Genomic DNA, 45,282 nt, shown 5'->3' with positions numbered 1-45,282 from the left:
ATCACACCGTCGCGGTGTTCCAGGTCGACCGGCTCGCGGATTTCCATAAGGACACCTTCCCGACCCTGGAAGTGTACGGCAACACCAACCGGGCCGAGATCCGGTTGATTACCTGTGGCGGCTACAACCCCGCGACCAACCTCTACGACGACAACACCGTCGTCTACGCCCACCTCACCAGCCACCACCCCGCCTAACCCCACCGGTCTCAACGCTAGGATTCAATCAATCTTTGGAGATGGAACGCCATGCCTATCAGGACAATGCCTATCAGGATAAAAGGAACGTACCTTGCTGTTGCAGCGGCGGTGCTGCTGGTAAGCGGCTGTGGGGCATCGGGCACGGGCAGCAGCCCCACCACGGCTGCAGCAGCCCCGATGGCCTCAGCATCTGCGCCGATGGCCTCCGCATCAGCGCCGATGTCCTCGGCTGCAGCGGACCAGTCCCCGGCACCGGCATCGGCTTCAGCCACCGAATCTGACATGTCTGCGGCTGGGACCATCCACATTAAGGACTTTGCTTATCAGGGCCCGGACAGTGTCGCTCCCGGCGCGATGGTGACGGTGATGAACATGGACAGCCAGGCGCATACCGTGACGGCGGATGAAGGCAGTGCCTTCGATGTCACAGTCAAGGCGGGCGAGAGCATGACCTTTAAGGCCCCCGATAAGGCCGGAACGTATGCTTACCACTGCACCTTTCACAGCAACATGCACGGCATGCTGGTCGTCAAGTGACATCCCGGCGCCGGGCGAGTCAAAAGCGGTTCTCCGTTCTGGACATCGTGCTGCGGGTACTGATCGCCGCCGCCCTTGTCATTGATGCCGTCGTCCATTTCAGGCTCGCTCCCGGTTACCAACTGTCCGCGCCGGACGGAATCGGGGGCGGGAATCTATTTCGGATCGAGGCAGTTGCGGCCCTCGTTGCCGCCATTTATCTCCTCATCCGGTCGAGCCGTCCCGCCTATGGCTTTGCCCTGCTGGTGGCCGGAGCGGGATTCATTGCGGTGATCCTCTACCGGTACGTCAATGTTCCGGCGCTGGGCCCGATCCCGGCCATGTATGAGCCCGTTTGGTTCTTCGAGAAGTCCCTTAGCGCCGTCGTCGAAGCGGCTGGCGCAATCCTCGCGGCAATCGGTTTGGCGCGCTTCCGGCGGCTTCGTGGGCGGCCCGAAAGCGCATAAGCTACAACGTTACCCCCGCCTGGGCGGGCCGCAAAGGCCTGCCGGGCGGGTTTTCTTTAACTTGACTATTAGGCTCCCTAACTATTAGGCTGTCTAACTATGAAGGATGACGCGCTGCTGGAGTTGGCCGGACGCTACCGGGAGAGCCTGCGGCACGCGGTGTACTTGATCCGCTCTCTGGATGCCGAGGGTGAACTCAGCACTGCACAGGTCAGCACGCTCAATATGGTGGCCGAGGGACCCGCCCGGGTCAGCGACATCGCGCGCAACAGCGGCATCCGGGTTCCCAGCGCCACCGAGCAGATCATCCGGCTGGAAGCGGCCCGACTGGTGACCCGCGGACCGGACGCCCACGACGCGCGGGTGGTTCTGGTGAGCCTGACGCCGAAGGGCCGCGAGGTCCTCGCCGGGGCAAATAACCGCCGAAACAAGATGCTGGCGGCCCAACTGGCGACGCTCTCCGCTGCGGACCGGGAGGCAATCACGGCGGCGATTCCGGCTCTGAACCGGCTCAGCATCGCCCTGGGCCGGCCACCATACCGCTAAATCGGCGGCTCCCGGATCCCGCTGGTTTGGGACGGGCCCCGGCAGAGCAGCTGCGCACCAGAACATTTTGAGTCAAGGACATTCTGAAGGAGGGCCCGTGGCGGCCAACATGGCGGATACCACTGTCGAAAAAATTACCACTAACGAAAAAAGTACCACTGCCGAGGAAATCGAAGACACCCTGCAGAAGGAGAAGGTGTCGATGCTGCGGCAACCCAAGGCGGTCTGGGCGACCGCGCTTGCGGCCGTCTTTGCCTTCATGGGCATTGGCCTGGTGGACCCCATCCTGCCGGCCATCGCCGTAAACCTGCAGGCCAGCCCCAGCCAGGTATCGCTGCTGTTTACCAGTTATTTTCTGGTTACCGCCGTCGCCATGCTTGTCACCGGATTCGTATCATCACGGATCGGCGGCAAGAAGACACTCATGATCGGCCTCGTCCTGATCGTCGTGTTCGCTTCGCTGTCCGGGATGTCAGGAAACGTCGCCACGCTGGTCGGTTTCCGCGCCGGCTGGGGATTGGGCAATGCTTTGTTCGTGGCCACCGCGCTTGCCGTCATGGTCGGCGTCGCCAGCGGAGGTACCGCGACCGCCGTCATCCTTTATGAAGCAGCATTGGGTCTGGGTCTTTCGCTCGGCCCGCTGCTCGGCGCACTGCTGGGTGGCTGGCAGTGGCGCGCACCATTCTTCGGCACCGCAACCCTTATGGCCGCGGCTTTGATCGCGCTGATGATCCTGCTGCCCAAAACGCCCGCCCCGGCCCGCAGGACCCGGCTGCGGGACCCGCTGCTGGCGCTGGGACACCCCGGACTGCGAACCACAGCTGCCCGTGCGCTGTTCTATAACTACGGCTTCTTCACCGTGCTGGCCTTTACCCCGTTCATCCTCGGTATAAACGCCTATGGCATCGGTGCCGTCTTCTTCGGCTGGGGCGCGGCGGTCGCCGTGTTCTCGGTCTTCGTTGCTCCGGTGCTGCAGCGCCGGTTCGGTCCCGTTCCTACCTTGCTCGGCTCGCTCGGAGCTCTGCTCCTGGTACTGGTGGGCCTGGGACTGGCAGCCGGGCATTCGGTTCCCGCCATCGTGGTCCTGGTCATCATTGGCGGTGCGCTGTTGGGCATTAACAACACGCTGTTCACCGAACTCGCCATGGGCGTTTCGGATTCTCCACGGCCGGTGGCCAGCGCCGGATACAACTTCATCCGCTGGATGGGCGGCGCCCTGGCGCCGTTCGCTGCGACCCAGATCGCCGAACACCTGGGTGTCCAGATGCCGTTTTACGTTGCCGCGTTCGCCCTCTTGGTGGGTATGGGCATTGTCCTGGCCGGACGGAAGTACATGGTGGCCCACGCGCCGAAGGGCGTCTAAGTGCCGCTGCTTTGCCTATTCCCGCTCACGCGTTCAGCGAAATTCCCCCAGCAGGTGATGCGGTCCCGACGCCGGGCGCGTACCGTTGAAATATGGCTACAGTTGAAATGACCGCACAAAATTTCGGACCGACAATCGAAGGCAACGACGTTGTCTTGGTGGATTTCTGGGCGTCGTGGTGCCAGCCGTGCACCCGCTTTGCCCCCACTTTCGAGGCAGCCTCGCAGAAGTTCGACGACGTCGTGTTCGCCAAGGTGGACACCGAGGCCGAGCAGCAGCTCGCCGCCGAGGCCAGCATCACTTCCATTCCGACGCTGATGGCATTCCGGGAGAAGGTGCTGGTGTTTTCCCAGCCCGGTGCGCTGAATGCGGCACAGCTGGACGAAGTGATTACGGCCGTCAAGGGCCTCGACATGGCCGAGGTGCATGCGCACGTGGCCAAGGAACAAGCCGCCGGGGCGGAGCCTGCGGCCGACGGTCCCGCCGCAGGCTAAAGCCGGTTCAGGGCCGTGTGAGCCGGATGGGCTCGGCAAGCAGGGCGCTGAGCGATTCGTGCAGATCCGCCACAGCCGGGCCCTTGCTGTGCGTGGCAAGGGCTTCCTCGGAGGCCCATTGTTCGGTGAGCAGGATGTCAGAGCCGTTGTCGGCGGTGATCTCATAGCGCAGGCAGCCCGGTTCGGTGACCACCTCTTCGATGGCAATGTCCAGTGCACTCCGAACCCGGCCGTGCTCGCCGTCGAGGGGGATGAAGGTGGCCGTCAGATCAACAATTTCACTCATGGCACCAGCCTAAAGGATGCGCCCTAAGGATGCCGTCAGAGGATCCGCCCTCAAGGATCCCCCGAACGGGGTTTCAGTGCCGCCGATGGTCTTGGATGGTCATCCGCGGGCCGAAGGAGGGCTTGCGGAATCCGCTCAGCACCAGCATCCGGACCACCCGCTGCCGGTGCCCCCGCCAGGGTTCCAGCAATTCCAGCATGCCGGCATCATCCACCGGCCGCCCGATCAGCGCCCAGCCGACATAGGCGGCCAGGTGGTAGTCGCCCACGGAAACGGAGTCCGGATCGCCATGAGTGCGCTGGGTGGTCTCGGCCGCCGTCCAGCGCCCCACGCCCGGGATGGTCTGCAGCATGGCGGCCGCACGAACGGCATCCTGGCCGGAGAGCCGTTCCAATGCCGCCGCGGAGCGCAGTGCCCGCATCACCGTGGCAGAACGCTGCGGGCCAACTCCCGCCTGGTGCCACTCCCAGGAGGGGACGCGGCACCACTGCTGTGCGCTGGGCGCAACCAGCAGTCCCGACGGTGCAGGCCCGCCGGGGTACGCCCCCGGCGCTGCGCTGCCGTACTTTCTGAGCAGATAGCGGTAGCCGCGCCGGGCTTCGATCGTGGTCACCTTTTGCTCCAGCACGGCCGGAATCAGGGCATCAACCATCCGCCCGGTACTGGGCAGGCGAAGGAATCGGTGTCGTCGCCGTGCCTCGATGACGATGCGGGGGAGCGTCGCAGCAAAGTCTGGCTCGTCGAACTCGGACCAGTCATCGTCGTGCCCGAGCAGCCCGGGCGCTGCGGCAAGCGCTGCGGCAGCCCCGGGACCCCAGGCCTGGGCCTGTATAGCCGCCTGCGCCGCAATCACCCGCAGCCGCAGCGTCGCCGGACCATCGGGGGTATTAAAGGCCAGCCAGGCACCGTCCGGCGCGAGCATCACGGTCGGGTCCGCCGTGCCGCGGGGAAGAATGCCCAGCGTTTGGGCCAGCGCGGCATGCCCCTCCGGGTCCGGCAGCAGGGCCTGCGCGCCGGGTTCACGATAGGCAGCTTCACTCACCAGTTAATGCTCCCACGCTTGGACGCCCGGGCCGGACGGACACTGCTAGGATGGCAGTCTGGCCGACAGCCACAGGGCCAGCACCGCCAGCGGAAGAACGACGACGACGGCGGCGAACCCCGCTGCGGCGAAGCCCCGCCAGGAAACGTTGACTGCCAACGCCTTCAACCGTTCGTGCCAGAGCAGGGTGGCCAGGGATGCCCACGGAGAAACCAGCGGACCAAGGTTCACCCCGATCAGCAGCGCAGCCAACCGCACCGGGGACTGGGCAACCGGCTCCAGGGCCAGATAAGCCGGAAGGTTATTCACCCCGTTGGCGGCAAGTGCGCCGAGCCCGGTGAGCTGCAGCAAACTCAGGTAGCTGTCCCCCTGTCCGGAGATCCGCCCCAGCAGCGCGGCCAGGCCATGTGAATGCAGCGTCTGAACCACCAGGAAGAGCCCGATCGTGAGCAGCAGGGGCCGCCACGGCAGCATGTTCGCGCGCAACGCCGAACGCCGCCTGAATGCGAACACCAGCAGCAGGAACACGGCCGCAATGCCGGCGGAGAAGGCCACCGGAATGCCTGTAACCAGGGCCGGAAGCAACAGCAGCACCGTGACGGCGGCGATGACCAGCAACGGCCGGTCAGCAACCGGGCCACGCGCGGCTGGCGTGAACGTGCCGCGCAGGTCGTGCCGGAAGCCCAGCCACAGGATGGCGGCGGGAACCAGCACGCCAACAATCGACGGAGCCCACAGGAGTTCCGCGAAACCCACAGGTGTGGTGTTCAGCTGGTGCTGCGCCAGCAGGTTGGTCAGGTTGGAGACAGGCAAGAGCAAGGAGGCCGTGTTGGCCAGCCAGATGGTGGTCAGCGCGAAGGGCAGCGGCGGGAGTTTCGCGGAGATGGCCAACAGCACCACCACCGGTGTCACCAGCACGGCCGTCGAATCCAGGGACAGGAAGATCGTGCTCACAGTGGCGAGGAAGACCACGAACAGCCACAGCAGCCAGACCTTGCCTTGGCCGTTGCTGCCCACGCCGAGCCGGGCAATGCGGTCCGTCAGCTGCCGGAAGACCCCTGCCTCATCGGCCAACTCGGTGACGATGGTCATGGCGACGACGAAGAGCAGGATCGGCACGGTACGCTCCGCCAGCACCAGGAAGTCCGGCCACGGCAGAAATCCGGTGGCAAGGAAAAACGCTCCTGCGAGGAACAATATGCCCGGCAGGGCGAACGATCGCAGGATTTTCATCGGCCGCCGGACCCGCCCCGTGCCGTCTGAACCACTGCGATTATCACTGGGATATCTTCGCACGTCGCCCTCGGAAGCCAGGGCCCTTTTGCCGCGGCTGCGAAAGGGCGGCTAGTTTTAGAGGTATGAAGTATGCCAACTCCGTCCTGGACCTGATCGGTAATACCCCGTTGGTCAAGCTGAACAAAGTTACCGCCGGGCTCCAAGCGACGGTGCTGGTGAAACTGGAATACATGAATCCGGGCGGCTCCGCCAAAGACCGGATCGCCGTGAAAATGCTGGACGAGGCCGCCAAGGCTGGCCGGATCGGTCCCGGCGGAACGGTTGTTGAACCCACCTCCGGCAACACAGGCGTCGGATTGGCTCTGGTGGCGCAGCAGCGCGGCTACAACTGTATTTTCGTTGTCCCGGACAAGGTGGGCGAGGACAAGCGCTCCGTGCTGGCAGCCTATGGCGCGGAGGTGGTGGTGACGCCGTCGGCCGTCGCTGCGGAGAGCCCGCAGTCCTATTACGGTGTCTCGGACCGCCTGGTGCAGGAGATCCCCGGTGCGTATAAGCCCGATCAATTCTCCAACCCCAACGGCCCGTCGAGCCACTATGAAACCACCGGCCCGGAAATCTGGCGTGACACCGACGGCACCGTGACACATTTCGTCGCCGGGGTGGGCACCGGGGGCACCATCACCGGAGCGGGCCGTTATCTGCGGGAAATTTCAGCGGACCGTCCTGCCTCCAGTGGCGGCGAAGTGCGGGTTATCGGTGCCGATCCGGAAGGCTCGGTCTATTCCGGCGGAACAGGGCGGCCGTACCTGGTGGAGGGCGTCGGGGAGGATATTTGGCCTGGGTCCTACGATCCTGCCGTGCCACACGAGATCATCGCCGTCAATGACGCGGACAGCTTTTCGATGACCCGCCGGTTGGCCCGCGAGGAGGGCCTGCTGGTGGGCGGCTCATCCGGCATGGCCGTGGTGGCCGCGCTTGAGGCCGCCAAGGACCTACCTGCTGGAGACGTCGTCGTCGTGCTGCTGCCGGACAGCGGCCGGGGCTATTTGGGCAAGATTTTCAACGATAAGTGGATGCAGTCCTACGGATTTCTCAAGGTCACCGACGAGCCGGCCATCGGTGAGGTGCTGCGGACCAAGAATGGTCAGTTACCCGAATTGGTGCACATCCATCCAAACGAAACCGTGCGCGACGTGATCAACCTGATGGCCGAGTACGGCGTTTCGCAGATTCCGGTCTTCACCCAGGAGCCGCCGGTGGTGATGGGTGAAGTCATCGGCGCCGTCGACGAGCGGAGCCTGACCGGCAAGCTTTTCCGCGGTGAGGCAAAGCTGACGGACAAAATCACCGACCATATGCAATCGCCGCTGCCGATCATCGGTTCGCTGGAGCCGATCTCCACCGCACGGACCAAATTGCAGGACGTGGACGCGCTGATGGTGACCTTTGTGGGTGCGCCGGTGGGCGTGCTGACCCGGCACGATCTGCTGACGTACCTCAACGACTGAGACTGACAGGAGCATTACGATGAGCCAGGGATTCAACACGCGCGCCGTGCACGCCGGGCAGGAACCGGATGCGACAACGGGAGCCGTGGTGCCGCCGCTTTACCAGACCTCCACCTTTGCCCAGGACGGCATCGGCAAGCTGCGCAACGGCTACGAGTACGGCCGCGGCACCAACCCGACGCGGGACTCACTGCAGGAGCAGCTGGCGGCGCTGGAGGGCGGAACGCACGCGTTCAGCTTCGCCTCGGGACTGGCAGCCGAGGATGCGCTGATCCGCGCCCTGCTGGCCCCCGGTGACCACATTGTGATGGGCAACGACGTCTATGGCGGAACCTACCGGCTGATCAACCGTGTGCTTGCGGCCTGGGGCATCAGCAACGCTGCGGTGGACATGGCCGACGACGACGCTCTCGCGGCGGCCGTCGCGGCCGGGCCGACGAAAATGGTCTGGGTGGAGACGCCATCCAATCCGATGATGAAGATCACGGACATCGCCGCGGCAGCCGCTGTTGCCCATGCTGCCGGCGCCCTGCTGGTGGTGGACAATACCTTCGCCTCGCCCTACCTTCAGAACCCGCTCGCCCTCGGTGCCGACGTCGTCGTGCATTCCACCACCAAGTACATAGGCGGCCATTCGGACGCCAGCGGCGGCGCCATTGTGCTCAGTGATGACGCGATGGCGGAGAAAATCGGGTTCATCCAATTCGCTGTCGGTGCCGTGTCCGCGCCAATGGAAGCCTGGCTGACCACACGTGGACTGAAAACTTTGGGCGTGCGGATGGACCGGCACTCGGACAATGCACAGATAATTGCCGAATGGCTGCAGAGCCGTCCGGAGGTGGAGCGGGTGCTCTACCCTGGCCTGCCGGACCACCCCCGCCATGAGCTCGCCGCGCGGCAGATGACGAAGTTCGGCGGCATGATTTCGGTCCAGTTCAAGGACCGGCCCACCATCAGTGGCGAGGCGGCGGCGCGCAAGGTGGCCGAATCCACCCGGGTGTTCACCTTGGCCGAGTCCCTGGGCGGCATTGAATCACTGATGAATTATCCATCCGAGATGACTCATGCCTCCGTGAAGGGAACCGAACTTGAGGTGCCGGAAAACCTGATCCGGCTCTCCGTGGGCATCGAGGATGTCGAGGATCTCATTGCGGACCTTGAGCAGGCGTTGAACAAGCTGTAAACCGCGGAAACCCGGGGTTGAATCCCTACACCATCCGCTGTCAACCGATGATTACCGGCAAATAACAATATTGTCATTATCATATCGATTTGGCATCGGTGCGCAAGTCACCTACCGTTGTAGTAATCCCTTTGGGGAAAGCTGCGCCATTCGGTGCGGCAGTAATGCTCGGTGCTGTCTTACACCGTACGCCGTCAGAACGGCAGACACCGGAAGCGAACCTCCACATCAGCAGGTTAGACGGCGACGCAAAGAAGTCCGGGGACGGATGGAGCGCAGGTGGCCCTTCGGAGCATCAACCTATGAACACCACGAAATTTAGCCGTAATGTCCGCCGCGGTTTTGCAGTTGCCGCGATCGCCGGTGCCGGCATCGCCGTATCGGGAACAGCCGCCAATGCGGCGCCCGTAAGCACCTGGGACGCGCTGGCACAGTGTGAAAGCAGCGGCAACTGGAGCATCAACACCGGTAACGGTTTCTCGGGCGGACTGCAGTTCACGCCGAGCACCTGGGCCGCCTTTGGTGGAACCGGTTCGCCGGTCAACGCCTCCAAGGCTCAGCAAATCGCAGTGGCCGAGCGCGTTCAGGCCACCCAGGGCTGGGGCGCCTGGCCGGCATGCTCCGCGAAGCTTGGCCTCACCGGCGGTGGCGGAGCCCCGGCTCCCGCTCCGGCAGCTGCCCCGGCACAGGTCCAGGTCCAGTCCGAGTCGGTGACCCCGGTGCAGACCGTTGCGCCGGCTCCGGTTGTACAGGCTGCCCCGGTTGTACAGGCGACCCCGGTTGTACAGGCTGCTCCGGTGGCGCAGGCCCCCGTGGCCCAGGCTCCCGTTGCGCAGCAGCCTGCGCTCAGCGGCAAGACGTACACCATCGCCTCCGGTGACACCATGAGCAGCATCGCTTCCAAGCTGGGGATCCAGGGCGGATGGCAGGCCCTCTACCAGGCCAACACGGACACCGTGATTCACGCGGACCTGATCTTCACCGGCGCCGTTCTGCAGCTGCCTGCGTAAGTGCCCGATAGCGCCACCGTGGTCGCCGTGTAAACGGCAGCCAACCAAGCAGTGTCCCAACTCGAACAGAGTTGGGGCACTGCTTGGTTTAAGTCCGCTTAAGTCCTCTTCGCTGTCCGGCCCGGCTGCACCAGCTTCCGGTACCGACTACGCCGGATAGCGGCTTCCATGATGACCAGGTACTGGCTTTCGCTCCGCAAGCCTTGTAGTGTCCCCTTATGCCTGTGCCCTTTGAGTGGTCCGCGGAGTGCTGCACGCCGCTTGGGTGGACTGCGGATCCCTGCACGCCGCCTGAGTTCAAGTCGTGAGCACCGGGCGGACCAGGATTTCCCCGTTTCGACAACCGCGACGGCTTCACCCCGCATGGATTGTTGCTGGCGTAGCATTCCTGGCCCTTGTTGGTGCCGCCGGGTTTAGGGCGGCTCCTGGCGTGCTGATGGTGCCGCTGCAGCGTGAATTCGGCTGGTCCACCACGATCCTTTCTTTGGCGGTCAGCATTAATCTGGTGCTTTTTGGCCTGACGGCACCGTTCGCCGCAGCCCTGATGGAGCGCTTCGGAATCCGCGTGGTCACGTCGGTGGCGCTGGTGCTCATTGGTGCGGGCAGCGCGCTGACCGTCCTGGTGCAGCAGTCCTGGCAGCTCCTGCTCACGTGGGGCCTGCTGATCGGCCTCGGCACTGGCTCCATGGCCCTTGTTTTTGCGGCCACGGTTGCAGACAAATGGTTTGCCAGCCGCAGGGGACTGGTGGTGGGCGTGCTGACGGCCGGGAGTGCCGCGGGACAATTGGTCTTCCTGCCTCTGATTGCGGCGCTGGCCGTCAGCCCGGGTTGGCGGCAGGCCTCACTGCTGATCGCCGGGGGCGCACTTGCGGTGGTGCCGCTGGTGCTGCGCTGGCTGAAGAATTCCCCCGCCGAAGCCGGCGTGCTGCCGTACGGCGCCGAGTCCAAGCCACCGGAGGCGAATTCGGGCACGGCCACTCCTGCCCCCGTGAACACCGTTCGCACCGCCCACACCAATGCCGCTGTACACGCCCTGCGGGTGCTCAGGCGGGCCAGCAAGGTTCGCACGTTCTGGGCGCTGGTGGCGGGCTTCGCCATCTGCGGTGCCACCACGAACGGCCTGATCGGCACGCACTTCATTCCCTCCGCCCACGATCACGGGATGCCAGAGACCACCGCGGCGGGGCTGCTCGCCGTCGTCGGCATTTTCGACATCGCCGGCACAATTGCCTCCGGCTGGCTGACGGATAGGTTCAATCCCAAGATCCTGCTGGTCGTATATTACCAGTTCCGTGGCATTGGTCTGCTGGTGCTGCCGGCCTTGTTGGCGTCGACGGTACGGCCGAGCATTGTGGTTTTCGTCGTCATCTACGGGCTGGACTGGGTGGCCACCGTGCCGCCGACCGCCGCCATTTGCCGAAAGGTGTTCGGATCGGACGGCAGCGTCGTCTTCGGCTGGGTCTTCGCCGCTCACCAGTTGGGCGCGGCAGCAGCCGCTCTCGCCGCCGGCCTTATTCGGGACAGCACCGGCCAATACACTTACGCCTGGCTTGGCGCGGCCGCCCTGTGCACCGTCGCCGCCGTCGTCAGCGCCAGCATCCGTAAGGATGCCAAACCGGTCCCGGATGCTGACAGACCAGCAATCCCGGAACCGGCCGCAACTTGACGGACCCCGGGATGGAGCGGAATCCCTCGGCCCTCCGCGGCGGTCTTCGCCGCTAACGTGGCTCGACGACGCCCTGCCGGGACTCGGCGTCGTAGCGGTAGACCTGCCGGCCGCCGATCCAAACCTGCAGCGCCCGCTGCATGACATCCAAGGGGTCACCGCTCCAGAGCACCAGATCCGCGTCCTTGCCCTCGGTGATGGAACCGATCCGGTGCGCCAACCCCAACACCTTGGCGGGATGGATGGTGATGGACCTCAGGGCGACGTCCCGGTCCAAACCCTCCTTGATGGCCAGCGTGCACTGGTGGACCAGGAAGTTGATCGGAATCACCGGATGGTCGGTGATAATGGAGATTTCGACGCCGGCCGCGGCCAGCTTGCCTGGATTGGCCAGCGACCGACCCCGCAGCTCAACCTTGGATTTGGTGGTGAACAGGGGCCCAATCAGCACCGGGATGCCGCGCTCCGCCAGGACATCGGCCAGGACATGCGCCTCGGTGCCGTGATCGATCACCAGTTCATAGCCGAATTCGTCGGCCAAGCGCATCGCGGTGGCAACATCGTCGGCCCGATGGCAATGCTGGCGCCAGGGGATCTCCCGGCGGAGCACCATGGCCAGTGCCTCCATGCGCGGATCCTTCGCGTTCTCGTCGGCCTTGGCCATGTAGTTCTGGGCGTCGATGAAGGCCTTCCGGATGACCATCGCGGTGCCCAGCCGGGTGGACGGTGTCTGTTTTTTCTCCCCGTAAACCCGCTTCGGGTTTTCCCCCAACGCTGACTTCAGCCCGCTGGGAGAGCGAAGCACCATCTCTTCGATGTAGCGGCCATGCGTATGCATCGCCACTGCCTGGCCACCCACCGGGTTTCCGGAACCGGGATTGACGTTGACAGACGTGATGCCGCCAGCCAAGGCGTCATCGAAGCCCGGATCGAAGGGGTCCACCGCGTCAATGGCCCGAACGGCGGCCATGATCGGATCGGTCATCTCGTTCACATCGGCGGTGGAGCCCACTTCACCCTCGGGGTGCATGCCCAGGTGAACGTGGGCATCGATGAACCCTGGCAGCAGCCACTGGCCCTGCGCATCCAATATTTCGGCGTCGGCGGGTATGTCCACGCTGCCACCCAGTGAGGCAATTTTTCCGTCCACCACCAGGACGGTGCCGTCGAAGGGTTCTCCCTCGATCGGCAGCACATGGGCGTTGGTAATGGCCAAGGTTTTGGCCGGGGAGCTGTTCCGGACGTTGGAAGCTGCGTTGCTCATTCAAATGCCCTTCGACGGAGTTCTGGATAACTGCTTCGGGCCTGCCGGGAATGCGGAAGCCCGATCTGCTTAGGCTTCCAACATACTCGCAGCCATGCGGGGAGTCACCGATGGACGCCCGCCTGATGGGGCGCACCGCTGGGATGCACTGCGGGGGAGGCACCGCAGGGGCGCAGCGGCTGGATGCTGCGGGAACTATGCTGGCCGGATGGACCGCAGAACAGCGCTGATCACCGGAGTGGGCCGCACGGTTGGAATCGGAGCCGGCATTGCCCGTCAGCTGGCCACCGATGGTTGGGATCTCGTGCTGACATATTGGCAAGGTTACGACGCGCGCATGCCGTGGGGCGTCCGTGACCAGGACGTTGACATTCTGGTTACAGAGCTGCGGGCGGCCGGTTCAAAGGTCTGTGCCGTCCCGGCGGATTTTGAGGACCCGGCAGCTGTGGACATTCTGATGGCGCAGGCGGCGGCCGATGCTGGGCCGCTGGAAGGCTTGGTACTCTCACATTGCGAATCCACTGACTCCTCCATCCTGGACACCACACTGGAGAGCTTTGACCGGCATTTTGCGGTCAACGCCCGCGCCAGTTGGCAGCTGATGGCGGCTTTTGCCCGCCAGATCCCGGCCGACGGCGGCGCCATCGTCGCGCTGACCAGTGACCACACGGTCCACAATCTTGCGTACGGTGCGTCCAAGGGGGCCTTGGACCGGATGGTTATCGCAGCAGCCCGCGAATTGGGCCACCTCGGCATCAGTTCCAACGTTCTGAACCCGGGGCCGGTGGATACTGGCTGGATGGACGAAGCTCTCAAGGAGAAGTTGATTGCGAGCCAGCCGAGCGGACGACTGGGGACTCCGGCCGACGTTGCCGGCACGGTGGGATTCCTGCTTTCACCGCCCGGACGCTGGGTCAGCGGCCAGCTGATTAAATCTGATGGCGGCTTCTCGGTCTGACTCGGGCACTGATCGAAGCGGCCGCGCCCGCCGGGGGACCGGCAGGTCATTGGTCATCGGAACGCGGCGATCCCGGTGAGATGCTGGCCCAGAATCAGGGTATGCACCTCGTCGGTCCCTTCATAGGTCCGCACCGATTCCAAATTGTTCGCATGCCGCAACGGTGAATAGTCCAGCGTGATCCCATTCCCGCCGAGAATGGTCCGCGCCTCGCGGGCAATGGCAATCGCTTCCCGAACGTTGTTGAGTTTGCCCATCGAAATCTGTTCGGGCCGCAGCGTGCCCGCGTCTTTGCGCCGTCCCAGCTGCAGGGCCAGCAGCGTGCCCTTCTGGATTTCCAGCACCATGTTGACCAGCTTTTCCTGGGTCAACTGGTAACCCGCCAGCGGCTTGCCGAACTGCAGACGCTCCAAAGAGTAGGCCAGCGCCGCCTCGTAGCTGTCCCTGGCGGCGCCCATGGCACCCCACGCGATGCCGTACCGGGCCTCATTCAGGCAACTGAACGGGCCGCGCAGTCCGCGTGCGGCGGGCAGCAGCGACTCCGGGCCAAGGCGGACATTGTCCAGCGTGATGTCGCACTGAATGGACGCCCGCATCGACAGCTTGGGTTCAATGGGAGTGGCCGTGAAACCCTCAGTCCCGGCCGGTACCAAAAAACCGCGGACGCCGTCGTTCGTTGCCGCCCACACGACGGCGACGTCGGCAATCGAGGCCAGGCCGATCCACCTCTTGGCGCCATTGAGCACCCAGCCGCTGCCGTTGTGTCCGTCGGCCTGGGCAAAGGTGGTCATGGCCGACGGATCGGAACCGGCAGTAGGCTCGGTGAGCGCGAAGCAGCCGATCAGCTCCCCAGTGGCCATACCCGGCAGCCAGCTCCGCTTCTGTTCCTCCGATCCGAAGCTGTGGATGGCGGTCATGGCGAGCGAGCCCTGGACACTGACGAACGTCCGCAGGCCGGAGTCGCCCGCCTCCAGCTCCAGGCATGCAAGGCCATATTCGACGGCGGACCGGCTCGCGCAGCCGTAGCCGTCCAGGTGCATGCCCAGCAGGCCCAGGGAACCCAGTGCGGGGGCCAGTTCCCGCGGGAACACCGCGTCCTCGTACCAGTGCGCGATTGAGGGCCTGATCTTGTCCTTCACGAATTCCCGGACGGAATTGCGCACCGCGAGTTCTCCCGACGACAGCAGCGCATCAAGGTCCAGCAAATCCGAAGTGTTCGTGCCTGCGGCGACGCTCATGGAACAGCCTTTCAATGGCGGACGTTTGGCTCCCAGTATTCCATCTGCCCGCATCTGTCTGTGAGCACCGAAGGCCGGGCCGGCAGCGCTGGCGTACAGCCTGCGTCCTGTAGCTTGGGACGATGAGGACGAACGGATGAGCGCGGAACTGCTGGCGGTTTGCCGGGTCCATGCGCTCCTGCCGGATGCGAGCACGGTGGGAGTAACGGCCATTGACAAGCGGGCCGTGACGGGCCCGGTACCGGTTCACGTTCTGGGTCTTGGCGCGGACATCCAAGCGGACAGGCGCAACCACGGTGGCGAAGATCAGGCGCTTTACGCTTATTCGCAGGAAGATGCGGACTACTGGTCGGCAGAGCTGGGCCAGGACATACCGCCCGGACGCTTTGGCGAGAATCTTCGCACTGCTGGCGTGCAGACCACCGGGGCTGTCATCGGGGAACGCTGGCAAATTGGCTCGACGGTCGTCGTTGAAGTCACTTCACCCCGGGTGCCATGCGCTACCTTTCAGCGCCGGATGCAGCAGCCGCGGTGGGTCAAACGCTTTACCGACGCCGCTCGGGTGGGGACCTACCTCCGCGTGCTGGTCAAGGGAAGCATCGAGGCCGGCAACGACATCACGGTGCTGCACCGGCCAAGTCACGGCATCACGGTGGGCGGATACTTCAGCAGGCAGGCACCGGAGGACGTGCGGTCGCTTACGCGGTTGCATGAGGCGGGCGAACTGCGGCTGGCGGAAGCTTACTGGGCCAACTTTGACAGGATCCTGCGCCGCGAAGCCTGAGGCATCGCCGCGGGGCCCGGGCCGGTTCGTGTTCGCGGCCGCGGGGGCAGGGCCGCGCCGGTGATCCCGGAGACGCAGCACGGAACTGTGCTGCAATTCACGGGACCCATCGACAGATCTGGCGCGGGGCGGATAATGTAGGCCGTACAATTGAAGTATCCCCCACTCCGGAATCTCCTTTATCTTCCTGCCCAATCTTTGAGGCAGGAGTCGCAGTGTATGGGTCCCGCAAGTTTTCCGCGGGCATGTTCATAGGGGATGGCCGGCAAAGAAAACGCCATACGACGGCAGCTGATGCTGTGGTCCGCGTCCGCGAAAGCTGCGCGCAGATATGGCGAGAGGTCCTGCCCGGGATGGTTATGGCGGCTGGATTTCTTTGTAATGCGGCCACCGCGCCGCCTGGCCCTATGACTGAGGAACCTTTCCCATGCCTGAAAATTCGACTGAAAACACTCCCTTCAACGACGTTCCTGCCGAAACTTCCGATTCGGCTCCTGCGGGGAACACCGATTCCGCTCCGGTGCGGAACGCCGAGATTGAAGAGCAGGACGTCCGCTTTGCCGATATGGGTATTGACGCCCGCGTCCTGGCGGCGCTGAGCGACGTCGGCTACGAAAAGCCGTCGGCCATCCAAGCGGCCACCATTCCGATCCTGCTGGAAGGGCGCGACGTCGTCGGCCTGGCCCAGACCGGCACGGGCAAGACTGCTGCGTTCGCCGTTCCGGCACTGTCACGGATGGCCGACCTGATGAGCATCAATGGCCCGTCCAAGTCGACGCAGGTCCTGGTGCTGGCGCCGACGCGTGAACTGGCGCTGCAGGTTGCCGAGGCGTTCTCGTCCTACGCTGCGCACCTGGATGAATTCACTGTCCTGCCCGTATACGGCGGCTCGGCCTACGGCCCCCAGCTGGCCGGCTTGCGCCGTGGCGCCCAGGTGGTGGTCGGTACTCCCGGCCGCGTCATTGACCACCTCTCCAAGGGCTCCCTGGACCTATCCAACCTGCAGTACCTCGTCCTCGATGAGGCCGACGAAATGCTGCGGATGGGCTTCGCCGAGGACGTCGAACAGATCCTGTCGCAGACGCCGGAGGACAAGCAAGTAGCGCTTTTCTCCGCCACGATGCCGTCAGCGATCCGCCGGATTGCCAAGAAATACTTGAACAACCCGGCGGAAATCTCCGTCAAATCCAAGACCACCACCGGGGAGAACACCCGCCAGCGCTACCTGCAGGTCATGGGGCCGCACAAGCTGGACGCGCTGACCCGGGTCCTTGAGGTCGAGGAGTTCGACGGCGTCATCGCCTTTGTGCGCACGAAAATGGCCACCGAGGAACTTGCCGACAAGCTCAAGTCCCGCGGTTTCCAAGCGGCTGCGATCAACGGTGACATCCCGCAGCAGCAGCGCGAGCGCACCATTGAGGGCCTCCGCGACGGAAAGTTCGACATCCTCGTCGCGACCGACGTCGCTGCCCGCGGGCTTGACGTTGAGCGGATCAGCCACGTGATCAATTACGACATTCCGCACGACACCGAGTCCTACGTGCACCGGATTGGCCGCACCGGCCGTGCCGGCCGCAGCGGCGACGCAATCCTGTTCATGACCCCGCGCGAGAAGTACCTGCTGCGGTCGATTGAAAAGGCAACGCGCCAGCCCGTGGAGCAGATGCACCTGCCCAGCGCCGAAACCATCAATGGTCTGCGGATGGGCAAATTCGCCGAGAAGATCACGGAGACCCTGGCCTCCCAGGATGTTTCCAAATTCCGGGACCTGATCGCCAATTACGAAGAAGAGCACGACGTGCCCGCCGCGGAGATTGCCGCCGCGCTGGCCGTCATGGCGCAGGGCGGGCAGCCGCTGCTGGTTAAGGATCTGCCGGCCGCTCCGGAATACCAGAAGAAGGACCGTTCCAAGGATGGCTTCGGCTCCCGCGGGCCGACACGTGCCCTGACCGAGGGCAACGCGACGTACCGCATCGCCGTGGGCCGCCGGCAGCGCGTCATGCCGGGCTCCATCGTCGGCGCCATCGCCAACGAGGGCGGTCTCTCCTCCGCGCAGATCGGCGGCATCGACATCCGCGCCGACCACACCCTGGTGGAACTGCCCGCGGATCTGAGCAGCGACCAACTGCGCGCCCTGAGCCGGACGCGGATCGGCGGCGAGCTGATCCACCTCGAGCTGGACAACGGCCGCAGCCCGCGGGCCGAAAGCGGCGGCGGCTACAAGGGCCGCAGCCAGGGTGGATACCAGGGCAACAACGACCGCACCGACCGTGGCCAGGGCGGCTTCAAAAAGAAGTACGACGGCGACCGCAGCACCGGCCAGGGTGGATACCAGGGCCGCAGCAACGATGGCGAGCGCAGCTTTGACCGTGCGCCTGAGCAGGGCCACACCGGTCACGGCGGCGGAGACCGCAAGCCCCGGCATGGCAAAGAGGCCGGAGCCCGTGACTTCAATCGCAAGGGCAAGTGGTAAATCTGGCGTAAACGTGTGACCGCGGCACCGGATTTTGAAGGATTTCCGGTGCCGTGGATCACAGCCCGGGAGGCGATTTCGCACCAGCCAAAACCGCTGGTAAAGTTTTCTCTCGTTGCCCCCCTAGCTCAGTGGTAGAGCGCGTTCTTGGTAAGAACGAGGTCACCGGATCGATTCCGGTGGGGGGCTCTGAATGAGGGCCTGTGTCAAGGCGGTTTTGACCGGCTGGACGCAGGTTTTCTCATTTATGGCGGTGTAGCTCAGTTGGTTAGAGCGCACGACTCATAATCGTGAGGTCGGGAGATCGAGCCTCCCCACCGCTACAGTTTCCGCAGGTCAGGGGCATCGCGCCGCTGGCCTGCTTCTGTTTTAAGCACCCGATCCAACTGAAACCCAACGATTTCGTTCCCGTTCTTCGCGCTTGCTGTCGTGGCTACTTTAATTTATGCCTCTTGATTCAAGTGAGCCTGACGAATGCAGCGTGGCACGCGGTCGCCAGAGCGAATCGTGCGCTTGGCTCTCTGGACATGGCTAGTCGCCAGGTACCGAACCCTGGTCTCATTCGAATGCCAATGATCCGACGCGAGGCACAAAGTACGTCCGCGTTGGAAGGGACGTACGCCCCGCTCGATCGGGTTCTGGCTGTAGACGATTCTTCTGACGTGCCCAAGAGCGCAGAGCTCAACGAAATCATGAATTACGTCAGGGTTGCTGATAAAGCATTTGAGTGGCTGCAGGACGGCCGACGCATCACCCCAGGCCTCATGACGGGCCTACACCGGATCCTAGTCAAGGGAACGGCTGCCGATACGGGAGATGCCGGTTCGGTTCGTTCGCTTCAGGTGGTAATCGGCAGCCGGGGTGCTGACATCACTTCTGCGCGATTCATACCGCAACCCCCTGGGCACGAGCTTGAAGCCGCCCTTCGCGACCTGCTGGATTGGATCAATGAACCGCCGCCGGACGGGCGGGATCCTGTCATATCTGCTGCCATGGCTCATTACCAATTTGAGACCATCCATCCGTTCGACGACGGTAATGGGCGGCTCGGTAGGCTCCTCATTGTGCTCGGACTCATGAAAGACGGAGTCATATCCGAGCCGCTGCTAAGCGTTTCTCCTTGGTTCGAAGCGAGGAGAGACATATATCAGGATCAGCTCGCACTGCTCAGCGAGACCGGCAACTGGTCTGCTTGGATAGAGTTCTTTGCGGAGGGTATCGCAGCATCAGCGCAGGAGACCGCTTCTCTGGTGGATGACCTACTTGATGTGAACCAGCGTCACATGGAAGCTCTCCGGATAGCGCAGTCTACGGGCGTCATCTTGGACATCGCCGGCTCCCTGCTCGCGAACCCGATTGTCACCAAGGCGCGGCTGGCCAGGAAATTCAACAAGAGCTACCAGACAGTCAGTAATGCCGTCGCAAAGCTGTTGCAGTTGGGCATCCTCGAAGAGTATCCATACAAGGCTACTCAGAACACATACATCGCGTCAGACATATTCGGTATTTTGACTCGCAAGTAAATCGCGTTCTATCCGCAGGCCACCTGGCTTGAACGCCAGTGTGAACCTTCAAGTCGAGTGGAACGAACAAGTCCCAGACTTCGGACGGCTTGCGCCCGTGGGTACGGGAAATCCGCTGAGGCGCTATCAGGTGATGACACGGTCCAGTACGTCGTCGACCTCCGAATGAACAACCTTGCGGCCCATGTAGACGTCCTGTGTCATTGATATTTGTGCGTGCCCTAGTTGATCGGCGAATGCCGGCAGCGGCAGCACGCGCTTGCCGGCAGCGGTCTTGGTGAAGCTCTCCCGGATCATGCCCCCGCTGGCCTGCTTTTGTTTGGATCGCGGGTTTCCTTGTTGCGCAGTTGAAGATAGTGTCACGACCAACAGGAATTTGAGTGAGGGAAGCGCCGCATGACCGATGCCACCGCCGGAACGAACGAAAGCCCGGGCGAATCGGGCGCCGACGCCGTTGAGGATCTTGCCAACACCAAGACCCTCGATGTTCTTGCCCGCTTCGGCTTCGCGGTGACAGGGCTGGTGCATATCCTGATCGGTGTCATCGCCCTGGGCCTGGTCTTCGGCCGCCGTGGTTCGGCCGACATCTCGGGCGCCTTCGAGCTGCTGGCCGGGGCAACGGCGGGCCCCTGGCTGCTGTGGGCGGCGTGCGCCGGCTGTACGGGGCTGGCAGTATGGCAGCTGAGCGAGGCCACTGTCCGCGCACGGCATCTGGACCACGGTGCCCGCGCCGCGAAGGGGTTCTCCTCCGGCTCGCTCGCGGTGGGTTACGGCTCGATGGCGTTAACGCTGGGCAAGTTTGCACTGGGTGTACGCCCGGACTCGGGAAGGTACAGCAGCGATGTAACAGCCACTATTCTGCGCTGGCCGTGGGGTGTTCCGATACTGGTGGGCATCGGGCTGGTGGTGATCGGAATTGGTCTCTACTTCCTCCTCAAGGCCTTGACCCGGAAGTTCAAGCAGGAATTGGACTTCCAAAACTCCAAGCGCGGCAAGCTGCTGATAGGGCTTGGAGTTGCCGGACATCTGGCCAAGGGACTTGCGCTAATTCTCGTCGGCCTGCTGATAGTGGTGGCCTCGGTGACACATCAACCGAAGGAATCGACGGGCCTGGACGGGAGTTTGAAGGCCCTGACCGATCATCCATACGGAGTGTACGTACTGGTGGCCATCGCCGTGGGGCTGTTGTGCTACGGCGTCTTTGCCATCATCCGGGCCAAATATGGCCGCATGTAGCAGAGATCCCCTCAATAATTCGATCCGTCGCCAGGTCATCGTGGTGGGATACCGTGAGGGGGACGGAAACCGGCACGGACGGCGCTGATACCGCCCGGCCAAGCGAAGGGGAGGAAACTCAGATGTCAAGCATCGCAATATTCGGCGGTCACGGAAAGGTTGCCCTGCAGTTGGCGCGGGTTCTGACCGCGGCGGGTCATGAGGTGACCTCCTTTGTCCGCAACTCGGACCAGCACGACGACGTCGCCGGCACCGGGGCGACGCCGGCACTGCTGGACATCGAGAGGGCAGATACGGCGCAGCTGGCGGAGGCCATCAAGGGCATGGACGCCGTCGTGTTCTCTGCCGGTGCCGGCGGTGGAAGCCCCGAGCGAACGTACGCAGTGGACCGCGATGCGGCCATCCGCTCCATGGACGCGGCCGGCGTGGCGGGAGTGCCACGCTACCTGATGGTGTCCTATCTGGGTGCCCGCGCCGATCATGGCATACCGCCGGACAACGGGTTTTACCCCTATGCCGAAGCAAAAGCGGCGGCCGATACGTATCTGCGGAGCACCGGCCTTTCCTGGACGATTCTGGCTCCGGGAACGCTGACGCTGGAGCCCGGATCCGGAAGGATCCAGCTGAACCCTGATACTTCGGGTGCGGGGACTGAAACGTCACGGGAAAATGTGGCAGCAGTTGCCGCAGCCGTACTGGGCCGCCCCGGTGCCGCCGAACGCACGATTTCCTTCATCGATGGGGACGTTCCCATCGATGCGGCCCTGACCGAAGCCGAAGGCCCCAGTGACACCGCCGAAGCTCGCAGCGGCACCGCAACCGTGGATGGCCACAGCGGCACCGCGGGTCCGGGCTGAGCGATGAATCAATTGGCGCTCATCGTTGGACTGTTCTTTGCCACGGTGGTGGCCGTGGGGGTGGGGGACCGGCTGCGGCTGCCCTACCCCGTCCTGATGCTGCTGCTGGCGGCCGCGCTGACTTTCATTCCTGGATTTCCCTATCTGGAGATCCCGCCGGATTCGATCCTGCCCATTTTCCTGCCGCCGCTCCTTTTCGCCACGGCACAGCGCAGCTCGTGGTCCGTGTTCCGGATCCGTTGGCGGACCATCGTGCTTCTCGCCGTGGCGCTGGTGCTCATCTCGACGGCGTTCGTGGCCGGCGCGGCTTGGCTGATGATTCCGAGCATCGGCCTGCCGGCCGCGATTGCCCTTGGAGCCATGGTGGCTCCGCCGGACCCCATCGCCGTCGAGTCCGTCTCGGCACGGGTCCATATGCCCCGGCGGCTGACCACCGTGCTGCAAAGCGAGGGTCTGTTCAACGACGCCGCGGCGATCGTGATCTTCCAGGCTGCGGTGGGTGCGGCCGTCGCCGGCACTGGGATCCATCCCGGCGTGGCGGTGTCCTTCATCCTCGGCGCGGCCATCGCCGTGGTCCTCGGCATTTTGATGGGCTGGATCACGATGTTGGTCAGCCGCCTGATCACCTCCATGGTAGCCCGCAGCGCCGTCACCCTGGTGGTGCCTTTTGTTGCCTACATCCTGGCCGAGGAGGTGCACGCGTCCGGCGTCATCGCCGTCGTCGTCACAGCGCTGGAAATCCAGCGCCATACCCGTCCGCAGGACGCTGCGGAGCGGATTACCCGCACCGCCTTCTGGGATGTGGTGGAGCTGTTGGTGACGGGCCTGGCCTTTGGCCTGGTGGGACTGGAAATTCGTCATGTGGTCCAAAATGAGGGCATGGCCATCGTTCCGATGATCGGCACCGCGGTGATTGTCTGCGTGCTAGTTTTCGCCGTCCGGTTCGGTTGGCTGGCACTGCTCGCGGTCACAGCCCGCAGGCACGACGGCGGGCTGATGCCGGCCTCCGCGAAGGAGGTCCTGATCCTGACCTGGTGCGGGATGCGCGGTCTGGCGACACTGGCACTGGCGTTGGCACTGCCGCTGACGCTGACCGACGGCACGGCTTTCCCGGCCCGGGACCAGCTGATCGTGATTGCCTGCGTGGTGCTGCTGGCCACTCTGGTGCTGCCAGGGCTGACTCTTCCGGCGCTGATGCGGGTGCTCAACGCCGCCGAGGACGGGTCCGAGGAACGCGACGCCGCCCGGCTGCTGGCCCGGCGCGCCCAGGCGGCCGCACTGGCTGCGCTGAAGGACAACGACTTCATCAGGGAACTCCCGCAGGAGAAGGTGGTGCTGGTGCGCGAAAAGATGCGCCGCCTGCATGCCGAGCTGCTCGATGGCACCATCCGCAACGAAACTGGCGAGGAGCGGCGCACCCGCGGCCGCGAGCTCGCCATCACGGTCCAGACCATCGCGCTGGATGCGGCCCGGCAGGAAGTGGTCTCCGCGCGCAATGAACCCGGTATCGATCCGGAGGTGGCGGACCGGGTGCTGCGTCAGCTGGACCTGCGGACCATGATCATGCCGGAGTAGCGGCGAGCTCCAGGTCCAGGGCGTTCCGCTCCACGTAGTCCAGGGCATGCCGGACGGCGCCGACGGAGACAATTTCATCGCCCAGGGTGGAAACGGCAACCCGCGGCGGGGTGGCAGTAAACAGCGGGAGCTGGGCAGCAATCCCGGGCAGCAGCACGCCAGCGGACGCGGACACCGCCCCGCCAATGACCACCAATTCGGGGTTGAACAACGTTCCCAGGGAGGCGATGATGCGTGCGATCCGCTTAGTAAGGCGTTCCAGAATATCCCCAGCCGCCTTGTCTCCCAGGGCAGCGGCTGCAAAGACCATTTCGGCGTTGACGGCGCCGGGAGAGCCGCCGGACTGCTCCTTCAGCAGGGTCGGCCCGGTGCCGGCCAGCGCCTCCACCGCCCACTGCCGCGCCAGTTGGGCGATGCCTGCCGGGCTGCCGACGCCTGCCAGCAGGTCCAGGTAGGCCATCTCGCCGGCACTGCCGCGGCTGCCATGCAGCAGCCGGCCCGATTCCATCAGTCCGGCGCCAAATCGTTCACTGGCAAGCAGGACGGCCAGGTCGTCCACCCCAACAGCGGCGCCATGCCAGCGTTCACCCAGGGCGGCGAGGTTGGCGTCATTCTCCAGCAGCACCGTCCAGCCGTGCCGCTCCAGCAGGGCGGCGCGCAGCCCGACGTCGAACATTCCCCAAAAGGGCTGGGCCGCAACGACGTTGCCTTCCCGGTCAATCGGCGCGGCAAGTCCCGCACCGGCCGCCAGCACTTTGGACGGCACCGTTCCGGCGTGCGCCAGGGCTGCCATAGCCGCCTGGTTGACCACTTCCACCCGCTCCTGTGCGGAAATGCTGCGGCCGCGGAAGGGAAGGCTGGCGCGGGCGACGGTCCCGCCGCGCAGATCGGCCAGAACCACGGTGGTCTTGGCCGCGCCGATGTCGATCCCCAGCACATAGCCGGCTTGGACGTTGAGTTCGAAGCGCCGCGCCGGGCGGCCCGTCCGGTATCCGCCAAAGGTGCGCTGGTTGTCCAACTCCTGCACCCAGCCGCGTTTCATCAGATCCTCGCAGATCGCCATCACGGTAGCGCGGCTCAGCCCGGTGGCCTGCATCAGATCGGTACCGGTGACTGCACCGGGGGAGCGCATCACTTCGAGCATGATTCCGGCGTTGAGCCGGCGCAGGGTTCGTGCCGTGGCGGCGGATGTTTCAGTCACAGCGGTCCGCACCCCTCCGTCCGTCTCGACACAAATTAGTATTAGGGAGTAAATTTAGATTGTATCTAAATCCAGCGTCCGGCACGGACAACAAGCCGGCCCTGGCGCCGTCGTCGAACTCCCCGTACCGCGCAGCAGCTTCCGCTCAGTCCCCAACCCCAACAAAGGAATCTCCCGTGTCTTCCACCGCAACCGCGGCTAACATGTCTCCGGCCGACCGCATGGCTGATCCGAACTGGTGGCGCCAGGCGGCCGTCTACCAGATCTATCCGCGCAGTTTCTCCGATTCCAACGCTGACGGACTGGGCGACATCCGGGGCATCACGGCCAAGGTGCCGTACCTGGCCTCGCTGGGCATCGACGCGGTCTGGCTCAGCCCGTTCTATCCGTCGGCCTTGGCCGACGGCGGCTACGACGTCGATGATTACCGCAACGTGGACCCCAAGCTCGGCAGCCTGGCGGACTTCGACGCGATGGTCGCCGAACTCCACGGAGCGGGCATCAAGCTGATCGCGGACATCGTGCCCAATCATTCCTCAAACCGGCATGAATGGTTCCGGGAAGCTCTGGCCGCGCCGGAGGGCTCCTCCGCACGGGACCGATACATCTTCCGCGATGGCCAAGGTCCGGACGGCTCGCTTCCCCCCTCGGATTGGGAGTCCGTCTTCGGTGGCAGCGCCTGGCAGCGCAGTGTGGACCAGGACGGAACGCCGGGCCAGTGGTACCTGCACCTGTTCGCCCCCGAGCAGCCGGATCTGAACTGGGATAACCAGGAGGTCCGCGACGACTTCCTCAAAACCCTGCGCTTCTGGTCCGACCGGGGTGTGGATGGCTTCCGCGTCGATGTGGCGCACGCCCTGACCAAGGACATGACGCATCCGCTGCCCTCAAAGGATGAGCTGGGCTCCGAAGGCGAACTGCAGGACGGCTCGCATCCGTTCTGGGACCGGGACGAGGTGCACGAAATCTACGCCCAGTGGCGTGCCCTGTTCAACGAATACACGCCGCCGCGCACCGCCGTCGCGGAGGCATGGGTGCATTCCTCCCGGCGCGCCCGGTACGCCAGCCCGGAGGGATTGGGCCAGGCGTTCAACTTTGACCTGCTGCTGGCTGATTTTGACGCGGAGCAGTTCCGCGCGGTCATCACCCGGAACCTGGCCGAGGCCGCCGATTCCGGCGCATCCTCCACCTGGGTCTTTTCCAACCACGACGTCGTCCGTCATGCCACGCGGTACGGCCTGCCCAAGGGCGGTGGCCGGGAAGGCCGGGGGCAGGACGGTAAAGCCTGGCTGCTGAACGGGGGATCCGCCGCGGAACTGGATCTGGTCACCGGCACCCGCCGGGCGCGGGCCGCCTCGCTGCTGATGCTGGCACTGCCGGGTTCCGCGTACCTGTACCAGGGCGAAGAACTGGGATTGCCGGAAGTTGCGGACATTCCGGATGCGGCCCGCCAAGACCCGACTTTTTTCCGTAATCAGGGAGTGGACAAGGGACGCGACGGATGCCGGGTGCCGCTGCCATGGACCGCCGAGGGCGAGTCCTTCGGCTTCGGCGACGCTGGCGCGCATCTGCCGCAGCCGCGGGAGTTTGGCGCCTACTCGGTCGAGTCTCAGGAAGGTGACCCCTCCTCCACCCTCGAGCTGTACCGGGCGGCCCTGAAACTGCGCCGCCAATTGCAGACGTCCGAGGAACTGACGTGGATTTCCTCCGCGGACAGCGTGCTGCACTTCACCCGCCCGGCTGGGTGGCAGTCGGTGACCAACTTCGGCACCGAGCCGATTCCGCTGCCAGCGGGCACGATGTTGATCAGCAGCGGCCCGCTGGATGCCGGCCTGCTTCCGGCCGACACCACCGTCTGGCTGAGCTGACCCTGGTTGACGCTGAGCTGACGCCGGCTGATACCGGGCTCCGCCAGGCAGGTCTTCGCTGCGGGTCCCGTGCGCTTCACCGCGCCTGGGCCCGCAGCGCTCTGCGGAGCATTTATGTTCTTATTGGTCGTGCCGCGCCGACCCCTCCGGACCGTGCCGGGACCACTGCGGATATACGGTAGATATATGACTTCTTCAGCCGCCGACGTTTCCGCCCCCCGCCAGCCAGTCCGTCCCCGGGACATTCCGGCGGACATCGCCCGGTCCTGGCTGCTCGTTCCGGCCACTAAGCCCGAGAGCTTCAATGAGGCGGCCGCCTCCCGGGCGGACGCCATGGTGCTGGACATCGAGGACGCGGTGGACCCAGTAAACAAGGCGACGGCCCGTGCCGGAGTGATTGAGTGGCTGAACAACGGCGGACAGGCTTGGGTGCGCATCAATGACGTGCACTCCGATTTCTGGGCCGACGACGTTGCCGGGCTCCGGAACAATCCGGGGCTGCTCGGCGTGATGCTGGCCAAGACCGAAAACGCGGAACAGGTCAAGGAAACGTTCCACCGCCTCGACGGAAAAAGCCGGGTGCTGGCGCTGGTTGAATCCGCCGTCGGCATCGAGGAAGCGAACAACATCGCCCGCGCGGAGGGCGCCTTCCGGCTGGCTTTCGGTTCCGGTGACTTCCGCCGCGACACCGGCATGAGCGCGGACCGTGAAGCGATGGCCTACCCACGGGCCAAGCTTGTCGTGGCGAGCCGGGTCGGCAACCTGCCCGGCCCGATTGACGGCCCCACCGTTGGCACCAACCATCCGATCCTGCGCGAGCAGTCCGCCATCACGGTGTCGATGGGTATGACCGGGAAGCTGTGCCTGGCCATTGACCAGACCACGATCATCAACGAGGTCATCAGCCCCACGCCCTCGGATGTCGCCTGGGCCACGGATTTCATGGCGGACTTCGACGCCCGCGGCGGCGTGATCCGGGACGGCTCGGACCTGCCCCGGCTGGGACGTGCGCAAAAGATCATGAAGTTGGCCGTCGCCTTCGGTGTGCAGCCGGCGCTCTGAGCACACCGTGCTGATCCGCGGCATCAGCTACGGTGCGGCGGGCCCATCGCTGGATTTCACCGGTGTGGAGGGGAACGCCGCGCTCCAGTTGCGGGCGGGGGACTGGCTGCGGTTCAGCGTCGAAGGGGGACCCCGGCGGTGCCTGGGCATCTTTACAGTGTTGGGCCCGACGACGGCGGAACACCATCCGTGCGCGGGCGCGGCTCCTGCGGCCCGCGGCTACCAATGCGGCAGCTGCTTTGCCCGCGACGACTTTCGCCTGGTCCACAACGTCCATCGGGATACCGGTCCGGGTGCCGCCCTGCCGCCGGGACTTGCCTCATACCTGAGTCAGGAGCACTGGCTCTATATAGCCACCTTTGCCGACGGTTCCAGCAAGGTTGGGACCGCTTCATCACGGAGCAAATTCAGCCGGCTGGCTGAGCAGGGCGCCGTGGTGGCGTGCTACGTTGCCGCGGCACAAGATGGGCGCATCGTGCGGATCTTGGAGGACGCGGTCAGCGGCGGACTCAGCCTTACCCAGCGGATCAGGGCTGCGGTGAAATCGGCGGCACTGCTGGCTCCCCGGCCGGATCACGAACTGTCCTCCATCAACGACCGGCAGGCCGGGGCGGTTCGGGAATTCTTGAAATCTGTCAACCTGGCGGGATTTCGGATTGTGGACGAGGAATGGAAACGTCCAAGCTTTGGCGCCGCACTCTGCCGTCCCGGAACCCGGTACGCTTATCCGCAGGCCCTGGAATCAGGGGCCCACGGCCTGCAGTTGGTCTCGCTGCTGGGCAGCTGCGCACTCGTCCGGTTGGACGCATCCGACGCCGACTTTTTGCTGGACCTTGGACGGCTCAAAGGCCGGACCATCAGGCCGGGTAATTTTTGCTCAGCGGCTCCCGCCCTGCAGGAGCGGCTGTTCTAGCACATTCTCCCCGCTAAGCTGGGAACGTGATGAATGACTCGTGGGAATCCTCCGGCCGCCTGTATAGGGTGCTGGTCTTCGCGGCGATGGGCTTTATCGCCGTCGGCCTTATCCTGACCATCGCGGGGACCAGTACGGAGAACCGTCCACTGACCTTTACCGGTCTGCCGTTCATCGGCGTTGGACTGTTGCTGCACATCGCGGGGCTGGTAGCCCGTGGCCGGGCGGCGCGCAGACGCCTTGGCAGCAAGTAGTGGTAGTGCACCATGGGCGGTGCCTGTAGGAACCTGCCGGCACGACTAAGTCGGCGGAGGATAGGATTTGGACCATGACTATTAATCCGGATCTGGCCGGCCGCGTCTATCCGGCCGAGGCCGTCTACGAGGTGAGCCGGGAAAAAATCCGTGAGTTCGCACGCGCTGTGCAAGCGACCCATCCGGCGCATTTTGATTTGCAGGCCGCACAGGCCCTCGGCCATCCGGATCTGCTGGCGCCGCCGACGTTCGCCATCATTGTGGCCCAGCGCGCCGACGCACGACTGATCGAAGATCCCAGCTCCGGCATAGATTTTTCCCGGGTTGTTCACGCCGAGCAGCGGTTCACCCATCATCGGCCGATCGTTGCCGGGGACGAATTGACGGCGGAACTGCATGTCGACACGGTCCGGGCGATGGGCGGCGGCGCGATGATCACCACCCGGGCCGAAATCGTCGCCGCGGACGGCGAACCGGTCGCCACCACCACTTCGGCCATCCTGGTCCGGGGAGAGGAGCAGTAGTGGGCATCAGCGCGCAGGAACTGAGCATTGGGCAGTCCATCGGCTCCCGCAGCATCCCTGTCTGCCGGCAGGACCTCATCCGCTATGCGGGTGCCTCCGGCGACCTCAACCCGATTCACTGGAATGAGCGGTTCGCCCGTGAAGTTGATCTGCCCGGCGTGATCGCACACGGCATGCTCACCATGGGCGCCGTCGTGTCGCTGGTCACCGACTGGGCGGGCGACCCGGCCGCCGTCGTCGGCTATCAGACCCGATTCACGAAACCGGTGCCGGTGCGGGATACCGACGGAGCCCCCGGCGCCGTGATCGACGTGGCCGGCGTCATCGGCGCCATCGACACCGAAAAGTCCACCGCGCGCGTCGATCTCACGGTCACGACCGAAGGCCAGAAGGTGCTCGTCAAGGCGCAGGTCATCGTCCGGCTGGCCTGAGCCGAACCTCCCGGCACGCAGCCCGGACGGTAGGGTTGTTCCGTGACTGCGCAGACCCTCCTGAGCTCCCTGACCACCCTCGGCGTCGGCGGTCCCGCCGGAAAATTCATCGAGGCCGGTTCGGAGCCGGAAATCATTGACGCCGTGCGCAACGCCGACGCGGCAGGCGAAGAACTGCTGGTCCTCGGCGGCGGATCCAATCTGGTGGTCGCCGACTCGGGCTACCCCGGATCGGTTCTGCGGATTACCAGTACCGGTTTCACCGTCGCCTCCGAGGACAGCTGCGGTGGGGTGTCAGTCGTCGTGGCGGCCGGCCACAACTGGGACGATCTGGTCCACACCTCGGTGCTGCACGCCTGGAGCGGATTGGAAGCGCTCGCCGGCATACCTGGGCTCACTGGCGCCACTCCGGTGCAGAACGTGGGAGCCTACGGCGCGGACGTCAGCCAGACCATCGCGTCTGTGCGCGTTTGGGACCGGCAGCGCGGAGCCGTGCGGACTTTCACCAGCTCCGAGCTGCGCTTCGGCTACCGCGATTCGATTCTCAAGCGGACGACGACGGCCGGCTCGCCACGGCATGTGGTGTTGACCGTTGAGTTTCAGCTGGCGTTGGGCCGGATGAGCGTTCCGATCAAGTACGCCGAGCTGGCACGGAAGCTGAGCGTGGAGGTCGGCCAGCGGGCTTACTCCACGGACGTGCGGCGGGCGGTGCTGGAGCTGCGCGCCTCCAAGGGGATGGTGCTGGACGCCGCGGACCGGGACACCTGTTCCACCGGATCCTTCTTCACCAATCCCATAGTCCCGGCAGCAGTGGCTGACTCGCTGCCGGACGACGCGCCGCGCTACCCGACCGGTGCGGACGGCTTGGTCAAGCTCAGCGCCGCATGGCTGATTGACCGGGCCGGATTCGCCAAAGGCTTTGGCTTGGAGTCCGATGGCGTGGCCGGTGGGCGGGCGGCGCTGTCCACCAAGCACACCCTGGCTATCACCAACCGGGGTGCGGCGTCGACGGCTGACGTGCTCGCCATCGGCCGGGCTGTTCGCGACGGAGTGCGCAGGACGTTTGGCATCGAGCTCGAACCCGAACCTTTGCTGATCGGCTGCGCTCTCTAGGCTCGCCCGGGATGGCAAACGGGACCAACGTCCAGCATCCCGACAGCGGCTGAGGCCGGTAGCCGAGACTGCCGCGCTCCCGCCCCCCCCGCCGCGCCCCGTACCCCGGTAGGGGGCCAAGACAGCTCCCGCGGGTGATGTGCCGGCAGGGGTGCAATCCGTAGTGTGGAGAGCAGATTGGGAAATCCGCCCGCGAAAGGTTCATTCATGTCTTCAGCTACGCTCGAAAAGTCGGCGCGCCCGGCACGGCCCGCCCGCGACCGCCACGTCACGGACTTTATAGCCTTGGCCGAACAGGTCCGCGCCGCCGGACTGATGAAACGGGACATTGGCTGGTATACCCGCCGGATGATCCGGCTGGGACTGGGATTCGCCCTTACGGCTTCCATGTTCGTCCTGCTGGGCAACAGTTGGTGGCAGATGCTGACCGCCGCACTGTTTTCCTTCATGTGCGGCCAGGCCGGGTTCCTCGCCCATGACGCCGCGCACCGCCAGATCTTCGCCTCGGCCAAGAAGAATGAGTGGACCGGGCGGATCGTGGGAAACCTCTTCGTCGGCCTGAGTTACGGCTGGTGGATGAACAAGCACGGCAAGCACCACGCCAACCCGAACAAGATCGGCAAGGATGACGACATCGCCGCCGGCGCCGTCATCTTCAATCCGGAGGACGCCGGAAAACGCACCGGCTTCGGTAAATGGTTCGCCGCGCACCAGGGTTCCTTCTTCTTCCCGCTGCTCACCCTTGTGGCCATCGATCTGCACATGTCGGCCATTAAGCGGGTCTTCAACAGGGACGAAATTGTGCCCGCCCGCAAGGCCGAGATTGCGCTGCTCGCTGTTCGGCTGATCGGCGTACCCGTCGCTGCCTTCCTGGTGATGGGGCCTTGGATCTCGCTGGCGTTCATTGGCGTCCACCTGGCCACCTTCGGCGTCTACTTTGGCGGCGCCTTTGCGCCGAACCACAAGGGCATGCCACTGGTTCCCAAGGACGTCAAGATTGACTTTATGCGCCGCCAAACCCTGATGAGCCGGAACATCAGTGGCGGCTGGTGGATCGACCGGGGCATGGGTGGACTGAACTACCAGATCGAACACCACCTCTTCCCGACCATGTCGTCCAAGAACCTCAAGCTGGTCCAGCCTATGGTGCGCCAGTACTGCGCGGAGCGGGATATCACCTACACCGAGACCACGCTGGGACATTCCTACGTCATCGTGATGAAGTACCTGAACCGTGTCGGACTTGGCCAGCGGGACCCCTTCGAGTGCCCGCTGACCGCCCACCTGCGGTCCGCCCGCTGATCCTTCGTGGGCGTGTCACGCCCGGCTGATTCTGCAGCCTGAGGTTAGCTCGGCCTATCCGAACCCGTGCGCGGACCGAAAGGGCCGGATAACACCGCACCAAACGGCACCCATTCCGGAATGAGGCGCTCGATGCCCCGCTTTCATTGAAGCGTTGACATTGGGCGCCTTGTTTTTGCTTAAATGGGTCCATGATCCAACAGGTAAGCCGGTCCACGCTGGCGCGGCTGCGCTTGGCGAACCAGCGGCTGGTCGGCAGCTCCTTCCGCAGTGCCGTAGATGCGGCACGCTGGATGACAGCCATGCAGGGCCAGGATCTGCCGGGTGCATTGTGGTCCATTGGCCTGCGCACCCCCGGCATCGGAATGGCTGATGTCCGGGCCGCGCTGGACACGGGGCAGATTGTTCGTTCCTGGCCTTTGCGGGGCACCTTGCACCTGACTGCGGCGGAGGACCTGGGCTGGATCATGAGCGTCGGTTCCGCCCGGATGATTTCCGCAGCGGCGGGACGGCATCGGCAGTTGGACATCTGCCCATCGGACGTGGAGAAGGTCCGCGCCGTTGCCGTCAATATGCTGGAAGGAGGACGCTCGGCCACGCGGACCGACCTTTTGACGGCCTTCCAATTGGCCGGTCAGGCGACTGCCGCGCAACGCGGGATCCACCTGCTGTGGCTGCTCAATCTCACCGGGACGCTGGTCCAGGGACCACTTGCTGGCACACAGCAACTCTTCGTCCTGATCGAGGAGTGGATTCCTCGACCCCGGCGCCTGGAGCGAACGGAAGCACTGCGGGAACTGGCTTTGGGATATTTCCGCAGTCACGGACCGGCTGCCCTGGCGGATTTCGCCTGGTGGGCCAAGCTAACGATCAAGGACGCCCGGCTGGGTCTTGAAGAGAACAAAGAATACCTGCGGGAGCTCCAGTACGGTACCTCGAACTACTGGCTCTCGAAGGAATCCGCCGATTCGTTGACGGGCAAGGATTTGGCCGGGACCCGGTCGCTGCTGCTGCTTCCCGGCTTCGACGAATACCTGCTCGGATACGCAGATCGAAGTGTGGCACTGGATCCCGGACATGCGGACCTGGTCGTGCCCGGCGGCAACGGCGTCTTCAAGCCCACCATCGTCTCGGGCGGGCGAGTGATAGGAACCTGGCGCAAGGACGCCAAGACAGCGGAGCCGGCAGCGAATGCGTCCGGCGCAGCGCTCGCAGGGTTTCGATCGGCAACCCTGGATTCAGATCCGGTCGGTCCGGCCCGGGCGGGGAGGCAGCCGGCCAAGGACCCTGTGACCCGCGCTGTCGGCGCTGAACCGATCCCGTTCAAGCAATTGACCCCGGCTCAGGAGAGTGCATTCGGCAAATCAGCTTCCCGTTATGCGAATTTCCTGGTCTCGCACGGAGCCGGTTGAGCACCGCGGCGTGCACACCGTGCACACCGTGGCCGCATGGGATGGCTTGGAGGGTAAGGTACCCGCCGGACTGCAGCCATGGATCCACATTCTCTTTCCGCTGTGCTGGTACGACTTTGGCCGGCTGTGTCTGTTGCGGCCATCGTTGCGCGCTCGAAGCAGCAGCACGCACTGCGCAAGGGATGCAATGCGGATCCGTTGGGAAGATCTGCGAGGCCTCAGAGTTCTCCGACGGCGATCTTGAGCATCCGGCGCAGCGGCTCGGCGGCGCCCCAGAGGAGCTGGTCGCCGACGGTGAAGGCGCTGATGTATTCCGGTCCCATTTCCAGTTTCCGTATCCGGCCCACGGGTATCTCCAGGCTTCCGGTCGCCGCCACCGGGGTGAGGTCGCTCATGGACGCATCCCTGGTATTGGGAATGACCTTGGCCCACTCATTGTCGGAGGCAATCAGGGACTCAATCTCGGAGACCGGCAGGTCCTCGCGAAGTCTCAGGGTGAGTGCCTGTGAGTGTGAGCGCATCGCCCCGATCCGGACGCACAGGCCATCCATGAGAATCCGGTTTCGGGCGGACGTCCCCAGAATTTTGTTGGTTTCCGCTCCGTTCTTCCACTCCTCCTTGGACTGGCCGTTGCCCAGGTCCGCGTCGATCCAGGGAATCAGGGAACCGGCCAGCGGGGCACCAAACTGCGAGGAATCCAGACCCGGGTCGCGCTGCTGCGCCAGTACAGCCCGGTCAATATCCAGGATGGCAGACGCCGGATCCTGCAGGCTGGCTGACGCGGCACCGTGCAAAGCGCCGAACTGGTTGAGCAATTCACGCATATGCCGTGCGCCGCCGCCGGACGCGGCCTGATAAGTCATCGAGGTGCCCCACTCGATTAGAGAGTTGCGGAATAGTCCCCCCAGCCCCATCAGCATGCAGGAAACGGTGCAATTGCCGCCGATGAAGTCCTTGACCCCGCTGGCCAACCCTGCGTCAATGACGTTCCGGTTGACCGGATCCAGCACGATGATGGATGAATCCTTCATCCGCAGCGTGGAGGCGGCATCGATCCACAAACCATCCCAGCCGGCCGCGCGCAGTTTCGGATGAACGGCGCTGGTGTAGTCCCCGCCCTGGGTGGTAACGATGATCGGCAGCTTGGCTAGGGTGTCAATGTCGAAGGCATCCGCCAACGCGCCGGCGTCCCCCGAAGCGGCGAATTCGGGAGCCTTTCCACCAGCATTGGAGGTGGAAAAGAAGACCGGGTTGATCGTCGCGAAGTCGCCTTCGTCCTGCATGCGCTGCATCAGGACGGAGCCCACCATGCCGCGCCAACCGACCAAGCCTACTGATTGAGTCATGGCTTAATTCTAGGTGAGTGCCCAGCTGGAATTGAATCCGGTTACGCCAGCCCGGCCCGCAGCCGTAGTTGCTGCTAGCCAGCGTCGAGCCCGGTGCCGTTCTTGCCCCACAGCGTGAAGCGGCAGCGGGTGCCGTTGCGGTCCGTCAGCCAGCCCTCGGGCGGAGTGCTGTTGTGCTGGGCCCATTCTGGCCCTAGCGTCGGCGCGTAGGTGTCACCGTCCGCGTCGGAATCGATGAAGGTGATGGCTGCGGCATTCGCGTGCTGCAGGGCTTCGGCATAGACCCGGCCGCCGCCGATGATCCAGACTTCATTGCTGCCGTCGCTGGATTGGGCCTCCACCAGGGCGTCTTCCAGCGAATGGACGACGACGGCGCCAAGCGCGGCGGGTGTGCCGGCCCAGCCCTGGCGGGTGGTGATGACGATGTTGGTGCGGTCCGGGAGGGGACGGTACTTGTCCGGGAAAGACTCCCAGGTCCGCCGGCCCATGATCACCGGATGCCCGGTGGTGATGCGTTTGAAGTGCGCCATGTCAGCCGGAGCGCGCCATGGCATGGTGCCATTCCGGCCGATGACACCATGCTCGGTCTGAGCCCAAATCATGCCGATGACCGGCGCGTGGAAGCTGTAGATCGGGGTCTTGTGCTGATCATCCGTCCCGGGGTGCTGTGCTGGCGCCTGCTCCGGCCACTGGTTCGGGTCGGGCATCTGGTTTTGAGCTTCAGAGTTCATACGGCAATCGGCGCCTTGATCGCGGGATGATGCTGATAGTTGAGAACTTCGAAGTCGTCCAGCTCGTAGTCAAAGATCGACGCCGGCGTCCGTTTCAGAAGCAGCTGCGGGTAGGGGTAGGGGTCGCGGCCGAGTTGCTCGTGGACCTGGTCCAGATGGTCATCGTAGATATGTACGTCCCCGCCGGTCCAAATGAACTCGCCCGGCTCCAGGCCAACCTGCGCGGCCACCATCAGCGTGAGCAGTGCGTAGGAAGCGATATTGAAGGGAACGCCAAGGAAGGTGTCGGCGCTGCGCTGGTACAGCTGGCAACTGAGCCGGCCCGGCGCTCCATCGGAGCCGGGGGAGACCTAGAACTGGAAAAACGCATGACAGGGAGGCAGCGCCATCTTGGACAGCTCGGCAACGTTCCAGGCCGAGACGATGTGCCGGCGCGAATCCGGGTTGCTCTGCAGTGAATCGAGGAGCTGGGCAATCTGATCGATATGGCCGCCGTCCGGCGTGGGCCAGGAGCGCCACTGGACGCCGTAGACCGGTCCCAGCTCGCCGTCGTCGTCCGCCCATTCATTCCAGATCCGCACGCCGCGCTCCTGCAGCCACTTCACATTGGAATCGCCGCGCAGGAACCACAGCAGCTCCAGCGCGACGGACTTGAAGTGCACGCGTTTGGTGGTGATCAGCGGGAAACTGCGGCTCAGATCGAAGCGCAGTTGGCGGCCGAAAACACTGTGCGTGCCGGTGCCGGTGCGGTCCGATTTGGGGGTGCCGTTGGCCAGCACGTCGCGCAGCAGGTCCTCGTACGGGGTGGGAATCGTCACCGGATAAGTCTAACCGCGCGCGCCGACACTGCGGGCTGGACGGCGGATTCGACGGTCCGGATCAGTCGTCATAGGGCCGATACTGCTCCACCGAGACAATCGTGGCGTTATCCAGGGCGTTGACTTGGCAAATGATTATTTCGCCCGGCGAGAGGTAGGGGTCCGCCGTTGGCAGCGCGGCCCGCAGTTCCTCGCTCATGTGTCGGCCCAGCCGTGCCAGGACGGTCGGGAGGGCGGGCCGGTGGGTGCACAGCGCCACCGGTGAGTGCTTATCAAAGAGGGAGTCGACGACGGCGGCCGTCTTCTTCGGCTGCCGCTTGTGGTTGGCCTCGGTGAGGGCGTCAACGACTTTGACCTTGGCTCCGGTGGACTTGATGTAGGGAGACATGGTGGCGACACAGCGCAGCCACGGGCTGGTCACCACCCGGCGGGGGCGCCAGGCGAGCAGCAGTTCCTTGACTGCCAGCGCCTGTCTCAGCCCGGTCGCGGCAAGCGGTCGATCACCCTCGGCGCGGGTCCAGGATGAGCGCGGCTTTGCCTTGGCATGGCGGACCACCAACAGCGGCCAGGTCTGGAGCGCAGCATTTTGCCGGGCCTCCTCCAGCGCCCGGAGCGGTTCCCGATCGGTGGGATTACTGAGCAGCTCAGCAGCCTCCTCCGGGCTGCACCAGAGCAGGCTGTCGACCTCTTTGCCATCGGCCTGCGGCTTGGCCTTGACCACCTGGGCAGCCCAATACCGCACCTCCTTCAGGCCGGAATTGACGGGATAATGGATGGTCGGCAGCGGAATCCCGAGCCTGATCTCCATGCCCACCTCCTCACGCACTTCCCGGACGGCGGTTTCCGGCAGGGTCTCCCCAGGATCGATCTTGCCCTTGGGCCAGGACCAATCGCCATAGCGTGGACGATGGATCAGCAGGACCTGGAACTTTTCCTTTTTGATCCGCCAACACACTGCGCCGGCGGCATACACAGTGATGACCGGCCGGCCGTCGTCGTGCGGCAACTGGGCCGTTTTTCCCGAAGCTCGCCTGGGCATCAGCGGCGGGCGGCGGTGCGCTGCCGGGAGCGGCTGGCCAGCAGCCAGGACTGGACGTCGGCGAGCGGCTGCCCGGAGTCGTCCAAATGGTGCCGCGTCCACACGCCGTCGTTGTCCAGATGCCAGCTCGCGGTGCGTGGATCGACGTAGCGGTCCAATAAGTAGGTCAGGTCCGCTATGTCCTCGGGGTTGCTCAGCTGCACCAGGGCCTCCACCCTGCGGTCCAGATTGCGGTGCATCATGTCTGCGGAGCCGATGTAAACCACCGGGTCCCCGGCGTTGGCGAAGCTGAAGACGCGTGAATGCTCCAGGAACCGGCCCAGCACGGAGCGGACCGTGATGTTCTCACTCAGGCCCGGAACTCCCGGCCGCAGCGAGCAGATGCCGCGGACTATGACATCGACCCGGACACCGGCCTGCGAGGCGCGGTAAAGCGCGTCGATGATCGCCTCATCGACCATGGAATTGACCTTGATCACGACCTTGCCGGCCAGCCCGGCCCTGCCGTTGGCGATCTCGCGTTCAATCCGGTCAATCAGCCCGGAGCGCACGGACCGCGGCGCCACCAGCAGCCGTTTGAAGGTGGATTTCGGGGCATACCCCGAGAGCTGATTGAACAGCTTGGACAGATCTTCGCCCACCTGGTTATCCGCCGTCAGCAGCCCCAGATCCTCGTAATAGCGCGCGGTGCGCGGATGGTAGTTGCCGGTGCCGATATGGCAGTAGCGGCGCAGCCCGTCCAGCTCCTGGCGCACCACCAGGGAGAGTTTGCAGTGTGTTTTCAGCCCCACGATGCCGTACACCACGTGCACACCGGCCTGCTCCAATTTTCGTGCCCACGAAATGTTTGCCTGCTCATCGAAACGGGCCTTGATCTCCACCAGCGCCAGGACCTGCTTGCCGGCCTCCGCGGCATCCACGAGCGCGTCCACGATGGGCGAGTCCCCGGAGGTGCGGTACAGGGTCTGCTTGATGGCCTGGACCTTGGGATCCGCGGCGGCCTGCTCCAGGAAGGCCTGCACCGAGGTGGAAAACGAGTCGTAAGGGTGGTGCAGCAGAATGTCGCGCCGGCGCATCGCGGCAAAAACATTCGCGGCCTTGGCGGTCTCGGATTCGTTCAGGTAGCGCGAGGTGTGCGCCAGGTGTTTGGGATAGCGCAGGTCGGTGCGGTCAATGCTGCCAATCACGGACAGCCCGCGCAGATCCAGCGGCGCCGGCAGGGCATAGACCTCCGAATCCTCCACGCCCAGTTCGCGGACCAGCAGGGCCCGGATGTTCGGGTTAATGTCCGTGGTCACTTCCAGCCGGACCGGAGGGCCAAAGCGCCGGCGCAGCAGTTCCTTTTCCAGCGCTTGGAGTAGATTCTCCGCGTCGTCCTCTTCGACCTCAAGATCTTCGTTGCGGGTGACCCGGAAGGTGTGCTGCTCCAGCACTTCCATGCCCGGAAAAAGCTGGTCCAGATGCTCGGCTATGACTTCCTCCAGCGGAATGAACCGCGCCACGCGTCCGGGCACGGAGCCGGCGCGCGGCCCGTCCACCGACATCAGCCGCGGCAGCTGGTCGGGCACCTTCACGCGGGCAAAGAGTTCCTTGTCGCTGATCGGATTGCGCACGACGACGGCAAGGTTCAGTGAGAGGCCGGAAATGTAGGGGAACGGGTGCGCTGGATCGACCGCCAGCGGTGTCAGGATGGGGAACACCTTCACGGCGAACATGTTGCTCAGGGAGGCCTTGGCCTTTTCGTCGAGTTCGTGCCAGTGCACCAAATGGATCTGCTCATAGGCCAGCGCCGGGCGGATCTGGTCGGCAAAAACGTGCGCATGCCGCGCCTGCAGCTCATGAGCGGCGTCGCTGATCTGCTCCAGCACCTCGATAGGGCTCAGCCCGGCCGGCGAAGGAACGGCCAGTCCGGTCGCGATCCGCCGCTTCAGCCCGGCCACCCGGACCATGAAGAACTCGTCCAGATTGGAGGCAAAAATGGACAGGAAGTTAACGCGTTCCAGCAGCTGCAGGTCCGCGTCCTCGGCCAGTTCCAGCACGCGCGCGTTGAAGGCGAGCCAGCTGATCTCGCGGTCCAGGAAACGGTCCGGCGTCACCTCGCCCTCCGGGATCAGGTTCGGTGCGAACTCCGGAATGTCGATCCGGTCCTGAGTGGCTCTGGCCGCCTGCACTTCCGATGAACCGAATCGATCGGTTGGCAGTGCAGTGGTACTGCGCACTGTCCCTGCGGTGTCCGGTTTCATCTGCTCTCCCCTAAAATCCATCGCTCCCCGTCAACCCTACAAGTTTTTGCCGCGCTCATCCCGGCGCCGGCGCATACATCACATCGGCATCCCAACGGGTGAACCCGAGCTTGCGGTACAGCGCCACGGCGGCCGCATTGTCCGCATCCACATACAGCATGATGGCCTGCAGGGAGGCGGACTGCAGGTGCCGGATGCCAGCCACCGTCAGCGCCTTCCCCAGCCCCATTCCCTGCGCCGCGGGCGTGACGCCGACGACGTACACCTCACCGATGGCGGGATGCCCGTCCCGGCGTGGATGGATCTTGGTCCAGTGGAATCCGAGCAGCTGTTCGTTGCCGCGGGCGTCTGTTTGCGCAGCGAGGAAGAAACCGGCCGGGTCGAACCACGGCTCGGCCATTCGTGCCTGCAAGTCGGCCAGGGTGGTGGAGCCCTGCTCCCGGTGGTGGGCGAAGGCCGCCGCGTTCGCCGTCAGCCAGGGCGCCTCGTCCCGGCCGGGAACGAAGGTCCGCAGCGTAACACCGTCCGGAAGCGAAGGCTCGGGCAACGGCTGCACCGGAGCGTGGTCGCGGACCAGGCGCATCCGCCACAGCTCACGGACGGCCACGAAACCGTATCTTTCGGCCAGCTCCGCCGCCGCCGCGGAATTGCCGTGCGACCAGGCCTGCAGCCTCTCCAGGCCCTGGGCTTCCCGAAGCTTGTCCACCAGCAGCGCGCCCACTCCCTGGTTCCGGTATTGCGGATGCACCACCAGTTCCAGCACGCGGCTGTCCCCATGGCCGACGACGACGGCGACGCCCGCCAGGTCGCGTGCGTCGGACGGGCCGGCGGTCTCCGGCCCGTCGTAGGCGGCCAGTACGAGCAATGAGTTCGGCTCGGCCGGTGCTGCGCGCAGATCGATGAGCGTCTGTTCCGACAACGGAGGATTGCCGTCGGACTCCATGGCCGCCGTAACCAGGGTTTCAATGTCGTGCAGCAGCGCCGCTTCCGGGGTCCCCGTCGCGATCGGATCGGGCCGGCCGCCGGTCTCTTTTCCACCCATGGACAAAGCCTAATGCCCAGCGCTAAGGCGTGGGAGGATCGGCGCCGCCAGCTGCGCACCACCGGGTCCGTTTGAAACGCGGCGGGGGCTCGGGTACTGTGATGTCCAGCCCGGCGGTTTCCGCGGGGACGAGGGGGATGCACCATTGGGGTGCCCGCGATACGTTCGACCCGTATGTCCTCCACCAGTGGGACCACACCACCCTTATCGAATGGTCCACCGTCGTCTCAACCGCGGTCGTCCCACCCCCTTCGTACGGACCCTGTGGCCTTGGATCGTCCTAGACCCCAACATCCCGGCGCCGCAGCACCATGGCCGTGAGGGCACCCATCAGCACCGCCAAGCCAAACAAGGCCACCACGGCCAGCGGGTTGGCGCCGGAGTTCATCGGATTGTTCCCATAAGCCCAGTAATAAGGTGAGAGCCGGTGCAACCACTCCACATCCGGGCTTTGGTTGCCCACCGCGTTGAAGACGTAGCCCAGTACCGCCACGGCGGCCCCGACTCCGACGCCCCATATCCGGCGGCCGGTACTGGCGCCGGCCAGCAGTGCGGCCGTCCCGCTGAGCAGCGACAAACCGGCGAAGAGTAGGCAGCAGCCCAGCAGGTTGGCCGTGTCCAGCTGCAGCTGTGCGGGTCCGTTCAGGGCCGCAACTAGCACAAAGACCAGGGTCGCGAGGATCAGCAATTTAACGACCAGGGCCAAAAAACGCTCCAGCGCGACTTGGGTGCGGGTGACCGAATGGGCGAGGGTCAGTTCCAGCTGGCCCGACTCCTCGTCGCCGCCGATGGCGCCAGCACCCCAGCCCACGGCCGCGATACTGGTCAGCAGGAATCCCATCAGGCCAAAAAGGGTGGACTGGGTGTAGCCGGCGCCGGTGCCGATCTGGTCGTAGTTGAGCGCGTGGACCAGCTGTGGAGGCATCGAATTGATCAGCTGCTGCATCTGGTCGCTGCCGCCAATGCTGGGAAACAGCGGAAGGTAGAGGAAGATCACGGCAGCCAGGCCAGCGGCCCAGCCCGCCAGCGAGCGCCACGTGTCGGAGAAAACCTTGCCGAAAACCGGAAGGGGTTTACGGCGCCGGTCCACCGCAGAGTCCGATCGAGGCGAAGTGGCAGTTGTGGCGCTCATGACTGTTCCTCGGAATTGGGGGCGGTGTACAGAGACAGGACCGACTCTTCGAGGTCGGGTTCCTCCAGCACCAGGTCTGTCAACGGCAGGACCGCCAGCGCTGCGAGGATCGGTGCGATCGCTCCGGCGAGGGTGGCCGAGGCCGCAGCCCCGCGTCCGTCGTCGTCGGTAATCTTCAGATTGTCCAGCCCCGGCAGTGTCTGCAGCCGGGACCGCAGGTCACCGGCACCGGTCCCGGCGACGCGCAGCCGCAGATGGCGGACGGCGGTCCCCCGCAGGTCCTCGACCGTGGCGACCCGCACGATCCGCCCGTTGCGCAGGATGGCCACCTCATCGGCGGCCTGCTGGATTTCGCTGATCACATGGGAGGACAGGAACACGCACTGCCCCGCCGCCTTCGATTCCTTGACCATGGCGAGGAATTCCTGCCGCATCAGTGGGTCGAGGCCGCTCGTGGGTTCGTCCAACACCAGCAGGGCGGGTTCATGCATAAACGCCTGAATGATGCCCAGCTTCTGTTTGTTGCCCTTGGAGAGTTTGCGGACCGGGCGATCCAGATCGACTCTGAGCCGCTCGGCCAGTTCGTCGATCCGTCCCGGCCGCACCGGGCCGGAGATGTCAACGTACTGGGTCAGCAAACGGCGCCCGCTGATCCGGCCCTGCAGGATCAGATCACCGGGAAGGTAGCCGATCCGGCGGCGCAGCGCCGGCCCCGCGTTGCGCGCATCCGTATCCAGGACGCGTGCCCGGCCGGACGAGGGCCGAATAATGTCCAGCAGGATCCGCATGGTGGTGGTCTTGCCCGCTCCGTTCGGGCCGATCATGCCGAAAACGGTTCCCGGGGCCACGCTAAAGCTGACCCCGTCCAGCGCGGTGCTGTGGCCAAAGGTCTTATACAGGTCCACCGCTTCAATGGCGGGCGCGGTCATTCCTGAGCCCCTTCCGCGGTCCGGACTGCCGCGCCCGTTTCCCCTGTGGCCGCAGCATCCAAGGCTGCCCGGGCCGCCTGCAGGAACCTGTCATCGGTGTACAGGCCGTACGTGTATAGCTCAAGCGAGGGGAGGGCGATCCGGCGCATCAGCTCGGAGGTCAGCTCGTCGTGGCCTAGCCCGCGGGTGAAGTGCTGCGGCATGGCCAGCACAGCCAGGGAGGTCATGACGATCAGCACACTCACCGCCCGCGGGTCCTCGAGCCGGCGGACGCTGCCATCTGCCACTCCGGCGCGGAGGATCGACTCGGTTTCGGTGGTCAGGGTGTCCACAAATGTCCGGCCGGCCGCCGTGTCCTCGGCGATGGCCCGACCCAGATAGCGCATCATGAGCTGGAGTTTCTCGGGTCCGCTCAGGAAATCCGCTACCGCGCCGGGCAGCCCCTCCGGACTGGACTCACTGCGGGCCTGTGCGACGACGGCGGCCAGCACATGCTCGTCGCAGGCACGGCGCAGTCCTTCCTTTGAGCCGAAGTGGTGGATGAGCAGGCCGGCGCTGACACCGGCAGTCCCGGCGATGGCGCGAAGGTTCGCCTTGCCAAAGCCCTCGGTTGCGAAGTGACGGACGGCCGCGTTCCGAATACGGGCCTGGCTGGAGAGCTCCTCTGAACCCATGTTCAACATACTAAACGCCTGTTCAGCCATCGGCAAGAGGCTGCCCGCGCCGGGGATCAGGCCTCGGTGAGCTCCTCATTCGCCAGCCGGAGCAGCGTGAGCCGGTAGCCGACATTGCGGACCGTGCTGATCAGGTTCTCGTGGTCCGAGCCAAGTTTGGCGCGCAGCCGGCGGACGTGGACGTCAACCGTTCGGGTGCCTCCGTAGTAGTCGTATCCCCACACCTCGCTGAGCAGCTGGGCCCGGGTGAACACCCGGCCGGGGTGCTGGGCCAGGTACTTGAGCAGTTCAAATTCCTTGTAGGTCAGGTTCAGTGCCTCGCCATTGACGCGAGCCGTGTAGCTTGCCTCATCGATGACGACACCGGCCGCCCGGATCTCCGTCTCCGGCCGACCATCCTCCGTGCTGGTCCGGGCCACCGCCAGTCGCAGCCGGGCCTCGACCTCAGCGGGCCCGGCCGAGTCCAGCAGGATGTCGTCAGCGGCCCAGCTTGCGGAGACGGCGGCCATTCCACCTTCGGTCAGGATGAGGATCAATGGCGTGCTCAGCCCGGTGGCCCGCAGGAGCTGAGTCAGGGAGCGGGCGCCCGCCAAGTCTTTCCGCGCATCAAGCAGGATGACGTCGCAGGGGTCGGTTTCCAACAGTGCGGTGGGCTCTGCCGGCAGAATGTGGATGCGGTGGCTCAGCAATTCCAGGGCAGGCAGGATATCCGTTGACGGTCCGGCGCTGTTGGTCAGTAACAGGATCTGCGACATGCTTCCTCCAAGGTGCGTGACGCGCATCTTTGAGCGTTCCCGGTGCCGAAATCGGACTGCAGCGGCAGGGGTTTGTCGTTGACTATACCGTTCCTGCTTGGCGGCGCCGGATAACGCGTCACGTTCGGATAGGGCAGGATTGGACTGTGAAGTCGTGGACGATAGGCATAGCCGGATTGACGGCGCTGGCTCTACTGATCGCCGGTACCTATGGATCGTTGGGTATTTCCCTGACGGCCGTGATCGGGCTCTGCGCGGCCTTCGGATTCGGCTGGCCACATTATCTGCGCGTGCCGGCCAAGAAGACCCTCGCCGTAATTATCGCCCTGTCCGGATCCGGCGGGGCCGTTTCCGCCGCCTTCAGCACCGGCCCCGGTTACCTGATGTGGCTGCCGGTCTCCACCGCGGCGGGTATTGGCGGAGTTTTTGTCGTCCAATTGGTTCGCGGTACCGGGCAGAGCCATCGGCTGGAATCCACGTTGGGGGCCAGCGCCGGGGTCCTGGTCTCCACCCTGGCGGGCGGTTGGATCGCCGCGGAACGGTTCAACGGCCATACAGCCATGATGCTCATCACCGGGCTCAGCGCCGCCGTCGCCCTGCTCGTCGGGCTGATCCGCTGGCCGGACCGAGTGATAGCGCCGCTGGCCGTCGGGCTTGCCGCGCTCACGGGCCCGATGGCGGCCCTGTTGTTTTCCGACGTGCGCATTGTTCCGGCCGCCATCATTGGGGCCGTCGTTGCCGCGGTGCTGATGAGCTTCCGCCATCTGGCCGGCCTTGCCGGTCCCCACCGGACGCAGCCGGGGGCCATCGCAATGGGCTTGGCGCCGATCGCGGCGCTGGGAACCTTGATTTACTTCATCGACAGATTGCTCATTACCTAGGCTCCGGAATCTTCGCGCTATTATGGGGGACATGTCGGTACTTGCCTTTGAAATCATCTTTATCTGCCTGCTGGTGATCGCCGGCCTGGCCATGGCGTGGTTCGCGGGGCTGGTGGTTTGGCGCCTGTTCAAGGGCCAGCAGTAAAGCGGGCTGACCCATGCCGATTGAAATCCCCACCGACCTGAC

At 64.7% G+C, this 45,282-nt stretch carries 45 protein-coding genes, 2 tRNA genes and 1 pseudogene (1 of these 48 running past the window's edge); 30 read left to right on the top strand and 18 right to left on the bottom strand.

Features of this window, described 5'->3' with window-relative positions:
- On the top strand, positions 1–197 hold a 197-nt coding region (locus IV498_RS03025; RefSeq protein ID WP_442951265.1), incomplete at its 5' end, for a sortase domain-containing protein.
- Between the two features lie 17 nt (positions 198–214).
- Here the strand turns inward: IV498_RS03025 and IV498_RS03020 are convergent.
- Positions 215–472, bottom strand: a complete 258-nt coding sequence (locus IV498_RS03020; RefSeq protein WP_269045068.1) for a hypothetical protein — start codon at positions 470–472, stop codon at positions 215–217.
- A 10-nt stretch (positions 473–482) separates the two neighbouring features.
- Between IV498_RS03020 and IV498_RS03015 the strand changes: the two genes are divergently transcribed.
- The 5 genes from IV498_RS03015 to IV498_RS02995 all read left to right on the top strand — a co-directional run bounded on the left by IV498_RS03015 (position 483) and on the right by IV498_RS02995 (position 3,586).
- Positions 483–737, top strand: a complete 255-nt coding sequence (locus IV498_RS03015) for a cupredoxin domain-containing protein (RefSeq protein WP_269045067.1) — start codon at positions 483–485, stop codon at positions 735–737.
- A complete protein-coding gene (locus tag IV498_RS03010; RefSeq protein ID WP_269045066.1) occupies positions 734–1,183 on the top strand; it encodes a hypothetical protein in 450 nt (149 codons plus the stop codon). Before IV498_RS03015 ends, IV498_RS03010 begins: the two co-directional genes overlap by 4 nt.
- A gap of 99 nt (positions 1,184–1,282) precedes the next feature.
- Complete coding sequence (locus tag IV498_RS03005; protein WP_269045065.1) at positions 1,283–1,729, top strand: MarR family winged helix-turn-helix transcriptional regulator; 447 nt, start codon at positions 1,283–1,285, stop codon at positions 1,727–1,729.
- A 202-nt stretch (positions 1,730–1,931) separates the two neighbouring features.
- On the top strand, positions 1,932–3,092 hold the full coding sequence (locus tag IV498_RS03000; RefSeq protein ID WP_442951267.1) for an MFS transporter: 1,161 nt from the start codon (positions 1,932–1,934) through the stop codon (positions 3,090–3,092).
- Positions 3,093–3,184: 92 nt separating this feature from the next.
- Positions 3,185–3,586, top strand: coding sequence for a thioredoxin family protein (locus IV498_RS02995; protein WP_269045063.1), 402 nt, complete (start codon positions 3,185–3,187; stop codon positions 3,584–3,586).
- 7 nt (positions 3,587–3,593) lie between these two features.
- On the opposite strand, the gene IV498_RS02990 is transcribed toward IV498_RS02995, so the two are convergent.
- The 3 genes from IV498_RS02990 to IV498_RS02980 all read right to left on the bottom strand — a co-directional run bounded on the left by IV498_RS02990 (position 3,594) and on the right by IV498_RS02980 (position 6,147).
- Complete coding sequence (locus IV498_RS02990; RefSeq protein ID WP_269045062.1) at positions 3,594–3,872, bottom strand: putative quinol monooxygenase; 279 nt, start codon at positions 3,870–3,872, stop codon at positions 3,594–3,596.
- A gap of 73 nt (positions 3,873–3,945) precedes the next feature.
- Positions 3,946–4,914, bottom strand: a complete 969-nt coding sequence (locus IV498_RS02985; RefSeq protein WP_442951264.1) for a DNA-3-methyladenine glycosylase family protein — start codon at positions 4,912–4,914, stop codon at positions 3,946–3,948.
- A gap of 45 nt (positions 4,915–4,959) precedes the next feature.
- On the bottom strand, positions 4,960–6,147 hold the full coding sequence (locus IV498_RS02980) for an SLC13 family permease (protein ID WP_269045061.1): 1,188 nt from the start codon (positions 6,145–6,147) through the stop codon (positions 4,960–4,962).
- A 125-nt stretch (positions 6,148–6,272) separates the two neighbouring features.
- Between IV498_RS02980 and IV498_RS02975 the strand changes: the two genes are divergently transcribed.
- From IV498_RS02975 to IV498_RS02960, 4 genes are all read left to right on the top strand, one after another.
- Complete coding sequence (locus IV498_RS02975; RefSeq protein ID WP_269045060.1) at positions 6,273–7,658, top strand: cystathionine beta-synthase; 1,386 nt, start codon at positions 6,273–6,275, stop codon at positions 7,656–7,658.
- Positions 7,659–7,677: 19 nt separating this feature from the next.
- Positions 7,678–8,841, top strand: a complete 1,164-nt coding sequence (locus tag IV498_RS02970; RefSeq protein WP_269045059.1) for a cystathionine gamma-synthase — start codon at positions 7,678–7,680, stop codon at positions 8,839–8,841.
- A gap of 302 nt (positions 8,842–9,143) precedes the next feature.
- Positions 9,144–9,851 (top strand): transglycosylase family protein, encoded by a 708-nt coding sequence (locus tag IV498_RS02965; RefSeq protein ID WP_269045058.1) that lies wholly within the window; start codon positions 9,144–9,146, stop codon positions 9,849–9,851.
- 304 nt (positions 9,852–10,155) lie between these two features.
- On the top strand, positions 10,156–11,517 hold the full coding sequence (locus IV498_RS02960; protein WP_269045057.1) for an MFS transporter: 1,362 nt from the start codon (positions 10,156–10,158) through the stop codon (positions 11,515–11,517).
- Between the two features lie 52 nt (positions 11,518–11,569).
- On the opposite strand, the gene IV498_RS02955 is transcribed toward IV498_RS02960, so the two are convergent.
- Complete coding sequence (locus tag IV498_RS02955; protein WP_269045056.1) at positions 11,570–12,781, bottom strand: amidohydrolase; 1,212 nt, start codon at positions 12,779–12,781, stop codon at positions 11,570–11,572.
- A 208-nt stretch (positions 12,782–12,989) separates the two neighbouring features.
- On the opposite strand from IV498_RS02955, the gene IV498_RS02950 reads away from it, so the two are divergent.
- Positions 12,990–13,739, top strand: a complete 750-nt coding sequence (locus IV498_RS02950) for an SDR family oxidoreductase (protein ID WP_269045055.1) — start codon at positions 12,990–12,992, stop codon at positions 13,737–13,739.
- 53 nt (positions 13,740–13,792) lie between these two features.
- On the opposite strand, the gene IV498_RS02945 is transcribed toward IV498_RS02950, so the two are convergent.
- Positions 13,793–14,977 (bottom strand): acyl-CoA dehydrogenase family protein, encoded by a 1,185-nt coding sequence (locus tag IV498_RS02945; protein ID WP_269045054.1) that lies wholly within the window; start codon positions 14,975–14,977, stop codon positions 13,793–13,795.
- A 136-nt stretch (positions 14,978–15,113) separates the two neighbouring features.
- Here IV498_RS02945 and IV498_RS02940 point away from each other — a divergent pair, with 136 nt between their 5' ends.
- The 5 genes from IV498_RS02940 (at position 15,114) to IV498_RS02920 (ending at position 19,757) form a co-directional block, all read left to right on the top strand.
- Positions 15,114–15,761 carry an MOSC domain-containing protein gene (locus tag IV498_RS02940; protein WP_269045053.1) on the top strand — a complete coding sequence of 216 codons (648 nt, stop codon included), beginning with the start codon at positions 15,114–15,116 and terminating at the stop codon, positions 15,759–15,761.
- 427 nt (positions 15,762–16,188) lie between these two features.
- Entirely contained in the window at positions 16,189–18,234 is a 2,046-nt protein-coding gene (locus IV498_RS02935) for a DEAD/DEAH box helicase (protein ID WP_269045052.1), read from the top strand.
- Between the two features lie 117 nt (positions 18,235–18,351).
- Positions 18,352–18,423 (top strand) — tRNA-Thr (locus IV498_RS02930).
- 60 nt (positions 18,424–18,483) lie between these two features.
- Positions 18,484–18,557, top strand: a tRNA-Met gene (locus tag IV498_RS02925).
- Positions 18,525–19,757, top strand: coding sequence for a Fic family protein (locus tag IV498_RS02920; protein ID WP_330059144.1), 1,233 nt, complete (start codon positions 18,525–18,527; stop codon positions 19,755–19,757). Before IV498_RS02925 ends, IV498_RS02920 begins: the two co-directional genes overlap by 33 nt.
- Before the next feature lie 126 nt (positions 19,758–19,883).
- Here the strand turns inward: IV498_RS02920 and IV498_RS02915 are convergent, their stop codons facing one another.
- Positions 19,884–20,054, bottom strand: a complete 171-nt coding sequence (locus IV498_RS02915; protein ID WP_269045050.1) for a hypothetical protein — start codon at positions 20,052–20,054, stop codon at positions 19,884–19,886.
- Between the two features lie 99 nt (positions 20,055–20,153).
- Here IV498_RS02915 and IV498_RS02910 point away from each other — a divergent pair, with 99 nt between their 5' ends.
- From IV498_RS02910 to IV498_RS02900, 3 genes are all read left to right on the top strand, one after another.
- Entirely contained in the window at positions 20,154–20,993 is an 840-nt protein-coding gene (locus IV498_RS02910) for a DUF1206 domain-containing protein (protein ID WP_269045049.1), read from the top strand.
- Positions 20,994–21,115: 122 nt separating this feature from the next.
- Entirely contained in the window at positions 21,116–21,850 is a 735-nt protein-coding gene (locus IV498_RS02905; RefSeq protein ID WP_269045048.1) for an SDR family oxidoreductase, read from the top strand.
- Between the two features lie 3 nt (positions 21,851–21,853).
- Positions 21,854–23,425 carry a Na+/H+ antiporter gene (locus tag IV498_RS02900; RefSeq protein ID WP_269045047.1) on the top strand — a complete coding sequence of 524 codons (1,572 nt, stop codon included), beginning with the start codon at positions 21,854–21,856 and terminating at the stop codon, positions 23,423–23,425.
- Here the strand turns inward: IV498_RS02900 and IV498_RS02895 are convergent.
- Positions 23,412–24,626: an ROK family transcriptional regulator gene (locus tag IV498_RS02895; RefSeq protein WP_269045046.1), complete on the bottom strand. Its 1,215-nt coding sequence runs from the start codon at positions 24,624–24,626 to the stop codon at positions 23,412–23,414. The two genes, IV498_RS02900 and IV498_RS02895, sit on opposite strands and share 14 nt — an antisense overlap.
- Positions 24,627–24,802: 176 nt before the next feature.
- Between IV498_RS02895 and IV498_RS02890 the strand changes: the two genes are divergently transcribed.
- The 9 genes from IV498_RS02890 to IV498_RS02850 all read left to right on the top strand — a co-directional run bounded on the left by IV498_RS02890 (position 24,803) and on the right by IV498_RS02850 (position 33,505).
- Positions 24,803–26,494 (top strand): glycoside hydrolase family 13 protein, encoded by a 1,692-nt coding sequence (locus tag IV498_RS02890; protein ID WP_269045045.1) that lies wholly within the window; start codon positions 24,803–24,805, stop codon positions 26,492–26,494.
- A gap of 186 nt (positions 26,495–26,680) precedes the next feature.
- Complete coding sequence (locus IV498_RS02885; protein ID WP_269045044.1) at positions 26,681–27,556, top strand: HpcH/HpaI aldolase/citrate lyase family protein; 876 nt, start codon at positions 26,681–26,683, stop codon at positions 27,554–27,556.
- Complete coding sequence (locus IV498_RS02880; RefSeq protein ID WP_269045043.1) at positions 27,537–28,469, top strand: DUF2797 domain-containing protein; 933 nt, start codon at positions 27,537–27,539, stop codon at positions 28,467–28,469. Before IV498_RS02885 ends, IV498_RS02880 begins: the two co-directional genes overlap by 20 nt.
- A gap of 29 nt (positions 28,470–28,498) precedes the next feature.
- Entirely contained in the window at positions 28,499–28,723 is a 225-nt protein-coding gene (locus IV498_RS02875; protein ID WP_269045042.1) for a DUF3188 domain-containing protein, read from the top strand.
- 74 nt (positions 28,724–28,797) lie between these two features.
- The gene (locus tag IV498_RS02870) at positions 28,798–29,247 is read left to right on the top strand and encodes an FAS1-like dehydratase domain-containing protein (RefSeq protein ID WP_269045041.1); all 450 of its coding nucleotides are present in this window, start codon (positions 28,798–28,800) and stop codon (positions 29,245–29,247) included.
- A complete protein-coding gene (locus IV498_RS02865) occupies positions 29,247–29,678 on the top strand; it encodes a MaoC family dehydratase (protein ID WP_269045040.1) in 432 nt (143 codons plus the stop codon). The genes IV498_RS02870 and IV498_RS02865 overlap by 1 nt, the downstream gene beginning before the upstream one ends.
- Positions 29,679–29,720: 42 nt before the next feature.
- Complete coding sequence (locus tag IV498_RS02860; protein ID WP_269045039.1) at positions 29,721–30,791, top strand: UDP-N-acetylmuramate dehydrogenase; 1,071 nt, start codon at positions 29,721–29,723, stop codon at positions 30,789–30,791.
- Positions 30,792–30,998: 207 nt separating this feature from the next.
- Complete coding sequence (locus IV498_RS02855; protein ID WP_269045038.1) at positions 30,999–32,093, top strand: fatty acid desaturase family protein; 1,095 nt, start codon at positions 30,999–31,001, stop codon at positions 32,091–32,093.
- Between the two features lie 191 nt (positions 32,094–32,284).
- Positions 32,285–33,505: a winged helix DNA-binding domain-containing protein gene (locus IV498_RS02850; RefSeq protein WP_269045037.1), complete on the top strand. Its 1,221-nt coding sequence runs from the start codon at positions 32,285–32,287 to the stop codon at positions 33,503–33,505.
- A gap of 218 nt (positions 33,506–33,723) precedes the next feature.
- Here IV498_RS02850 and asd read toward each other — a convergent pair whose 3' ends face one another.
- From asd to IV498_RS02800, 10 genes and pseudogenes are all read right to left on the bottom strand, one after another.
- A complete protein-coding gene (gene asd, locus IV498_RS02845) occupies positions 33,724–34,851 on the bottom strand; it encodes an aspartate-semialdehyde dehydrogenase (protein WP_269045036.1) in 1,128 nt (375 codons plus the stop codon).
- A gap of 74 nt (positions 34,852–34,925) precedes the next feature.
- The gene (locus tag IV498_RS02840) at positions 34,926–35,453 is read right to left on the bottom strand and encodes a dihydrofolate reductase (protein WP_269045074.1); all 528 of its coding nucleotides are present in this window, start codon (positions 35,451–35,453) and stop codon (positions 34,926–34,928) included.
- Positions 35,454–35,578: 125 nt separating this feature from the next.
- Positions 35,579–36,400 (bottom strand): annotated as a pseudogene (locus IV498_RS02835) (thymidylate synthase).
- A gap of 61 nt (positions 36,401–36,461) precedes the next feature.
- Positions 36,462–37,439 carry an NUDIX hydrolase gene (locus IV498_RS02830; RefSeq protein ID WP_269045035.1) on the bottom strand — a complete coding sequence of 326 codons (978 nt, stop codon included), beginning with the start codon at positions 37,437–37,439 and terminating at the stop codon, positions 36,462–36,464.
- The gene (locus IV498_RS02825; protein WP_269045034.1) at positions 37,439–39,682 is read right to left on the bottom strand and encodes an RNA degradosome polyphosphate kinase; all 2,244 of its coding nucleotides are present in this window, start codon (positions 39,680–39,682) and stop codon (positions 37,439–37,441) included. The genes IV498_RS02830 and IV498_RS02825 overlap by 1 nt, the downstream gene beginning before the upstream one ends.
- Before the next feature lie 55 nt (positions 39,683–39,737).
- A complete protein-coding gene (gene mshD / locus IV498_RS02820; RefSeq protein WP_269045033.1) occupies positions 39,738–40,724 on the bottom strand; it encodes a mycothiol synthase in 987 nt (328 codons plus the stop codon).
- Between the two features lie 280 nt (positions 40,725–41,004).
- Positions 41,005–41,856 (bottom strand): ABC transporter permease subunit, encoded by an 852-nt coding sequence (locus IV498_RS02815; RefSeq protein ID WP_269045032.1) that lies wholly within the window; start codon positions 41,854–41,856, stop codon positions 41,005–41,007.
- Entirely contained in the window at positions 41,853–42,785 is a 933-nt protein-coding gene (locus tag IV498_RS02810) for an ABC transporter ATP-binding protein (protein ID WP_269045031.1), read from the bottom strand. The genes IV498_RS02815 and IV498_RS02810 overlap by 4 nt, the downstream gene beginning before the upstream one ends.
- The gene (locus IV498_RS02805) at positions 42,782–43,459 is read right to left on the bottom strand and encodes a TetR family transcriptional regulator (protein ID WP_269045030.1); all 678 of its coding nucleotides are present in this window, start codon (positions 43,457–43,459) and stop codon (positions 42,782–42,784) included. Before IV498_RS02805 ends, IV498_RS02810 begins: the two co-directional genes overlap by 4 nt.
- Positions 43,460–43,515: 56 nt before the next feature.
- Positions 43,516–44,214, bottom strand: coding sequence for a winged helix-turn-helix transcriptional regulator (locus tag IV498_RS02800; protein WP_269045029.1), 699 nt, complete (start codon positions 44,212–44,214; stop codon positions 43,516–43,518).
- 146 nt (positions 44,215–44,360) lie between these two features.
- On the opposite strand from IV498_RS02800, the gene IV498_RS02795 reads away from it, so the two are divergent.
- Complete coding sequence (locus IV498_RS02795; protein WP_269045028.1) at positions 44,361–45,095, top strand: permease; 735 nt, start codon at positions 44,361–44,363, stop codon at positions 45,093–45,095.
- A gap of 158 nt (positions 45,096–45,253) precedes the next feature.
- Positions 45,254–45,282 carry the 5' end (the start) of an FABP family protein gene (locus IV498_RS02790; protein WP_269045027.1) on the top strand. Its footprint extends 574 nt past the window's final position, so only the first 29 of its 603 coding nucleotides appear in the window; the start codon lies at positions 45,254–45,256; its stop codon lies beyond the right edge, outside the window.

The sequence above is a fragment of the Paenarthrobacter sp. Z7-10 genome, assembly GCF_026932795.1.
Lineage (GTDB): Bacteria > Actinomycetota > Actinomycetes > Actinomycetales > Micrococcaceae > Arthrobacter_M.
The sequence above is the reverse complement of the archived record's forward strand: the minus strand, read 5'-3'. Positions and strand labels throughout refer to the sequence as shown.

Excerpts from the sequence above, each read along its gene's own strand:
- IV498_RS03015 (WP_269045067.1), top strand. The coding sequence starts at position 483 with ATGTCTGCGGCTGGGACCATCCACATTAAGGACTTTGCTTATCAGGGC.
- IV498_RS03005 (WP_269045065.1), top strand. The coding sequence starts at position 1,283 with ATGAAGGATGACGCGCTGCTGGAGTTGGCCGGACGCTACCGGGAGAGC.
- IV498_RS03000 (WP_442951267.1), top strand. The coding sequence starts at position 1,932 with ATGCTGCGGCAACCCAAGGCGGTCTGGGCGACCGCGCTTGCGGCCGTC.
- IV498_RS02995 (WP_269045063.1), top strand. The coding sequence starts at position 3,185 with ATGGCTACAGTTGAAATGACCGCACAAAATTTCGGACCGACAATCGAA.
- IV498_RS02990 (WP_269045062.1), bottom strand. The coding sequence starts at position 3,872 with ATGAGTGAAATTGTTGATCTGACGGCCACCTTCATCCCCCTCGACGGC.
- IV498_RS02980 (WP_269045061.1), bottom strand. The coding sequence starts at position 6,147 with ATGAAAATCCTGCGATCGTTCGCCCTGCCGGGCATATTGTTCCTCGCA.
- IV498_RS02975 (WP_269045060.1), top strand. The coding sequence starts at position 6,273 with ATGAAGTATGCCAACTCCGTCCTGGACCTGATCGGTAATACCCCGTTG.
- IV498_RS02970 (WP_269045059.1), top strand. The coding sequence starts at position 7,678 with ATGAGCCAGGGATTCAACACGCGCGCCGTGCACGCCGGGCAGGAACCG.
- IV498_RS02965 (WP_269045058.1), top strand. The coding sequence starts at position 9,144 with ATGAACACCACGAAATTTAGCCGTAATGTCCGCCGCGGTTTTGCAGTT.
- IV498_RS02955 (WP_269045056.1), bottom strand. The coding sequence starts at position 12,781 with ATGAGCAACGCAGCTTCCAACGTCCGGAACAGCTCCCCGGCCAAAACC.
- IV498_RS02950 (WP_269045055.1), top strand. The coding sequence starts at position 12,990 with ATGGACCGCAGAACAGCGCTGATCACCGGAGTGGGCCGCACGGTTGGA.
- IV498_RS02945 (WP_269045054.1), bottom strand. The coding sequence starts at position 14,977 with ATGAGCGTCGCCGCAGGCACGAACACTTCGGATTTGCTGGACCTTGAT.
- IV498_RS02940 (WP_269045053.1), top strand. The coding sequence starts at position 15,114 with ATGAGCGCGGAACTGCTGGCGGTTTGCCGGGTCCATGCGCTCCTGCCG.
- IV498_RS02935 (WP_269045052.1), top strand. The coding sequence starts at position 16,189 with ATGCCTGAAAATTCGACTGAAAACACTCCCTTCAACGACGTTCCTGCC.
- IV498_RS02915 (WP_269045050.1), bottom strand. The coding sequence starts at position 20,054 with ATGATCCGGGAGAGCTTCACCAAGACCGCTGCCGGCAAGCGCGTGCTG.
- IV498_RS02910 (WP_269045049.1), top strand. The coding sequence starts at position 20,154 with ATGACCGATGCCACCGCCGGAACGAACGAAAGCCCGGGCGAATCGGGC.
- IV498_RS02905 (WP_269045048.1), top strand. The coding sequence starts at position 21,116 with ATGTCAAGCATCGCAATATTCGGCGGTCACGGAAAGGTTGCCCTGCAG.
- IV498_RS02900 (WP_269045047.1), top strand. The coding sequence starts at position 21,854 with ATGAATCAATTGGCGCTCATCGTTGGACTGTTCTTTGCCACGGTGGTG.
- IV498_RS02885 (WP_269045044.1), top strand. The coding sequence starts at position 26,681 with ATGACTTCTTCAGCCGCCGACGTTTCCGCCCCCCGCCAGCCAGTCCGT.
- IV498_RS02875 (WP_269045042.1), top strand. The coding sequence starts at position 28,499 with ATGAATGACTCGTGGGAATCCTCCGGCCGCCTGTATAGGGTGCTGGTC.
- IV498_RS02870 (WP_269045041.1), top strand. The coding sequence starts at position 28,798 with ATGACTATTAATCCGGATCTGGCCGGCCGCGTCTATCCGGCCGAGGCC.
- IV498_RS02855 (WP_269045038.1), top strand. The coding sequence starts at position 30,999 with ATGTCTTCAGCTACGCTCGAAAAGTCGGCGCGCCCGGCACGGCCCGCC.
- IV498_RS02850 (WP_269045037.1), top strand. The coding sequence starts at position 32,285 with ATGATCCAACAGGTAAGCCGGTCCACGCTGGCGCGGCTGCGCTTGGCG.
- asd (WP_269045036.1), bottom strand. The coding sequence starts at position 34,851 with ATGACTCAATCAGTAGGCTTGGTCGGTTGGCGCGGCATGGTGGGCTCC.
- IV498_RS02840 (WP_269045074.1), bottom strand. The coding sequence starts at position 35,453 with ATGATTTGGGCTCAGACCGAGCATGGTGTCATCGGCCGGAATGGCACC.
- IV498_RS02830 (WP_269045035.1), bottom strand. The coding sequence starts at position 37,439 with ATGCCCAGGCGAGCTTCGGGAAAAACGGCCCAGTTGCCGCACGACGAC.
- IV498_RS02825 (WP_269045034.1), bottom strand. The coding sequence starts at position 39,682 with ATGAAACCGGACACCGCAGGGACAGTGCGCAGTACCACTGCACTGCCA.
- mshD (WP_269045033.1), bottom strand. The coding sequence starts at position 40,724 with ATGGGTGGAAAAGAGACCGGCGGCCGGCCCGATCCGATCGCGACGGGG.
- IV498_RS02815 (WP_269045032.1), bottom strand. The coding sequence starts at position 41,856 with ATGAGCGCCACAACTGCCACTTCGCCTCGATCGGACTCTGCGGTGGAC.
- IV498_RS02810 (WP_269045031.1), bottom strand. The coding sequence starts at position 42,785 with ATGACCGCGCCCGCCATTGAAGCGGTGGACCTGTATAAGACCTTTGGC.
- IV498_RS02805 (WP_269045030.1), bottom strand. The coding sequence starts at position 43,459 with ATGGGTTCAGAGGAGCTCTCCAGCCAGGCCCGTATTCGGAACGCGGCC.
- IV498_RS02800 (WP_269045029.1), bottom strand. The coding sequence starts at position 44,214 with ATGTCGCAGATCCTGTTACTGACCAACAGCGCCGGACCGTCAACGGAT.